Origin of the sequence: uncultured Bacteroides sp. (assembly GCF_902472605.1) — a bacterium.
In the GTDB taxonomy this organism is placed as follows: Bacteria; Bacteroidota; Bacteroidia; order Bacteroidales; family Bacteroidaceae; genus Phocaeicola.
This window is the reverse complement of sequence record NZ_CABROP010000027.1, coordinates 1-44206: the sequence shown is the minus strand read 5'-3', so window position 1 is coordinate 44206 and position 44206 is coordinate 1. Positions and strand designations below refer to the sequence as shown.

The window sequence follows — 44206 nt, the reverse complement described above, 5'->3', positions numbered from 1 at the left end:
CCGCCGACCCTCTGCTTGTAAGGCAGATGCTCTGAACCAGCTGAGCTAAACGCCCGAGAGTCTCGTTCTCAATTGCGGTTGCAAAGGTACAACTAAATTTGTAACCTGCAAACTTTTGGTTCATTTTTTTGCCCAAAAGTGAAAAAAGAAGAGATAAAAAGGCCGAAAAATCCATCTTGAAAAGAAAATTCGCCAGAAAGAACTGAAACAAATTGAATTATTGTACGTACCTTTGCGAGGTAGAAACGGATAGAAAATTCATGGAAGAAACATTCGCAAAATACATCAATGTAAAAGGAGAACTGCTGGATTTATCACAACCGAAGGTGATGGGAATCCTCAATCTCACTCCGGATTCTTTTTATGCAGACAGCCGTAAACAAACCGAAAAAGATATCATCTGCCGGGTTCACCAGATTCTGGAAGAAGGAGGAACTTTCATCGACATGGGAGCTTACTCATCGCGACCGGATGCGGAAGACGTATCACCGGAAGAAGAGATGAGGCGGCTACGGCAGGGGCTGGAAATTGTACAGCGGGAATGTCCCGAAGCTTTGGTTTCCGTTGATACCTTTCGGGCGGATGTAGCCAAGATGTGTGTGGAAGAATATGGAGTTGCCTTGGTCAACGACATTTCTGCAGGCGACCTAGATGCCCACATGTTTCCCACTATCGCCCAGCTGAAAGTGCCTTACATCCTGATGCACATGCAGGGGAATCCGCAAACCATGCAACTCAATCCGCATTATGACAATCCGGTAAAAGAGGTTATCCGTTATTTTGCCGAGAAAATAGAAAAGCTTCGGACATTGGGAGTAAAAGACCTGATACTTGATCCGGGATTCGGCTTTGGGAAAACCCTGAAACACAATTACGAGATATTGGATAAACTGGAAGAATTCCAGCTCTTCCAACTGCCTGTTTTGGTAGGAGTATCCCGAAAATCTATGATCTACAAGCTATTGAATGAGACTCCTGAAGAGGCACTCAACGGTACCACAGCCGTACATGCCATTGCCTTGATGAAAGGAGCCAAAATACTCAGGGTGCACGATGTAAAAGCGGCCGTAGAAACCGTTCACATTTTCAATGCACTGAAAGACCGATAACACCAAAACCTACTTATTCCAAACACTTTACGACTATGCCTTTCGATATCTACATACTTAGTTTTAAAGATATTCTCGATATCCTGCTGGTAGCTTTCCTGCTGTATAAGACCTACAAGCTGATGAAATCATCGGGGTCTATCAATATCTTTATTGGCATTTTGGTATTCATCATCATCTGGGTAATCGTGTCACAAGTGCTCCAGATGCGATTACTGGGCTCCATCTTTGACAAACTGGTCAGCGTGGGTGTCATTGCTCTCATCGTACTGTTTCAGGATGAGATACGTCACTTCCTGCTCAGCCTCGGATCCAGACACCGCAGCAACAGCCTGTTCCGATTTTTGAAAGGCAACAAGAAAAATGAAACGGACCGAGAAGACATCATGCCCATCGTCATGGCCTGCCTGAACATGAGCAAAGGAAAAGTAGGGGCCTTGATTGTCATTGAGAAAGATTTTCCGTTGGACGATATCGTACGTACAGGTGATGTGATTGATGCGAACATCAACCAGCGGTTGATAGAAAACATCTTCTTCAAGAATAGTCCGCTTCATGACGGAGCCATGGTAATCAGCCACAAACGGATAAAAGCTGCCGGATGTATTCTTCCGGTTTCACACAACCTGGAGATTCCCAAAGAACTGGGGTTACGTCACCGGGCTGCCTTGGGAGTCTCACAGGAAACGGATGCCATGGCCATCATTGTATCGGAAGAAACCGGAGGCATCTCCATTGCCTACCACGGACAATTCCACCTGAAACTGACGGCCGAAGAACTGGAACGAATGCTGACTTCCGACAGCAACCAATAATCCGTCCTTAATTCAGCATCAAATTCATATAAGGATGTTTCCCCTCAAACAGCAGGCGGGTCAACTCTTCAATGGAGAGTACACGATATTCACGTCCTTCCATCCGTCCGTTAAAATAACGTCCATCTTCAATGTTATGCCAACCGTTGTTCTCGGGAATAGCCTCATCTCCTTCTACCTTTATATAAAGGTCTTTGTGAGATTTTCCAGCCAATAAACGCAACATCGCTTCCACATGGATAATTCGCGCCATCCCCAGCTCATAAGACTCATCTCCTTCCCGCCCCAGACATTCCGTCTGAGACAGCTGATAATGAGACAGCAAATAATCCACCAGGACCTGTTCCACTTTTTTCTCCGTACTAACCAGTTCCGTAATCTTCAACAGATTTTCATCCGGGAAACAAAAACAAAGTCCTTTCAGCACACCTTCCTGAAAAGCCCCCCACAACGAACCGTCACTCAACTGCAAATCGGTTAATATAATGTGGAAATCTTCCCAATCATGCTGTATGTAAGCCTCCCGAGACGACTGAAAATGATTAAAAAAACGATAAGCATCGCTGCATAGAGCACTTCTTGGAGCGATTTCAACAATTCTGAACAGCTTCGAGAAGTTATCAACAGGCGAAGGGAAAGCTGTTAATAACTTTTTTGCCTGTGCAAAACAATTCGCATATCCAGAACGGGCATAATATCCCTTCAACCATTCCTCCGCCGGAATCAAAGTGGAAAACATCACCCCTTCCCGATACATCCGACGATGAGCTTCTGCCAGCAACCGACGCATCACTCCTTTGTTTCGATAAGCCGGATCGGTACAAGCTCCGGAAATATACGCGACAGGCATCCCCATTCCTTCATAAGTCAGCGAATAAGGAATACGCTGCAAAGCAGCAATGACCCGGCCGTCTGCTTCCACATAACTGTTCAGGTCATCGGTATACCGCTTTTGAAAATAAAAATCAATGAATTCGTCCGTATCATGGAAACAGTGTTTCCAGAGGACTTTGACTTGCTCCTTTATTGTCATTTCAGTTCTGCCACATACTTTTCAAGAAGAATCTCCGGATGATAAGACAATTTCGCCCTGCGAAGTCCCTCCAGTCCCAGATCCTCCTCCCGATTGATATAAATATACTGTTCAGGGATATGATTGGCAAACTCATAATTAATCATGGCGTAAGCCCCTTCAATCTCCGTATTGGCCTTTTCCACACACGTGTCAAAAGTCTCGTGATTGATGGGAGCCCCAAAAGTAAAGGCCACAATCTTGCCATTCACATAAAGCACTCCCCCCTGTATATCCAGCTGATCCATGTGCTGCAAAGCCGCTGTCATGGAACGACGCTCGTCCTGCAATGCCTGATTCTCAGCGCAATCATTAGCCTTGCACCATTCCGTTTCCAACTGCAGACATTCCGGAATCAGTTCCGGCGTCAGGAGTTTATATTCATAATCCGGGTAAGCCGCCTTAAACTTATTGATGTGATTCCGTTTGGGCTGGTATTTCTTTCCACGCAAAGTAGCCAAATCTGTCCGCAGATACACATAGTCAAAATAGTCACGGTCGGCCACAAAGTCAAACTGGAAAGGGAAAGCCGACTCCAGCTCCGCGCGCATTCCGACGCATACACCCAACAAGCGGAAAGGCGCTCCCAAGCTACGGGCATCCGCCATCAGCTCTTCCAATATGGAACGTATATTACCCTCTCCTACCGGCATCATGTAGGCCAGCTGATTGTCGGCATAAAAACGGAACAACAAAAAGCCGTCTTTCTCCGCAATCTCTGTACGATACAAGAAACGCCAGCTGTACAAATTAGAAAATGACAGGTCGCAGTTACGACGCCAGCTGCGTAACGTATATTTCTGAACCCTATCCTTGTCGTCTAGTTCAATCGGTTTAAATGCAATCATAACAAATTTGGTTCCTTGATTGAAGGACAAATATAATGTATTCTCCTAGAAAAACCAATTCATCCATTACCCAGCCACGTACTGTTTGGACAATATGACATCCCGTAACAACCTTTAATACAATCCCAACAAATGCAGAATCGTCGGTGAGAGCAAAGCGGTCAGAATTCCGTTCAACGTCAGTCCCAGGCTGGCATATGCACCGTACTTGCCACTTACTTCCATGGCACGTGAGGTACCTACCGCATGACTGGCTGTCCCCATGGACAATCCCTGGGCAATCGGGCTGGCCACACGTCCCACCTGTAACAATTTAAATCCGCAGATTGCTCCAAACAATCCCACTACAATCACTACGGCTGCCGTCAGAGAAGGAATTCCTCCTACCGCATTCGATACTTCCATGGCAATCGGCGTCGTCACAGATTTCGGAGCCAACGACATAATGACTTCAGGCGAAGCCCCCATCAGCTTGGCAATAATGGTGACAGACACCAGTCCCACTACGCAACCTGCCAGCTGAGAGACCAAAATTGGCATCAGCTGTTTCTTAATCATACGCAATTGCAAATACAAAGGGACTCCCAAAGCAACCACCGCCGGTTTCAGCCAGAATTCCACCAAACTACCTGCCTCCGAATAAGTTTTATAAGAAACACCTGTACACTCCAAGAAGCAAATCAACAAGGCAATCGCTACCAAAATGGGATTTAACAACACCCAACCTGTCTTTTTCTGCAATAACTTTGAAATAAAATAAAAGCCAAACGTGATGGCCAGCAGAAAGAATTTATTTTCGAAAAAATCCATACTTACGAACCAATTGATGAACCCAACCTGTAACTACTAACACTAATACTGTACTAACCAACGTGGCAATTACAATCGGCCAGAACTGCGCTGTAATGATGTCGAAATAAAGCATCAATGCCACTCCCGACGGCACGAAAAAGAAACCGAGATTGGCTACCAAAAAGTTAGTCAAGCCTTGCACCCACTCCAGCTTTATCCAACCCAGCTGAAGGAACAGAGTCAGCAACAGCATACCGATAATACTTGAAGGCAATTTCACACCTGTCAGGTACACAATCAGTTCACCCAATGCCAGACATCCAAAAAGAATAGAACACTGTCGAATCATTTTACCTTAAATTTAATTTATTGAAAACCGGCGCAAATTTACATAATCAGGAAAGCCGATATACTTAAAAACCTGTTTTTATTTTACCCCATAAGAAGAGTAAAGGTTTTTGCATACTTTAAAGCAAAAAAAAACGCCTTTTGCAAACTTGATATTACAAAAATAGCTATTTTTGCAACCGAATAAAGGAGAAATTCATTACCACACACAACAAGAATTTACCATTTAACATATAAATCATGGATTTAATCAGTGAAATCGTTGAACGCGCTAAAGCAAACAAACAGCGCATCGTGCTTCCGGAAGGAACAGAAGAACGTACTTTGAAAGCTGCCAATCAAGTATTGACAGATGGTGTAGCAGACCTGATTCTGTTGGGTAACCCCGATGAGATCATGGGACTGGCAAAGGAATGGGGTTTAGGTAACATTCACAAAGCTACCATCATCGATCCGGAAAACCATCCGAAGAAAGAAGAATACGCACAACTGCTTTGCGAACTTCGTAAGAAAAAAGGCATGACTATTGAAGAAGCCCGCAAACTGGTTTTGAATCCGCTTTATCTGGGCTGTCTGATTATCAAATCTGGCGACGCTGACGGACAGTTGGCAGGTGCCCGCAATACCACAGGCGATGTACTCCGTCCGGCATTACAGATTATCAAGACCGCTCCGGGCATCACTTGCGTTTCAGGTGCCATGCTGTTGCTGACACACGCTCCTGAATGTGGTGACAACGGTATCCTGGTAATGGGTGACGTAGCCGTAACTCCGGTTCCTGATGCCAACCAGCTGGCACAGATTGCCATCTGTACAGCTCGTACAGCTCAGTCTGTAGCAGGCCTCGACCCGCGTGTAGCCATGTTGAGCTTCTCAACCAAAGGTTCTGCTAAACATGAAGTAGTAGACAAAGTAGTAGAAGCTCTGAAGATTGCCAAAGAAATGGATCCGACCCTGAAGATTGACGGTGAACTGCAGGCTGATGCCGCATTGGTTCCGAAAGTTGGTGCCAGCAAAGCCCCGGGTTCAGAAATTGCCGGAAAAGCTAACGTATTGGTTGTTCCGTGTCTGGAAGTCGGAAACATCTCTTACAAACTGGTAGAACGTCTGGGACATGCTACTGCCGTAGGACCTATCTTGCAGGGTATTGCTCGTCCGGTTAACGACTTGTCTCGCGGATGCAGTGTAGACGACGTATATAAGATGATTGCCATTACAGCTAACCAAGCCATCGCAGCCAAAGCTCAGTAATCATCCGAATCCTATCATATCCATAATGCCACTCCCTTTCTCACAGAGTGGCATTATGATTTTCATCATTCATAAAAATATATTCCAACTTATATGAAAGTATTAGTACTCAACTGCGGTAGTTCTTCAATCAAGTACAAATTGTTTGAAATGACTACAAAAGAAGTCCTCGCTCAAGGAGGTATTGAAAAAATCGGTCTTCCGGGTTCTTTCCTGAAACTGACTTTGCCGAACGGAGAAAAGAAAATCATTGAAAAAGACGTTCCAGAACATACTACAGGCGTACAATTTATCTTTGATACCCTGACCAACCCGGAATATGGAGCTGTAAAGAACCTGCATGAAATCAAGGCGGTAGGTCACCGCGTATTGCACGGAGGAACTAAATTCAGCGCTTCTGTACTGATTGATGATGCTGTCATTGCAGCTGTAGAAGAGTGCTGCGACCTGGGTCCGCTTCACAACCCGGCCAACCTGAAAGGTATCTACGCTGTACAGAAACTGTTGCCGGAAGTTCCGCAGGTAGCTGTATTCGATACTGCTTTCCACCAGACTATGCCGGATTATGCATACCTGTATGCCATTCCTTACAGCTATTATGAAAAATATGGTATCCGCCGCTATGGCTTCCACGGAACTTCTCACCGTTATGTCTCCAAACGTGTATGTGAATTCCTGGGTATCCCGCAGGAAGGCAGTCGCATCATCACTTGCCACATCGGTAACGGCGGTTCCATCGCCGCTGTAAAAGACGGAAAATGTATCGATACCAGCATGGGATTGACTCCGTTGGAAGGCTTGATGATGGGAACCCGTAGTGGAGACATCGACGGAGGAGCCATCACTTACATCATGAAGAAAGAAGGTCTGACTCCAGACGAAATGTCTACTTTGTTGAACAAAAAGAGTGGTGTGTTGGGTATGTTCGAAAAATCAAGCGACATGCGTGAACTGGAAGACGCAGTAGCAAGAGGCGAAGAACGTGCCATCCTGACTGAAAACATGTACTTCTACCGCATCACTAAATACATCGGTGCATACGCTGCAGCCATGGGAGGCGTCGACGTCATCCTGTTCACTGGTGGTGTAGGTGAAAACCAGGCTACTGCCCGTGCCGGTGTCTGCAAGACTTTGGGCTTCTTGGGTGTAGAAATCGACCCGGAAAGAAATAAAGTACGTGGAAAAGAAGCCATCATCTCTACCGACAATTCAAAAGTAAAAGTCGTAGTCATCCCGACCGACGAAGAGCTGATGATTGCTACCGACACTATGAACATCCTGAACAACAAATAAGTCGCAGGAATCCTAAAAGAGTTAAAAGAGGATACCCCCTGACAGGAATTCACTATCTTTGCCGCGGAAACGAAGGCAAGGAAAAGGAAACCTGCAAGAGGTATCCTCTTCTTTTTTACTCCGTTCTGTTAAAACAAAAACATCCCACTATGAGCAAAAAGATTGTAACATTTGGAGAAATCATGCTCCGTCTCACCACTCCTGACAACTTGCGTATTCAACAAAGCCACGACTTCCTTGTCAACTATGGAGGAAGCGAAGCCAATGTAGCCATTTCCATCGCCAACTTCGGTGGAGAAGTAGAATACATCACACGCTTGCCGAACAACGCATTGGGAGAAACTTGTATTGCAGAACTCCGTTCACACAACATCGGTACAAAGCACATCCTTTTTGGCGGGCATCGTCTTGGTACCTATTATATGGAAAAAGCAGCAGCCATGCGTAACTCGAACGTCATCTATGACCGCGAACATTCCTCATTCTCTGAACTGAAACCCGGTATGATTAACTGGCGGGAAATCTTCAAGGACGCCGCCATCTTCCACTGGTCAGGCATTGATGCCGCACTGACTCCCGGGCTAGCCGACGTATGCAAGGAAGCCATCGATATTGCCAAAGAAATGGGACTGACCATCTCTTACGATATCAACTACCGAAAGAACCTATGGAACTACGGAAAAACTGCTCAAGAAGTATTGCGCCCGTTAATGACCAGCAGTGACATTATGTTCGGAAGCGAAGGGGAATATGCCCTTGTGACCGGCATTCCGGCCCCAGGTTTCAAGGCTACCAAGAGCGGAGAGAAATACGATACAGCCGCTTATGAAAAATTCTGCCAAGGCATCAGCCAGCAGATTCCGAACTGCAAGTATATCTACATCGCCCTGCGTAACGTGATGAGCTCCGAGCACCATACATTTGCCGGCGTACTTTACGCCAACGGCGAAATGAAATACAGTCGTGTATTCGACATCGACAACGTCATCGATTGTGTAGGAGTAGGCGATGCCTTCTGTGGCGCTATGCTGTATGCACAGAATGCATTCGAAGACAACCAGAAACGCGTAGACTTCTCTACCGCCGCTTCCGTATTGAAGAATACCATTGCCGGCGACTATAATATGGTTAAGGTATCCGAAGTAGAAGGCTTGCTGGCCCGTCATGAAAGCGGTGAAGTAGCCCGATAATTTCCGCCATATAGTTATACTAAAAACCAGGCGTTGATAAAAGCACCATTCATGCTTTTATCAACGCCTGATTTTATAGTTTTATAGCTTGTCCCAATTATTCCACCGAGGTCTCTCCTTCTACGTATTGTTCCAGGAACATGTTTTCTCCGTCGAACACTGCATACGAGAACTCTGTAATCCAGTCCCCCAAAATCATCATCCGCGAAGTACGGCTCAACATCAAGTCGAGCATAATATGACGGTGTCCGTAAATAAAATAATTGATATCAGGATGGTTCTTCAAGTATTCCTTCGAGAACAATACCAACGGCTCTTCATCTTCACCCATGTATTCCGGTTCACGGCCATTTTCTCTTTTCAGACGGCTATGCTTGGCCCACTCCAATCCGAGTTCCACGCTCCACCGCGGATGCAGGGCAGAGAACAAGCGTTGCAAAGTCTTACTGTGGAACATAGTTCGCAGCAATTTGAACTTCCGGTCGTTGTCCCCCAGTCCATCACCATGCCCTAAGAAAAACTCTTTCCCGTAAATTTCACACGTCAAGGGTTCCCGATGCAGAATCACGCCACATTCCTTTTCCAGATAGTCTCCGCACCAAATGTCATGGTTACCGATAAAAAAATGCACTTCCACTCCCATGTCCGTCAGTTCAGAAAGTTTGCCCAGAAAGCGAGTATAGCCTTTCGGAACCACCAGTTTGAATTCATACCAGAAGTCGAACATATCGCCTAACAGATACACGGCTGCAGCCTGATGCTTGATGCTGTCCAAGAAATTCACCAGACGGCGTTCTTGCGTACGGCCATGCGCAATAGCTCTTGAGCCCAGATGGGCATCCGAGAGGAAATATACATTTTTCATCGTATCCATACCCATTTATTTACATGAATCCCAGTTCCAGTTTTGCCTCTTCCGTCATCATGTCCTTGTCCCATTCCGGTTCAAAGACCAGATTAATCTGTGCGGACTTCACGCCTTCCACCGATTCCAGCTTCTGACGCACATCCTCCATGATAAAATCAGCAGCCGGACAGTTGGGAGCCGTCAACGTCATGTCGACGGTCAGCTCGCCGTCGTCCTGAAGGTCTATCTTATAAATCAAGCCTAAATCGTATACGTTTACCGGGATTTCCGGGTCGTACACTGTTTTCAGCATATCAATAATCTTTTCTTCAATTTTCAACTTCGTGTCGTTGTCCATAATCATTCAATCTTTATTCTTCGTTGCAAACATAGGCAAAAATCTCCATTTTTTCATCCTAACCTTGCAAAAAAACGAACTTACAGGCGTCCTTCATCTCCGTAACTATAGTACCCTCCGTCTGAAACCACCACATGATCCAACAAACGGATGTTCATGGTACGTCCAGCCTCCAGCAACGCATGAGTCAAACGGTCGTCATCCGAACTGGGACGGGTATTTCCCGAGGGATGGTTGTGACAGAGAATCATAGAAGTAGCCCGTTTCAGAATAGCCTCCCGCAAGATACAACGGACATCCACCTGCGTAGAAGCCAGTCCTCCCTGACTGATTTTCACGGCATCTATCACCTTGGCGGCTTGGTTCAGCAACAATATCCAGCATTCTTCCACCGGCAGATCACACATCAACGGATGAAAGAAGGCATACACATCCTGCGAGCTGGTAATTCGTTTACGCTCGGAAGGCTCCTCTTCCCGCCGACGCTTGCCCAATTCAGAAGCTGCTAAAATCGTGACGGCCTTTGCCGGACCGATTCCCTTGTAACGACAAAGGTCGTCCACAGTATATTTTCCCAGCTCACTCAGGCGGTTATGACAGTCGTCCAATACTTTCCGCATCAGGCCCACCGCAGTTTCCTCCGCATTGCCGGAGCCAATCAGGATGGCCAGCAGTTCGGCATTGCTTAAGGCTGCCGGGCCATGCTGCATCAATTTTTCCCGGGGTCGGTCTTCCTCCGCCCACTGGTTGATATTCAGTTTCTCGTTCATGGTATGCGTACCTTTTCAAAAGAATGACTGACGGAACCACCGGACCGGAGTAAAAAATAATCCTTATTTATAGAACGTTTTCTCAAAAGCAGAGAAGGACTTTCCCCCGCACACGCAACGTTTCCACCACGCCCGCAAAAATCCGGAACCGTAACCCGTCAACTGTATAAACGCCGCAAGGACAGACAGTCCACCAATTTTCACACTTTTATTGCGAAGAGAAGCATCTGTAAAAATAATGACCGCAAACAATGCCAGCAGCAACAAGCTCCACGGACAGATAAAGGCCGCCAGCAAGACCAGTACCACGCCTACCGTAAACACTGCCGGCAGCAAGTGTACCACTTTCAACGATTCCGGATATTTCTTGTATAAGTCGATACGGGCAATGCCGGAATTGTGTACCTGCTTGAAAAACTTCTTCAAGTCCGTACGGCGCTTGTGCCATACCCACGCTTCCGGAAACAGACGACAACGATATCCTCCCTTGAAAATACGGATACTGAAATCAATGTCCTCCCCGAAACGCATCTTTGAAAATCCCCCCAACGCCTTGTACACGTCGACACGGACTCCCATGTTGAAGCTACGGGGATAGAACTTATCCATTTTCTTCTTTCCTCCGCGAATTCCTCCCGTAGTAAAAAAAGAAGTCATGGCATAGTTGATGGCTTTCTGCACGTCGGTAAACGAATCGTGCGCACGGTCAGGTCCTCCAAATGCATCCGCCGGCTCCCGTTGTAGTTCGGCTTCTACCGCCGCCAGATACGTTTCAGGCAGAATACAGTCGGAATCCAAAATCAGTAGATACTCCCCCCGACTCCGTTCCGCCGCATAGTTTCGGGTTTGTCCCGGACCTGAATTGGGTTTCTCAAAATAATGCACATCCAGCTTTCCGACGTATTTCTCCACTACCTGCTTACACGGGATGGCAGAACCGTCTTCCACCACTACAACCTCAAAATCCTTATAGGTTTGTCCCGTCAGGCTCTGCAACAGTTCGTCCACCTCGTCCGGCCGGTTGTATACCGGTATGACTACTGAATATTTCGGATTCATTCTTTTTCCTCCTTCTCAATCTTTTTCAATTAATACCGTAGCATAGGCCGAAATTCCTTCTTCCCGTCCGGTAAAGCCCAGTTTCTCGGTCGTCGTTGCCTTGATGGAGACATCGTCTGCATCCACGCCCATCACCTTGGCCAACACTTCCTGCATTTCCGGAATGCGGTTTTTCAGTTTCGGACGTTCGGCACACACCGTTGCATCAATGTTTCCCACCCGATAGCCTTTTCCGGCAATCAGTTCTACGGTTTTTGCCAGCAGAATCTTGCTGTCGATATTCTTGAATTCCGCCGAATTGTCAGGGAAATGATAACCTATGTCACGCAGGTTGGCTGCTCCCAGCAGCGCATCGCAAATGGCATGAATCAGCACGTCGGCATCAGAATGTCCCAACAAGCCCAATTCATGTTCCAGACGAATGCCACCCAGCCACAATTCACGTCCGGGCACCAGACGGTGCACATCGAATCCAAATCCTACTCTAATCTTCATCGTATGTAAAAATCAAGAAGTTTTTCATTTTCCAAATATCCCTCCAGGTGATTGCCTATCTGTACGGGACCGACTCCCACCGGCGTACCCGTAAACAGCATATCCCCGATTTTCAGGGTACAGAAACGGCTGACGTAAGCAATAATCTGGTCTACAGTAAACAACATATCACCGGTATTTCCTCGCTGTACCGTCTTTCCGTCGATATCCAGATGGAAGTTCACGTGCTGAATGTCGCCCACTTTCTCCACCGGTACCCAATCACCGATGGCCGCCGAATTGTCAAATCCTTTGCATAATTCCCAGGGTTTTCCTTCCGCACGGAACTTGCGCTGCAAATCGCGGGCTGTGAAATCAATGCCTACGGTCACTGCATCATAATAACGATGAGCAAAACGCTCGGAAATATTCTTTCCCAGGCGGCAGATACGCACCACCATCTCCGTTTCATAATCTACCTGTTCACAAAAATCAGGGATAAAAAAAGGCTTGCTGTCTTTCAGCAAGGCAGAGTCCGGTTTCATAAAAATCACCGGTTCTTTTGGCAAGGCCTCCCCTGCATGCAATTCATGACAATGCAGGCTGTAGTTCATGCCTATAGCAATAATTTTCATGGAGTTATTTCTTTATAATTTCATTCAAACGATTGAACATCACGGCCAGATGCGCATATAGTGAAGTGTTCTGCACCACGATGGTTTCCGGTACACGGATACGGAACGGTGTAAAATTCCATACAGCCTTGATTCCTCCGGCCACCATCTTGTCCGTAATGTCCTGCGCAATGTTGATAGGAACAGTCAGCACCCCGATTCTCACCCCATCCTTTGCCATCCGCTGCTCAAACTCATCGGTATGATAAATGGGAATTCCTTCAATGGTAGTACCCACCAGATTCGGGTTGATGTCGAATGCGCCCACAATCTTCAATCCGAAGTGCGACAGACCGGAGTCTCTCAGCAAGGCACCCCCCAGACTACCAACCCCGAACAGATAAGCCTTGTGCATGTTCGTAAACCCAAGGAAATCTTCCAGCACCTGAATCAGCAAGTCCACCTCATACCCCACTCGCGTACGTCCGGATATATCCACATACGAAAGGTCTTTCGCTATCTGCGAAGCATCAATATTGATTTGTCTGGAGATTTGGGTAGACGACACATATTTTTCCCCTTTCTCTTTCATCAGCTTCGCATTCGAAAGATACCATGGGAGTCTGCGTAAAGTAGGCTCAGGAATCTTGTCCATAATTTTACGACTTCGTACAGCCATCCGGATTGTGCTCTATTTAATAATAGTGCAAAATTAAACTATTTCTCGCAAACCTTAGACACGATTCCTGAAAAATGTCATACCTTTGAAGACGGATTAAATTAAATTCACATGAAAAAGAACGACTGGAAAGACCGCCTGAACATTGTATATTCTACGAACCCCGATTTCAACTATCACGTAGAAGAAGAGGAAGAAACAGAGACTCTTGATCCGAAACAGCAAAAGCTGAGAGTCAGCATCGAAAAGAAAGGACGAGGCGGAAAAACCGTCACCGTCGTATCCGGATTCATCGGTTCGGAAGAGGATTTAAAGGAACTTGGCAGAATGCTCAAGACGAAATGCGGTGTGGGAGGTTCCGTAAAAGACGGGGAAATTCTCATTCAAGGAGAATTCAAGCCACGTATCATCGATTTGCTGAAAGCAGAAGGATACAGTCAAACCAAATAAAAGTACCCAACTCATCTTATACAATAAAAACAAACTCCGGGGCTGCATTTCACAACCCCGGAGTTTATTCTTTCAGGAATTCGGTATGTATTTTTACTCTACCTGTCCCAGCTGGTTGCCATACTCCATTTCGCCTTGTACAACGAAGAAGATCGCATCCGGGTCAAACGGTCCCATACCATCCTTTGTAGACTCCTTGACGATGTAGTTCACAATCTCATCCTGGTCAATGTTGATATATCCTTCGTCGTCCGGCTGTGCATCCAGACAACCGCTCGTGGTATAGTAATCCACAATCAAATCCAAGATGTAGTACAAGTCATCGTCCGAGAAAACCTCTTTCATGTCCTGAGGCAAATAGTTCTTGATGAACTCGATGGTTTTTTCATCGTCCTCGTCTTCCAACAAGAAGTCGTCTTCCATTCCCATAACTTATTTGATTTTGAGTTATTTCAACAAAGCCTCTACCTTTGCCTGCAAAGCAGCCTTGGTAGTAGCACCCACCTGCTTGTCAACCACTTTTCCATCTTTAATGAACAGCACGGTAGGAATGTTGCGGACACCGAACTGTGCAGGAAGATCTGCATTGTCGTCTACGTCGCATTTGCCGATATTTACTTTATCCTTATATTCCTCTGCCAGTTCTTCAATATATGGAGCGATTTGTTTACAAGGTCCACACCATGTAGCCCAAAAATCCAACACCACAGGTTTACCTTCTGCTACAATAGCTTCAAAATTGTCGTCTTTAATGTTCAATGCCATAATCGTTTATAGTTTTAAGTTCTACGCAAATATATACTAATTTATTTTATAGTCCAACAATGGTTGGTTTTTTAAATAATTCACCAGATTTTTCTGTACGGAAATCTTCATCGTGCGTGACATCAAGTTGACATACATCTGTCCGTCTTCATCACGCACCAGGAAGTGCAGCTCTGCATTCCCCGGACAATCCTTCACCAACGACGAAAATTCCATAATCATCTGGTCGTCAATGGCCGACAAAGGAGCTGTCACGGTCAGTTTTTCGATAACCTTTTCCTTCACCTCCGGCAGCAGCTCGATGGAATTAACCTTCACTTCCCATTCTTCCTGACGCCATTGCTTGGGCTGACATTTTCCTCGCATGAACAGGAACATACCTTCCATGAAGAAATTCTTCTTTTCCACCCATTCGTTGCCGAAGAAGGCAAATTCCGCCGTACCCGAATAATCTTCCACTTTCGCGATGCCGTAGGGTTTTCCAGTCTTGGTGTACCCTTCGCGTACCCCCGTCACAATTCCTCCCATCACCAGGTCGTGGTTCTGCAACGGAGTCAGATCGGCCAAATCCGCCATGTGCACGTTGCACACATTCTCCAAAATCACAGCAAACTCATCCAGCGGATGGGCCGACAAGTAAATTCCCACCAAGTCACGTTCCTTGTTCAGGCGTTCCAAGTCGCTCCAAGCCGGTGCCGGCACAATTTCCGGAGTAGCGACCTCTACCTCATGTTCTCCACCGAACAGGGAATTAGCAGCAGCAGCCTTGTCCAGCTGGTATTTGTTACCGTAACGTACCAATACATCCGAGAAGGATTCATCCTTGGCATTTTTCACAAAGAAATCTTCCCGCTTGATACCCGAGAAACTGTCAAAGCCCCCGGCCAGTGCCAGGTTTTCAATGTTCTTCCGGTTGCAGGCCGATAAATTGACCCGCTGCACGAAATCAAATATATTTTTGAATTCTCCATTCTTCCGACGTTCATCCAGAATACTCTGTACAGCCGATTCTCCCACGCCTTTTATCGCCCCCAGTCCGAAGCGGATATCTCCGTGGTAGTTGACAGAGAATTTCAGGTTACTTTCATTCACATCCGGTCCCAGCACCTTGATACCCATCGACTTGCATTCGTCCATGAGTTTCGTGATTTCCGTGATGTTCGAAATGTTCCGGCTCATCGTGGCCGCCATGTATTCCGATGGATAGTTGGCTTTCAGATAAGCCGTCTGATAAGCCACCCACGAATAACAGGTGGCATGCGACTTGTTGAAGGCATACGATGCAAACTTTTCCCAGTCGGCCCAAATCTTTTCGAGCACCTTCGGGTCGTGTCCGTTCTTCTTTCCACCCTCAATGAACTTCGGCTTCATGTGGTCCAGCTTGTCACGCAACTTCTTACCCATGGCCTTACGCAAGGCATCTGATTCGCCTCGGGTAAAGTCGGCCAGCAAACGCGACAGCAACATCACCTGCTCCTGATACACCGTAATACCATACGTATCCTTCAGGTATTTCTCCATCACCGGGATATCATACTCAATCGGTTTCCGGCCATGCTTACGGTCGATAAAGTCCGGAATGTAATCCATCGGTCCCGGACGATAGAGGGCATTCATGGCAATCAAGTCCTCGAACGTACTCGGCTGGAGTTCGCGCAGGTACTTCTGCATACCTGCCGATTCAAACTGGAACGTACCGATGGTACGTCCTTCACTATATAAGCGGTAAGTAGCCGGGTCGTCAATCGGCACTTCGTCAATATTCAATACAATGCCCTTGCTCTGGCGGATATTCTCGATGGCCTCCTTGATGATGGACAGCGTCTTCAGTCCCAAAAAGTCCATCTTAATCAGTCCGGTATCTTCAATCACCGAACCTTCATACTGGGTCACCAGCATCTTCTCGCCGGTTTCCTTGTCATCGGCCGTACTTACCGGCACCCAGTCGGTAATATCGTCACGGCAGATAATCGTACCACAGGCATGCACGCCCGTGTTGCGCACGTTACCCTCCAGCATTTTGGCATACTTGATGGTATCCCGCAATACCGGATTCGGCGACACTTCTGCCTCCTGCAACTCCGGCACATACGCAATGGCATTCGGCAAATTCAGTTTCTTATCGGGAATCTTATCCGGAATCAGTTTACACAAGCGATCGGACTCCGAAAGTGGAAGCTTCTGCACACGGGCCACATCCTTGATGGCCAGCTTCGTGGCCATGGTACCATACGTAATGATGTGAGCCACCTTTTCCTGTCCATATTTTTCCGTGACCCAGTTCAACACGCGGCCTCGACCGTCATCATCGAAGTCCACATCGATATCCGGCAAGGAGATACGGTCGGGATTCAAAAAACGCTCGAACAGCAAGTCATACTGAATCGGGTCAATCTGCGTGATACCCAGACAGTAGGCCACTGCCGAACCGGCTGCCGAACCACGTCCCGGTCCTACCGACACATCCAGCTGGTTACGCGCCGCATTAATGAAGTCCTGCACAATCAAGAAGTATCCCGGGAAACCCATGGTTTTCATAATATGCAGCTCAAACTTGATACGTTCCTGCACCTCTTCCGACAGGTTCTCGCCATAACGTCTTTTCGCCCCGTCGTAAGCCAGTTTCGCCAGATAATCTGCCTCCAGCTTGATACGATACAACTTCTCATATCCTCCCAGACGTTCAATCTTTGCCTTGGCCGCAGCCTCATCCATCACCACATTACCGTTTTCGTCGCGGGTAAACTCGTCAAACAAGTCTTTCTCCGTGAACTTCTTGCGGTATTCCTCTTCCGTACCAAAATCCTCCGGAATGGCAAATGTCGGCATGATGGGTGCATGGTCAATGGAATAAAATTCCACCTTGTCGCACACCTCCACCGTATTGCTCAATGCCTCCGGCACATCGGCAAAAATTTCGTTCATCTCCTCCCGCGTCTTCATCCATTCCTGTTTGGTATAAAGCATACGGTTCGGGTCGTCCAGGTCTTTTCCGGTACTCAGACAGATAAGCCGGTCGTGGGCTTCGGCATTTTCCTCGTCCACAAAGTGTACGTCGTTCGTACACACCAGCTTGATATTGTATTTCTTGGCATATTCAATCAGTTTTTCATTCACCACCTGCTGCATGGGATATACCTCGTGATTGGCACGGGGCACAATGGCCTTATGGCGCTGCAGCTCCAAGTAGTAATCATCCCCAAACAGATTCTTGTACCAGCGAATTGCCTCTTCGGCCTCCTCAAACTGTCCGGCCGTAATGCGTCGGGGCACCTCTCCTCCCAGACAAGCTGAACACACAATCAAGCCCTCGTGGTATTTTTCCAACTCCGTACGGTCTGTACGCGGACGCATGTAGAATCCCTTGGTCCATGCCTTCGACACCAGCTTAATCAAGTTGTGATAACCTTTCAGGTTCTTGGCCAGCACCACTAGGTGATATCCGCTCTGGTCGGGCTTTCCTTCCTTGTCCTCCAGCCGACGGCGGGCCACGTACATCTCACAACCGAAAATCGGTTTGAACAGTTTCTTTTTCGCAGCCTCCAACTGTTCCTTGCAGGCCGCAATCTCCGCTTCAGGGTTTTCCGATTCTTCCTTACCGCTTTCGAGGGCGGCAATTCTCTTCTTCAAATCCTTAATCTCCCCGTTCGTACCCCCGTTCTTCTTGTTGACATAGTTGAAGAACTCCTTGATACCGAACATATCTCCGTGGTCGGTCACTGCGATTCCTCGCATACCGTTGGCTATCGCCTTGTCTACCAGCCGGGGAATAGAAGCCTGTCCGTCAAGAATAGAATACTGCGTATGAACGTGCAAATGAACAAAATCCTGCATGAGTATCAATGTTAAATGAAAAACGAGTCAAAGATACCCATCTTTTAGGGAAGAGACAAGACAGCTCAAAATTTTTAAAGAAAAATTTCCTTACCTTTACAGCGCAAAACAAGATCACAATATGACATCACACGAGCTCAACCAATTTTTCCGTCCCCTCAATTCACACATGCAAATCGCCGACAGCAATTATTCAAAAACCGCTGTTTGCATTTCTATGGCCGATGCGTTGGCCCGCAACACCAATCATAGCCTATACATCATCGACTATAACCGCAAGAATTTCCTTTATGTATCATCCAACCCCCTGTTTCTCTGCGGGCGTTCACCGGAAGAAGTGCAACATAAGGGTTATGCCTTCTATTTTGAGGTGGTTCCACCTGACGAGATAAACCGTCTGATGGAAATCAACGAGGCCGGATTTCGGTTTTACTATGACCAGCCGGTAGAAAAAAGACTTGACTTGTCCATTGAGTATAACTTTCATATCCGTACCTCAGAAAGACATTCGCATCTTATCCACCACAAGCTGACCCCCATCTTGTTGAGTGACAAAGGAGATATATGGCTGGCGCTATGTACCGTTTCACTCTCACCGGAGAAAAACATCGGGGAGGTCGTCATTTCAGACCATACATGCACCGACCGTTACATCTATTCATTCGAGGGCAGACGATGGAAAAAACAGCCCGAACTGATTCTTTCCGACCGTGAAAAAGAGATTCTCCAGCTCTCCGTCAGAGGACTGTCGAACACAGAAATAGGAGAAACTCTCTTTATTGATGCCAATACCGTCAAGTTTCACAAGAAGAAACTCTTTGAGAAACTACACGCAGAAAACATCACTGAGGCCGTGGGCATCGCAGCCAATCTGAGGCTGATTTAGGAAGACGATATAGAACTTCGGCAGAGTGGCAACTGGAGGATGGGTAGTGATGTATTCCTCCATCTTCTTCCGTTCAAGTTCATTACTGATTATTAGTACCAATCATTTTTAAGGCAAACTCCAATACCGTATCACGGTTTTTCATAAAATCATTTACATTCTGACAAACTTTATAATCAGGCATGATACTTTTTCCCTCCATTGGGAATCCGTTTGGTGAAAAAAAAGGCTCTCTTGTCGGCAAACGAAAATAAATTCCATTCGTAGTATGAAATGTACGAGGACGATTTCCTGTATCCCCACCAGTCCCTTCACCGATAATTGTCACATCACCACTTTCTTTTAAATCCAATGTGAAACTTTCAGCGGCAGAAAAGGTATATGTACTAGTCAGAAGAAATAATTTACCCTTATATGAATCTTTCCGAGGAATTATTTCCCAATCCGGCGATACGCAATGTGGCTGTGGCTTATGGATGAGGTACTCGCATATTTTTTTACCGTTTCCACTATTTCCTCCTCCATTCTCACGGACATCCACGATTAAATCTGGAAAGTCCTTTACCTGTTGATAAGCTCTGTCAAATTCATCAACAACCGGATCCATCATAGACAATATGCGAATATATCCAATGCTATCCTGTAATACCGTCCATTCCACAGTAGGGTTTTGTTTTTCATGAAAGGCAGATGCTTTTTTCAGATTGAGCGTCAGGCTCACCGTATCTTGATTTCGAATTACCTGATAGGTTGCAATAGTATCGCTCCAAGAACGAAATAGCTTACGGGCGGTCATCAATCTTCGGCATTTTTCGGTAGAAGCAGGAGTATATTTTTCGTTCGTGGCAATCCATTCTGCAACCGGAATTTTATTTATACTCATAATTTCATCCTTATCTTGGAAGCCATTTTCACGCATATACAAATTAGGCTGATTAATAAAAACTCTTCCTTCAATATACAATGGAGCATAATTGGCCGTATAATCGTTTAGATAAACGGAGGCATGACCCGCATTTAGTGCAGCAAAATATTCTTTCAATATCTTGCCAAAATCAACAGGTGTATTTGCCTCTTTTGCTATTCGTCGTACATACTCTTGATGCAAACTATCCATGTTCAAATGCTTGGAAGGATACAATGAGTACTCGTCCAGGGTAACTTGATAGATTTCTTCAAATTCTGCTTTAAAATCCTCCTTCCCAATACATAACTCATCGGCATAATAAGAAACGACTTTTACATCCCGATTATAGAAATACTTTGCATAAATGACCAATCCGATAAATCCCAATATCAAAAGAATCAAAAGGGATAAAGTAACTTTTACTACTATTCTAATACTCTTCTTCATTGTATGATGTTTTTTAGTTTCCTGCTGCAAAGTTCCATACTTCGTGAGAGTTTTCCACTACCCTGTAGGGTAGTTTCAAGAATAGGAAGAAAAACCATATCCTTTGTACATGAAATAAAATTCATTACATTTGTAGAAACATCCCCCTTCATATATCTCCATAATGTATGAGTAGGTAAATTCAAGCCCATGATGAAAAAGAATTATCCGATAGGCATACAAAGTTTTGAAGAAATCCGCAAAGGAAACTACTGCTACATCGACAAGACCGCATTGGTTTACAAGCTTGCCGAGAGTGGTAAATATTACTTTCTCAGCCGTCCCCGACGGTTCGGAAAGAGTTTGCTTATTTCCACGCTGGAAGCCTATTTCCAAGGGAGAAAAGAACTGTTTGAAGGACTTTCCATGGGAAAGCTGGAAAAAGAATGGACTGAATATCCTATTCTGCATCTGGATCTGAACGCTCAAAAATATGATACGCCAGACAGCTTGTATGACATGCTCAATGATATGCTATGTGGTTGGGAATCAAGATATGGCACCCGTCCCAGTGAAACCAGCCTATCCCTGCGTTTTCAAGGTATCATCCAGCGGGCGGCCGAAAAGACAGGACGTAACGTGGTTATCCTTATCGATGAATACGACAAACCCATGCTTCAGGTCATCGGTAACGATGAACTGATGACTGACTACCGCAATACCTTGAAGGCCTTTTATGGAGTAATGAAAAGCTGCGACAAGTATATCAAGTTTGCCTTGCTCACCGGAGTAACCAAATTCAGTAAGGTAAGCGTATTCAGCGACCTGAACAACCTGATGGACATTTCCATGGATAACCGTTTCGCCAGTCTGTGCGGTATCACAGAGGAAGAATTATACCGTGACTTCAAGGAGGATATCATCGAACTGGGTGAAAAGAACGGCATGACGGAGAAAGAGACCAAGGCCACGCTCAAGGAAATGTACGACGGATATCACTTCACCGAAAAAAGTGAAGACATCTACAACCCCTTCAGTCTGCTGAATACCTTTGCCCAAATGAGGTTTGGAAGCTACTGGTTCGAAACGGGAACACCTACCTTCCTGGTCGAGTTGCTCAAACACAGTCGCTATAACCTGTATCGCTTCACTGAAGAAATGGCAGATGCCGACTCTCTAGAAAGTATCGATACGATGTACATCAACCCTGTACCCATCCTGTACCAAAGCGGATATCTCACCATCAAGGGATACGACAAAGAGTTTCGGGCATATTATCTGGGATTCCCCAACAAAGAGGTGGAAGAAGGATTCACGAGGTTCCTCCTTCCCTGCTATGCCCATCTGAACACCGGGAACTCCTCGTTCGAAATCATGAGTTTTGTAAAGGATATACGCAAAGGAGATGTGAACGCATTTCTGCAACGCCTGCAAAGTTTTTTCTCCGACACACCGTATGAACTGGCACGTGATTTGGAACTGCATTATCAGAATGTGCTTTTTATCGTATTCAAATTGCTGGGATTTTATACACAAGCTGAATACCACACTTCCAATGGTCGTATTGACATGGTAGTCAAAACCGACAAGTACATCTACGTGATGGAATTCAAGCTGGACGGAACCGCCGAGGAAGCCTTGCAACAAATCCACGACAAACAATATGCGCTTCCTTTTGCTTCAGACTCACGGAAATTATATAAAATAGGTGTGAACTTCAGCGAAAAGATGAGAGGTATCGAAAAGTGGCTGATAGAAGAAAATTGAACTTTAGTTGGTAATCAATATCCAAGGGAAGCAAGGCCCTGCATACGGTGAAGTAGTCTGCGGCTCACAGTCAAACGATTCGGGCAATTTCTTCTCTTCTTTTTTCTCCCATACCTTCCAACGGTCAATCTCCCGGATGAGCCGCGTCATCGCCTGCGTACAATTCTCCGGATAAGTAAGAATCTGCACGAACCAAAGTTTCTGACACTGCACGTATTTGGCATAAAAATGATGGCCCGCCACTTCCCGGTTTTCCAAATGGAGCGGTCCGGAAAGGATAAAACCATCACCTTCCTCACGTTGATAAGTGGCATGCAATTCCCGGGCAAACCGAGCCATTCCTTGTGCCACCGTCAGGCTGTCCAGATTGGGAAGCACAAACGCGGTCTGTACAATCTGCTCCACATTCCAAAAGCGGAACTGGCAGTAACCTTTTTCCTTGACCTGCGGATTGGAAACTTGCTCGAAAAAGGACGGATAATGTACCACATACCCATAAAAAGGATCCCGATAGGTATTCATCCGCGTAGTACGCATCACCTTTTCCAGTTTCTTGGGAAGAGGAGTATCGTCTTTCTCCTTCTTCTGCGTGATAAAAAGAGAACCCGCCATTAAAGCCAATACAAGGAGAACTAAAAAACGCCGCATTCCTACATAATGCACATCTGCCTTCATATTCCATCCATTTAAGATTCAGCCGCAAAGCTACCCTTCCAGTGCATAAAAGCCTAAAAATTTGACTGACATCTTCCTGACATTTCTTCCAAGCCAATAAGAATGACCACCTATATACCCAACAAGAGCTGCAACCCCCAAAAGGTTACAGCTCTTGCGACTATAAATACAGATAGAATATGTATTTCTGTAAATGTTGATTATTCTGATACTTTCTTGACTACCAAAGTATGGTTGTTGGCATCTTTCCATTCAGCAAGCAAGGCATACAGTTCCTTGTAGTTGGACGGAGTCTGCAACTGACGATCAATCTTGAGCGTGCGGGTCACTTTCACGCCGTCTTTTGTCGGCTGGTAGCTGAAGGCAACTTTTCCGCAGGCGTTGCTGAGCTCCCTATCGGCACGCGGAGCCATTTTCATTCCTTCCGGCAGGCAGACCACAGTTTCCAAGGTATAGTCTACCGTGTTCGGCAGAAGGATGTTCTCAGGAATGGTCGTATTGGCAGCATATGTATAAAGGGTACGGACCGGTGTCGGGTCAGACAGGGTGACGATTCCCCAACCTTCGGCAGGCTGCTGCATCTTGGTCTCATCTACTTTCAGAGTGTCAGTTTGCTGCGACTTCTTGGCTCCCAAATAGTCTGCTAATTTCAAAGACTTGCCCTCCAAATCGGTTACGGTCAGGAAGGATTGCAGACCGGCCTCATCCGTACCGGTCAGGGCCACTTTCTCCGGCATCAGTTTGCTTTGGGCAACCAGCGATACGATGGTAGACAACCCTTGGTCAGCGGCTTCTGACGGATGCAAGGCACATACAGCCACTTCGGCTTCCAATCCGGCAGCCTGCTGCAAGGCTACGTCCAAGTTCACCAGTTCCGCCTGGGTTCCGTAAGCCGAACGGATGACTTCTGAAGCCGGACGTAAACGATAGCCGGCTTCCTGCAAGGATACGCCACAACGTCCCAGTCGGTACATTTCAGTCATGTAGCTGGCGATGGCATTGCGGACAGCTTGCGGATTGTCTTTGAGGCCCTGAGTCAATTCAGCCAGCTTGGCTTTGACCACCGCAGGGTCGCCTGCCTGGAACTGGGCCTTCAGGCTTTTCAGAGCTTCACCGTAATTTGCCCAGGCAGAGGCGATGAAGACGGGCATCATACCGCTGGCTGCCATTTGTACTTGTCCCATGCTGCCTCTTGCAGAAGGATAGGCATACGGGCGGGGCTGTACATCTTTCAAAGTCCAGGTGAAGGACTTCATGCCGTCTTTCTGAGCCGTTGCCGGCTGGGCGGAAGCATTCAACAGTTCGTAGTGTACCATCTTATCGGCCGGCACGTTCAATTGGAAGGTATATTCCTTGATGGGGGAAAGCTCTTTGACCGGGCAGCAGACATCGAGGGCCGGCAGATAACCTGCCTTGCTCACGATGGAGTAGTCCAGCACGATGGTAGCCCCGAGTTCCAGTCCGGTGTGTACCACGACCATCTCTTTCAGACGGTTGTAGGCCGGCGCATTGGCGGCTGCAGAGGGAAGTACCTCTACCAAAGCATTGGCCGGGGTTTTGATGACGGTACCGTCTTTCTGACGAGTGTAAGATTCGTGGATTTCCAACTTTTGGAAGTCCGGGTCGTACACGATAAAGGTTTCTCCATACAAGCTGTTCATGGCGGCATGTGTGAACAGGGTCAGTTCCTTTTGCACCCGTACCTCCTGGCTACCGTCGGCCCGCAGAGTATAGGTCTTCGAAAGTTTGCGGAACTCCGCTTCCGATGCGGCTTTGGCCGGCAGGACAGCCAGCAAAAGCATCCCTATGATTCCTATGTAAATTGATAATGTTTTCATTGCTTTTCGTTTCATGTTAAGCCCTCGCATAAGGGGTTACTTTTTGACTACCATATATTCTCCATATCCTTTGGCGGTGTTGACTGCCTTGCGGAAGCTATCCCAGTCGGCAGCTTCATAGACACGCTTCTTCAAGCGCAGGGAGGTCTTCAACTGCAACTGGTTGCCGTTTTGTTTCAGGCTTCCGGTGAATCCGGCACCCGTACCGTCCATCTGGTCCTGTTTTTCCTTTCCTTGCCATTTGTATCCGGCCGGGAGCTTCAGGTTTTCTTCCATTTCTACCAGACGAGAGCAACCGTCCTTGAAGCCGTAATCCCGCTTCTCCAGGCTGGTATCGATCCGCAGATAAGAAAGTACCTGCGTATAGAGGTTGTTCAGCACGAACGGCTTGAAAACCAGTTCTCCCTGGTCACCTTTCATGGCATATTCCGGAATGGCATAGTGGAACGTAATCCGGATGGGGGCTTTCTGATATTCTTTCGGCTCGCGTCCGTAGTCCACGCTGAGAAGCTGGGCCTTCGGCGATACGTTCAGCAACTGGCGTTCCATGGAGTGCGCCCATTCGCTCTGGAATCCGGTGGTAAAGATGCGTCGGATGTTGCTGTCGCTCTGACCTTCGGCTTCGATGGTGAAGGAACCTTTTAGTGTACCTTTCTCATCGAGGGTATTCTGGGCCTTGATGCGTACGTAATGGTTTTCCGGGTCAGAAATCGGAGTCAGGCACAAGTCGGTACCTTCGGGCGTACCCGGCAGGTAGTTCTGCTGCTGTTCGGCACTGCTCCACAATTCCCTACAGAAAGGTACCCACGTCGGGTCGAGGGGCATCAGGGTGCCATTACTGAGTTTCACTACGGCCACACAGTGGTTAAAGTGGTCGGCAGGAATGGTCTCTACACGGCTGCCTGCCATGGTCATGGCCGGAAAAGCTTCGAATCCCGCCATCCGCAGGAACGAAATCAGAGTACCGGCGATGTCCTTGCACACGCCGCAACGGTCAGTGTAATCCATTTCCAGGTTATGCAGGGTGAAACCTTCGCCCTTTCCCATGGTAATTCCGGCATAACGGATGTTATCGGCTACCCAATGGGTCAGCACGGCGATTTTCTCCATCTCAGTCTTTTTGCCCCGAATCAACTCATCCACCTTTTTCTGAGCTTCCGGAATAGCGGTAAAGCTGCCGTAGTCTTCGTTGACGCCATAGAACCAGCGCGATTTTTCTTTCCAGTCGGCAGTGGTAGACATCATCAGCTTCGGCGCAGCGTCATAGAAATCCACCATGTTCGGTTCGCGGCGGAACGGCATGATTTCGTCTTTGACAAAAGTATAGACTTTTCGTCCGTCCTCGTAGCGCATGGAGGAAGCACAATCGCCTTGATAGAACTGGAACTGGATTTCTTTCTCGGACGGAAGGCTGACGCGGTACACTTTCCGCAATGTCGGCTCAGTGGCCCAGAAAGGCACAATATCGTAGAACTGTCCGCGCATCGGGGGAATGAAACGGGAATCGTCTCCCTCTTGCGGCTGGTCGGCCAGCAAGGCGTAGGTGAATCCTTTCTTGTCGATTTCATAATCAATGATGTCACCCGGTTTCAGGGCACCCACTTCCAGCATAATCTGACGGGCTCCCCAATAGATGGCTCTGGCTGGAGCAGCGTAATCGCAGGTCTTGCTCACATCGACCGGGGTCTGTGTACCGTCGGCATGGTAGATGGTCACCCGCTTGAAAGTAGCAGCCGCCGTCAGCGGGTCGTAGTCATATTTCAAGACCCGTTGCTGCAGAGCTCCGGCGGTGTTTTGTACCCGTACGGCCCGGCAGACAGCAAACGAACCTTGTCCGGTGGGTTCCACCGTCACACTTGTACTGTCCAATAAGTTTACACAAGGATAGCTGGCATATTGCTTGTCCAGCGTATAGGCCCTGCCGTTTCTCCACGACTGGGCATGTACCGTCGTCCCTCCCAACATCAGGACAACTGCACCCACAAAAAATAGTTTTGTCTTTCTCATACTCTTTTCGATAGGTTCCTTAGTAATAAAAACGGCCTAAAGGTATACATTCTTATGCGCATAGCCTAACAATCATAAACTTTTATTCTTAAATCTGTTTAAAACGCATCAAAATGACAAACCAATCATTTAGGTCCATATAAAACAAAATCCTCCTGTAGTTTCTTACAAATCTCAAGACAAATTCTCTGTTTCACACTGTGGGATACAAAAACCACAGTGTGGGATACATATTTCACACTGTGAAATACAAATCCCGCAGTGTGGTACAGAGAAAACAAGGAAACAAAAAAGAATTATCCTCAGGACAACTGGAAGAATTCTTTCAAGCGCACTGCTTTTTTCCTTTAAAAACGAAAATGCCAAAGACTTACATTTGCGCAGATAAAAAACAATCCATATTTTTGCGTAGAAATCAATAACAGACAAACCATTATTTTACAGAACTACATGAATACGACCTTATTGTTGATGGGTATCGGTACCCAGGAATTTTTATTTATCATCCTGATTATCCTGATATTGTTCGGTGGAAAGAAGATTCCGGAACTAATGAAAGGTCTCGGAAAAGGAGTAAAAAGCTTCAAAGAGGGTATGAACGAAGTGGAAGAAAACCTGAAAGAAACTGACAGCAAAAAAGAGGAAGTTTCTTCTACTGACCACAAAGAAAAATAACTGCCGTGAAGCCGAACGAACCCACGGAACTCACCTTTTGGGACCACTTGGACGCACTCCGACAAACGATTATCCACATCGCCTGCGCGGTAGTGGTGCTCATGCTGCTGGCTTTCTGCTTCAAGGACGAACTTTTTGGCGTGATTCTGGCGCCCAAGGAAGGGGATTTCTGTACCTACCGTTTCTTCGCCTGGCTGGGACAGGTGCTTCATATTTCCGGTCTGGAAGCACAGACACTTCCGGTCAAACTCATCAATACCCAGCTCTCCGGGCAGTTTCTCACGCACATGAGCGTTTCGTTTTATGCGGGCATCCTGCTGGCTTCTCCTTACATTCTTTACCAGCTTTTTCATTTCGTATCCCCTGCCCTCTACCAGAACGAGAAGAAATATTCCCGTCGCCTGATATGCTGGAGCTACCTGCTGTTCCTCACAGGGGTATTGTTCAGCTATTTTCTGATTTTTCCCTTCACCTTCCGTTTCCTGTCCACCTATCAGGTGAGCCCGGAAGTGGAGAACACCATTGTGCTCAGCTCTTATATCGATACGCTGAACATGCTGAGCCTGATGATGGGCATCACGTTTGAAATACCCGTACTGACCTGGCTACTGGCCAAACTCGGTATTCTGTCGGCCGACTTCATGGCCAAATACAGAAAACACGCCTGGGTCCTCGCGATGATTCTTGCGGCCATCATCACTCCTACCTCAGACGTGTTTACAATGCTGATTGTCACTTTCCCCATCGTCCTCTTATACGAAATCAGCATCGGCGTGGTGCGTCATACCGTCAAGAGGAAACAAGCTGAGGAAAATTGATTTTATTTTTATTTATAGAAAGTCAGGGTACCGGCTTTCACCAAGTCATTGTGGTGAATACGATAGCCGGTCTTCTTTCCACCGAGTTCAATCTTCTGGATATATCCTTCTGCTGAACCGTTGCCTTTCTTTTCAATGACCAGCTGGTCTTTCCCGTAGAACTCCGGGTTCAGACGGATGGTAACCCGGTCGAAAGTCGGGTCGGTCAGCGTGTATTCCGGTACGCCCGGACAGTCGGGATAGAGGCCCATCATACTGAATACGGCCCAGGCCGACATGGTGCCGGCATCGTCATTCCCCGGAATGCCGTCGGGCTTGGGAGTGAAATACTTGGCCAGCAGTTCGCGCACCGTTTTCTGGGTACGCCATTCTTCCCCCTTGAAGTAGCTGAACAGGTAAGGATAGGCAATGTCCGGTTCATTGGCCGGATCATAATAACCTTTGTCGAACACCATCTGTAACTTGTCGACAAACTTTTTCTGTCCGCCCATCAATCGGGCCAGTCCTTTTACATCGTGGGGCACATAGAAGGTGTAGTTCCAGGAATTTCCTTCATGGAAGCCCGGGCTTGGTTCAAAATTCTGTCCTTGCAGCGGGTCGAACGGAGAATAAAACGTGCCATCCGGCAAGATAGGGCGGAACGTACCGAATTCCTTGCAATAATAATGCTTATAACCCATGGAGCGCTGGTAGAACAAGTCGGCATCGGCTTTCTTTCCCAAGCTCTTGGCCAGTGTGTACAAGGCATAGTCGGCAATGTAATATTCCAGCGCATGCGATACGGAGTTGTCAAACTGTTCCCTCAAAGGCACGTAGCCCTTGCTCATATAGTCGTCGTTGTCCGGACGCATCAGGTTGTCCTTTCCGGGCAGGGTGGCCGACTTCCGCATGGCTTCGTAAGCAGTTTCCATGTCGAAATCACGCAAGCCTTTCATCCACGTGTCCACAATGACCGGCAGACTGGGGTCGCCTTCCATGGTGAGGGTTTCCCGGCCGTAAAGTTCCCACTTAGGCAACCAGCCATGTTCCTTGTACATATCGATCATGGTACGCACCATATCAATCTGACGTTCCGGATACACCAGTGTCATCAACTGGTGCAGGTTGCGGTAGGTATCCCACAAGGAATACACCGTATAGCGGTTGTTTTGTGTCGTCTTGGTTTCTCCCGTTTCCATTGCCGGATATTCTCCGTTCACATCCTGCAAAATGTTCGGATGAATCAAGGTGTGATACAAGGCGGTGTAGAACACGGTTTTCTGTGCCTTCGTACCCCCTTCCACGGTGATGCGGCTCAAGTCGTTGTTCCATTGGCTGCGGGCACTGGCATGGATTTCATCGAAACCGGCTCCATGCTGCTCGGCCTCCAAGTTCTGGCGGGCATTCTCCATGCTGACAAAAGAAACGCCCACGGCCACTTCAATCTGTTCGTTTTCTTCCGTGTCGAAGGTGAACCAGGCACCGATGTCATCACCGGCCAGATCACGGTCGTATTGTGTGTACAACTTGTATTTTCCGTTGTCTTTGTCCCATTCGGCCTCTATGCCGTTCATCTTACGCTGGAATTTCCAATACCCCGTCTGTTGCGGAGCCTTGTTGATTCGCATCACGAAATAAATGGGAAATACTGCCTGCGGATTATAACAGAAGGTACCCAATAGTTTCATGCCTTCTATCTCCCGGTCGTTCACCCGGCGCAAATAGGCTCCCGATTCATTGGTCAGCCCCTCTCCTAAGTTCATCAGGATGTGGCTCTTTCCTTTCGGAAAGGTGAAACGGGTCAATCCGGTCCGAAGGGTAGAAGTAGCCTCCACTTTCACGTTGTATTTCGTCAGTTGCAGACTATAGTATCCCGGTGAAGCGGTTTCCTTTTCATACTTGCTGCCATAGTGATGATAATCCACATCCAGTTCCCCAGTGGTAGGCATCAACAGCAGAGACCCCAATTCGGGACACCCCACCCCACTCAAGTTGACATGAGACAATCCTGTAAAATAGCTGTTCGTATAGTCGTAGGGCGTAGACCACCAGCGGGCATCCTTGTCATACTTGTTGTCTGCCGAGCCCATCACATTGAACGGAACGACCGACATCAGGCCGTTCGGGCATACGGCTCCCGGATTACACGTACCGAAATTGGTGGTCCCGATGAACGGGTCGACATAATCTACTGGTTCCTGGGCATGCAGGCACATCCCAACGAACAAAAAATTCAGACATGCAATTAGTTTTTTCATAGGCTTAAAATAAAAAAAGGCCCCTCCCATAGCCTCAACTATGGGAACGGTCCTATAAAATTTTCATTCTTATACAATGGAAGTACGTTTCACGAAATCAATGATTTCGGAAATGTAGCCGAAAGCCATTCCGACCACAGTATCAGCAGCCCCGTAATACACAGCCGCTCTTTCCCCATCCTGAAGGGCGGCACACGGGAACACCACATTGGGCACGTCGCCCTGCAGTTCATAAGGTGCTGCAGGAGCCAACAGATAATCGCGGGTACGATAGAGCACCTTCTCCGGATGGTCCTTATCCAGAATCGCGGCTCCCATGGAGTAGCGGAAACCGTTGCAGGTGGTGATAACACCATGATAGAACATCAACCAGCCTTCTTCTGTCAGGAACGGTACAGAACCGGCTCCAATCTTCGTACACTGCCAGGCACTTTCCGGGAAAGGAGTCACTTTCATCACACAGCGGTGCTCGCCCCAGTATTTCATGTCGGGACTGAAGCTGATGTAGATATCCCCGAAAGGAGTATGCCCGTTGTCGCTCGGACGGCTCAACATGGCATATTTACCGTTGATTTTCTGCGGGAAAAGTACTCCGTTGCGGTTAAAAGGCAGGAAGGCATTCTCACACTGATAAAATTCCTTGAAATCGAAGGTATAGCCAATACCGATGGTAGGGCCGTGATAACCGTTACACCATGTAATCCAGTAACGGTCTTCAATCCACGTGACACGAGGGTCGTATTTGTATTCCGACTCAATCATATCGGTGTTTCCGGGTTGGAACTTGATCGGTTCGTGATTGATTTCCCAGTGGATGCCGTCCTTGCTGAAACCTGCAAAGATATTCATCTGCACGGCCCGGTTGTCGCAACGGAACACGCCGGCAAACCCATCCTTGAAGGGTACCACCGCACTATTGAAGATGCTGTTCGACGTAGGTATCTGATACCGCCCGATGACGGGATTCTTGGAATACCGCCACATCACCTCTTTACAATCTGCCGGGCGTTCTTCCCACGGCATTACAAATTTGTCATTCATATTCAGTCTGTTTTTATTTAGATTAGATATATTCTCGTTCACCTTTTATCAGCTTTCCGTCGTTATCATATTTGAACGGGATGAAATACGTAATCAGAAAAGCCGGAATCGTAGCAATCAGTACAAAGATAAAGAAAGGCTCATAGCCTCCCGGTTTGTTGAACCATTCTCCAAGACTTTCGCACACCCAACCGCTCAGCATGCCGGGAATCATCACCCCTAAGTTCATGATACCCGAAGCAAAGGCATAATGTGCCATCTGGTGCTTGCCGGGAGCCACCTGCTGCATCATAAACAAGGAAAGGCCGACGAAACCGAAACCGTATCCGAAATATTCAAAGACGATGCCGCTACAAATAATCCAGCCGCTTTCCGGTTGCAGATAAGCAAACAGAGCATACACCACAAACGGAAAGTTAAAGATGCAACACAACGTGAACAACGTATTCTTCAGTCCACGCCGGGCAATATAGTATCCGGCCAGCAATGAGCCCAATACAAAGGCCGCCGCGCCATACGTCCCATAATACAATCCAATTTCCTTTTCATTCAGTCCCAGTCCTCCTACCTCCCGGCCGGCTTTCAGAAACAAAGGTACAATCTTCATCACAAACCCTTCGGCAAAACGATACAAAATGATGAAGCAGATATAATATACAATGTGGGTCTTGCGGAAGAAATCAAGCAACACCTCTCCCAACTCTCTCCATACCTCCCGGCTGGTCATAGCTTCTTCCTTTTTTCGTTTTGCCTGAGTGGAGGGCAAAGCAAAGTAATGATAAAGCCCCAAAAGCAACATCGTGACTGAGAGTATCAGCAGAATAATCATCCAGGCCCTCTTGGTGGCACTCAGCATGCCGGCCCCGGCATTCATTTCAATGAGATAGCCGGCCAGATACACGAGTCCTCCCGTCGCCAGAATCTTGGCAATGTTGTAGAATGCTCCCTGCCATCCGATAAACTTGGCCTGTTCTTCATTGGACAGTTCACTCATGTACACGCCGTCGCAGGCAATATCGTGGGTAGCCCCGCTAAAGGCAACAATAGCCAACAAGGCAATGGATATGCTGAAGAAATGCGGAAGGTTCAGCGAAAAGGCTACCAATCCGAAGGTGGCTCCCGTAATCAACTGCGTCGCAATGACAAAGAATTTCTTGGTCCGGAACAATTCCAAGAAAGGACTCCATAAAGGTTTCAACGTCCAGGGAAGAAGGATTAATGAGGTCCAGAAGGTGATCAGCTTATCATCGACTTCCAGTCCCTTGAACATCAACACAGTAACCATATTCAGCACGACAAAAGGCAGGCCCATGGCAAAATATGCAGTAGGCACCCAGGTAATTGGTGATTTTTTTCTTGTAGAATTCATAGGTAAACTTGTATAACAGCTATTTCTCACAGCCTTGTACAAAAACATGTATCAAAGATACACGAAAAAATCTATAAGACAAACAAATACACACTTATAGACTCACAAAAGATTAAAAGAAAGCAAAAGCAAGGACTTCATCCCCAGCTGATTGGTCTAAAAACAAAAAAGGAGTTAAAGCCTAAGTCATACAAGGCTTCAACTCCTTTTTTTATTTTAGGAAACAATTATTTCTTCATATTGGCCTCTTCCAAACCATAATGTTTCTTGGCATCCTCTGCACGGAGCAACATGGCAATCACAATGGCACACACACCAAAAATGGCAAAAATCACCATCGGAGCGGTATAGTCATAACCTGTAATCACTCCAGCCTCGTTGCGAAGGGTAGCAAAATGTTCAATCACCCAACCAATCAACCAGGGAACCATAGTAAGACCGATGTTCTGGATGTAGAAAATAATGGCATACGCAGAGCCCAGCTGTTTCATCGGGATAATCTTAGGTACGGAAGGCCACATGGCACTCGGTACCAAGGAGAAAGCAATTCCCAACACAATCATCACCACTACGGCAAACCACCAATAGTTCATAATGGGGAGTGCAAAAAGCACGTGAACTGCGGTCAACATAAAAGAGCCGATAATCATCAAGGTAGCTCCGCGGCCGATACGGTCGTACAAGGAACCAAACACCGGAGTAAGCAAGATGGTACCAAACGGCAAAAGGGCCGGAATCAGACCGGCAAACGATTCGGGCACGTCGTATTTATAAATCATCAGCTTTGTGGCAAACTTCAAGAAAGGGAACACGCCCGCATAGAACATCAAGCAAAGCAAGTTAATCAGCCAGAATCCGCGACTACAGAAAATCTGCTTCAAATCGGACATCTTGAATCCTTCTTCCTTCTCCTGACCACTCTCCATGCGTACGGCTTCAGCCGATGCATCTTCCTTGCGGTCCATCATACAATATACCAGGTAGGACACAAATCCGATGCACAACACAATGGCACCGAACAATACCGGATAGGACACGTTACCCATCATACGGGCCACCGGCAGACTGACCCCCAACGCGAGGGCCGTACCGATACGGGCCATTGCTACCTGAAGTCCCATGGCCAATGCAAGTTCCTTACCTGCAAACCATTTGACGATAACTTTCGACACGGTGATACCGGTAATCTCAGCTCCCATACCAAAGATGGCAAACCCTACAGAAGCCAATGCCACCTGCATGTTCATGCCAAACAGCTGGGCATCGCCAAAATCAGTAGAAAGGGCATACCACTTTATCAACGCACCGACCAGCATCAATCCGGACGACATGGTACCGGTGAAACGGATACCCATCTTATCCAAAATCACGCCTCCGAAGAAGAGCATCAGCAGAAAGACATTGATCAGACCATAAGCACCCGAAAAGAATCCATATTCCGTGCTCGACCAACCTTCACCACGTGCCACTGAACTGATGGTCTTTTCCACCGTGACCGGCTGCCCGTTTACCTGTTCCTGATACTGCATCTTTGCGCCTGCTCCTAACTTCTCGACCGTCAAATCGGGTTCGGAAAGCATATTGGCTGCAGAGAACAAACGTACCTTCGCTACCAAGGTATCGGCAGGCATAGAAGTGTCGTCCGTAAAATAAACTACTTTTCCTTTCGTGGTCAACAAGTTTTCCAAAGGTGACATCACATCGGTCAGGAAATACCCACACATCATTGTAAACGAGACGATGAACAAGGCCATCCAGCGTGCCGCCTTCGAATCGCTCAACTTCTTCTGAATCTTTTCTTTCATGCTATTGTTCTATTTAATCATTAATTTCTCACAAAAAACGACGCAAAGATACGATTTTTTTACATTTCTCTTTCACAATCGAAAATAACTTCTAACTTTGTAACAAATTGTAATAACAAAAGACAATACTCACTTAAATATTAACCCAAAACTAAAGCAGATATGAGAAAATTAAAACTTTCAGCTGCGTGCCTGATTCTCGGCGCCAGCATCATCTGTTCATCATGTATCGGCTCCTTCGGATTGTGGAACAGTTTAAAAGATTGGAACAGCAATATCGGAAACAAGTTTGTCAATGAAATTGTATTCTTTGCCTTCCATATCATTCCTGTATACCAAGTTGCCTATTTTGCCGACATCATCGTATTGAACTCTATTGAATTCTGGTCAGGTTCCAATCCACTGGCTGAGAATGTGGGAACCGTAAAAACAGTGAAAGGTGAAAATGGAGAATATCTTGTACGTACAAACGAAGACGGATATACCATCACCAAAAAGGGAGAAGAAAATACGCCGTTGAATTTGGTTTACAACCAGGAAAAGAACACATGGAATGTATCAGCCGACGGACAGACATATGAATTGTTTACAATGAATGAAGACGGCACTATCACTTTCACTCAGAAAGATGGTACTCCGATGACCGTTTCTCCAGACTTGCAGGGAATCATTTCTGCACGCCAGGCAAACAGCCAGTCTTTATTTGTAGCACGATAAACCTAACCTATTTATAATAAAGAGAAAGCCATTGCGGAATCGTAATGGCTTTTTTTCTGTAATTCTGAGTTCATTTATTCCACAGAGTGAAAGTTTGGCAGTTGATTTTATGTCAATCTGTCGACAAGTGGCAAGCAGGAAGCCCACCAATGTTTGCCTAAGTTTAAAAACGAGAAGGATAGTTAAACGGGATTTAAAATCGATGTCCCTTTTGGCATACCCTCCCTAAAAGGCATACGTTTTGCAATCTCTCAAGCGGATCGCGGAAGCGAAAGCAGAAGCCCTCCGGAAAGAAAATTGATAATAAAACAACTTAATATAGGAGATTACAACTATGATGCCGACTAGAAAAAATTACAATCAGAACTGGTTACCGAGTATCTTTAATGATTTCTTTGATAACGACTGGATGGTAAAGGCCAACTCTACAGCTCCTGCAATCAATGTAATTGAAAGCGAAAAAGAGTATAAAGTTGAATTGGCAGCTCCCGGCATGACGAAAGACGACTTTCACGTTCAACTGGCTGATGACAATACGCTGACCATTTCAATGGAAAAGAAGAGCGAAAACAAAGAGGAAAACGACAAGAAGTATTTGCGTCGCGAATTCTCTTACAGCAAATTCGAACAATCCATGATTATCCCTGATGACGTGGAGAAAGAGAAAATCAATGCTGCTGTCAACGACGGTGTATTGACAATCGATTTGCCGAAAAAGACTAACGAAGAAAAAGTTCAGGCTCGTAAAGTTATTGAAGTCAAATAAATAAAGAGCTCCTAAAAAGAAAGCCCCGCTCCTGCATGGGAACGGGGCTTTTTTATGCCTGAAGAAAATTATTCCTTTATCTGAATCAACAGATTGGCCAAGATAGCGGTCAATCCACCGGTAGTGATACCTGAAGAGAAAATGTTACGGAGTGTATCGGGCAACTGACACAAGATATCGGGTACCAGCTCCACACTCAGACCAAAAGAAAAACTCAACGCCATTACGAGCGTAGCTTTTCGGTCAATTTTCTGTGAAGAAATAATACGAATGCCGGCCGCAGCCACTGTACCAAACATCAGCAAAGTAGCTCCTCCCAACACGGGCTCCGGCATCAGTGAGAACACCAGACCTACCGCTGGGAACAAACCCAACAGAATCAAAAAACCAGCAATGAAATACCCCACATAACGGCTGGCGACACCCGTCAACTGAATCATACCGTTATTTTGGGCAAAAATGGAATTAGGGAATGAATTAAAGAAACCAGCCAGCATGGAGTTGAATCCATCTGCCAGAATACCTCCAGAAGCACGCTTTACAAAGGTTTCTCCTTCTACCGGCTCACCCGAAATCAAAGAGTTGGCTGTAATGTCTCCGTATGCCTCAATGGCCGTAATCAGATACACCAACGCCAATCCGATGATGGCAGAAATATCAAATGAAATACCATAGCGGAAAGGAATTGGAATATTGAATCCTCCATAACTCTGTACCGCTGAGAAATCGACCATGCCCAAAGCCCAGGCCAGCACATAACCGACTACCAAACCTATCACAATCGAACTCATGCGCAAGTAACGGTTGGAACTACGGTTAAAGAAAATAATCAGTACCAGTACCAGCGCAGCCAATCCAATATGGTGGAAAGACCCGAATGAACCGTCGGCTTGTGCGGCAGCTCCTCCTCCACATGCAGAGATTCCCACTTTAATCAGACTCATACCAATCAAGGTCACGACAATACCCGACACCAGAGGAGTAATCACACGACGCGTGTACTTCAACACTCTACTAATCAACATTTCTACCGATGAAGAAACAATACATGCACCAAAGATTGCACTTAATCCTCCGGTCAAACCAGCCGAAATAATCGGTCCGATGAAAGAGAAACTCGTTCCCTGAATACACAATAAACCGCAACCGATAGGCCCCACACGACGACATTGGATGAAGGTTGAGATACCTGAAGCAAAAAGGGCCATGGAAACCAGAAAACCGGTTGTTTCCAAATCTAACTTCAATGCTCCCGCAATAATCAACGGAGGCGTAATAATAGCCACGAAAATGGCCAACAAATGTTGCAACGCGGCAAAAATAGTATCTTTCAAGGGGGGACGGTCATTCAAACCGTAAATAAGCCCGGCACTCTGGGCTGCTTGTTGTTCTTTTTCCATCAAAGATTTGCTTTACTGTTACTCCTTTATTTTAATTTGACAATTATCCAAACTCTCTATGATTGCCAAAGATTCCACATGAATTCCCTGGGCACGAAGATAATCTCCTCCATGCTGGAATGATTTTTCTATCAAAAATCCCATGCCAACCAATTCGGCACCAGCCTTCTGTACCAAATCGATAATTCCTTTTGCTGCATTCCCATTGGCCAAAAAGTCATCCACAAACAATACTTTATCGCCCGGGCACAAATAATCTTTACTTACACATACATCGTACGTACGATCTTTCGTAAAGGAATAGACTGTGGTAGTCAACATATTTTCCATTGTACTTGGCTTTTTCTTCTTGGCAAAAACAACCGGAAGTTCCAATAAATAGCCTACCATGATAGCTGGGGCAATTCCGCTCGCCTCAATGGTCATCACTTTGTTAATCTTTGTACTGGCAAATCTTCGTACAAATTCCACAGCCATTGACTTCATCAGAATCGGGTCCATCTGATGATTGATAAAATTATCCACCTTGAGGATTCCTCCTTCAAAGCATTTCCCATCACGCATGATGCGTTCCTTCAGTGCTTTCATTGCTTATAATGAACTAAGAATTGATTATTCTTTATTTGAAAGTGCAAAGTTACATGTTTTTCCGAAATTTAAGGTAATTCTACATGCAGATAAAATTTCACCTCCGCTACAAAAAGCTGCAACGGAGGTGATTTCATAGAAAAAGGCCTTATACAAAATAAGCTCTTTAAGGAAAGTTTACTCTACCGGGATTTCGTCAATAGTTAATTCAGGAAGTTCTTCTGGAATCCAACCCGTCACTTCACATCCTACCAGCTGCAAGGCTTCTTTTGTCAGTTTCAGTGTAAACCGATAAAATTTACCGGCTTGAAACTGCTTACCCAATTTTTCAGTGGAAGCCGTATAAGATACCCCATCACGCTGGTAAGCTATAGAAAACTTGGTATTTTCCTCCAATTCTGATGGATTACATAAGAAATACATTGTATATCCAGCTTTCTCTGTTACTGTCACCGGCTCCTCATAATCAAATGTCAATGCATCTGCCTCGGAATCCTCCTCATACGTCATGCCATCTGCATCTCCCTGTTCCCCAAAATGATAAGTGCTACGTCCAAATAAGTTCTCTCCTTCCAGTGTAGCCTGACTCAACAATACATTTTCTTCGGGTAAATCTTTCTTGAGGGTGATGGCCAGAAGGCTATACACATGCTTGAAAGAAGAAGAACCGGTAAAAGAAACTGTACCATTATCCGTCTCCTGATAACTAGTCTGACAACGAGCGGTCAGGAAATCAAAATCCCCCACTTCGGAAAGGGAACCCGATTGCTTGCTTAAATCCGGCATCGGTATGCTGGTACGTGTGGTGGCTTCTTCTGAATAAGGATAATATGCACAAAACTGAAAAGTGTTCACTTTATCTTTCCAGGTCAACGAAGATTCTGAAATCCATTGACCACTGGTCAGGGTCCACTTTACAGGATTATTTTCTTCCGGCATAAAGAATCCCAATGCATCCAGTTCCGAGAATTCGGTGCCCCCCATTTCGTCTGTCACAGTTCGAGCCTCTGCACCTGCTGCATACACCGAAGCCCTTAAACGAAGGACTGCATCTTCACCCATGTTTGACAACGATTCATTTTGCTGGCAGGAAGCCAACAAGGACAAAACCAGACATGCCCCTACTAAATTTGTCTTTTTCATAATAAGAATGTAATATCGTTACAACAATAAGAATGAAATCTCCCCAAAACGTTTACCTATTTCCCATATCTTTTTCACAGAAAGGGAGGCAATCGTCACAATTTTCCGTATTTTCGCAAAAAATTATTCAACACAGAACTTTATGAAGAAATTATCAATCGCCGTCATGTTCATCCTACTGGCCTTCTGTCAAATCCATGCACAACAGGCCAAGTATGTGTTCTATTTCATCGGAGATGGAATGGGAGTGAATCAAGTACAGGGTACGGAACTGTACCTTGGTGAGTTAGAAGGGAAAATCGGAATTACTCCTTTGCAGTTTACCCAATTTCCCTATACTACGGTAGCCACCACTTTCTCTGCCACAAACGGAGTGACGGATTCGGCAGCAGCCGGAACCGCACTAGCTACTGGCAATAAAACAAAGAACGGAGCCATTGGAGTGTTAAAAGACCAACAGACACCCGTCTACAGTGTAGCCACATGGGCCAAAGACCATGGCTGTCGGGTAGGAGTTGCCACCAGTGTAAGTGTAGACCATGCCACTCCTGCTGCTTTCTATGCACACGCAGCCGGAAGAGGAAGCTATTATACCATAGGAAAAGACTTGTACACTACAGGATTCGACTTCTACGCAGGTTCAGACTTCCTGCAACCTAAAGACGAACACAATCCACAGTCTGAGAGTCTGTATGACATGGCCTCCCAATATGGCTACACCATTGCCAGAGGCTATAAAGACTACCTCAAAAAATGCAAGAAATCTGATAAAATGATTCTGTTCCAGTCAGAAGCTTCTTCACAAGCAGACCGGACTTCCATTCCTTATGCTATCGACCGGAAAAAAGGAGACTTAACTTTGCAGGAAATTACCCGTTCAGCCATCAATTTCCTTTCCAAAGACCTGTCAAAAGGATTTTTCCTGATGGTAGAAGGAGGTAAAATTGACTGGGCATGCCACAGCAACGATGCAGCCACTGTCTTCCATGAAATCATAGATTTTGACAATGCCATCAAAGTGGCCTATGAATTCTATTCCCAACATCCGGACGAAACCCTGATTGTGGTCACTGCCGACCATGAAACAGGAGGTTTTGTCTTAGGAAAAGGTCCGTACAAACTGAACCTGCAGGTATTGAAGAACCAGAAGGTCAGCGAAAGCGGATTTACCAAAATCATCAACCAGTTACGTGCAAAGACTAATAATAAAGTGTCTTGGGAAGCTGTACAGCAGGCTTTGAAAGATAACTTTGGTTTCTGGGATAAAGTGGAACTGAGTGAGAAACAAGAAGCTCGTCTGAAAGCCGTGTACGAACAAAGCCTGCAGAACCAGGAAATGAAGATGGAAAAGAGCGAATATGCACAAGATGAACCGATTGCTGCAGAGGCCAAACGGATTATCGATGAGATTGCCTTGACCGGATGGACCAGCGGAGGACATTCTGCCGGTTACGTGCCAGTATTTGCCATCGGTGCAGGAGCAGATAAGTTCCAAAACCGCATTGACAACACAGAAATTCCGGTAAAGATTGCAGAAGCAGCCGGTTATACTCGTAAATAATTATTCGAAAGATAAATAAGGAGACAAACGCTGAAGGTCTTTCTCAGAAAACTCTTCAAACAAAGAGAGCCGGGAAAGACCTTTAATGTTTCCCCGTTTACGGCGATATTCCAAAATGGCTTTAGCCTTATAGAAATCCATATAAGGATGATTTCGCAATTTGTCCAGTCCATCTTTGTTCACTCTGATTTTCCGGAACGGTCCTCCCTTAATCACAAACCATTTATTCAGACTCGCATCTACATGGGGAACTTCCTGAAGCTGTTCCACACGAGTAAATCCCCCCAGTCGGTTCCGGTACGCTACAATCAATTTCGCAATTCCGCTCCCGATACCCGGCACACGCTTCAGTTCAGTGGTATCTGCCTCATTCAATGACACAAGCGTTCCTTCCGAATACTTTTCTATCCGTTTTATTTCCGTCTTAGTCTGCTGTCGAGCTTCTTCCACCGATGAAAGACGACGGATTTCCTCCTTTTCCGGAATACGGATATAAGGCTTCAACAAAAGATACTGCTGCTCCTCCAACCCATAAATCTTAGCAAAGGACTCAGGCGTACGAAATTGGCCTCCCTTTTTCCGGTAACGGAGGATATTGCGAACCACAAAAGCAGAGAGCCCCAGCTTCCGTAGCTGGGAAGAATCGGCTGTATTCGGGTTAAAATTAAAAAGAATGGCTTGCGGGACTTCTTTGAATCTGTCTTTTGCATACTTCCGTTTGGTATCGTCGGTTTTACGTTGCCTTACGGAAGCTAAAAAAGAATCAATTTCCGCACTATCTTCCTGATAAACCTGTTCAGAAGGCTGCGTAATCCGGCATACTCCCCACAAGATACACAAGATTACCAGCGACCCCAACAACAACAGAATGACTCTCCGTTCCGACCGCGAATAATAGAAGAAATCTTTCCACATTTACCAGTTCAACAAGCCCAATTCATTCATAAATATAGCCAAGATACCTAACGGAGCCACAATTCTCAATGCCAACAAATAGACAGGATAATAAGGTGCTTTCAAGGATCCATAATTCGTAACTTCTCCCTTCACAATCTTCTTATCCAGTACCCAGCCTACAAAGATGGCGGCAAACATTCCACATACCGGCAGCATAATCTTAGCAGTAAGATAATCCAGCGCATCGAACATATTCATTCCCCCAATCTTGACATTGCTCCATACTCCCAACGCCAGTGAAGAAACAATACCGATAAGCAGGCATCCCCCTGTGACAATACAAGCGGCACGTCCTCGTGTAAAATGGAATCTCTCGTGCAAAAACGCCGTCGCCACCTCATGCAAAGAAATGGTAGAGGTCAAGGCTGCCAAGGCTAAAAGTACATAGAAGGCTATCGCACAGATATAAGCCAAAGCCGGAACATTGGCAAAAGCCTGTTGGAACACGTTCGGCAAGGTAATGAAAATCAAGGAAGGCCCTGCATCCGGCTGGATACCTACGGAAAAAGCAGCAGGGAAAATAATCAATCCGGCCAGTACCGCCACACAAGTATCGATAACTCCCACGCTCAATGCCGTATGCCCCAAACGGGTATCCTTCCCGAAATAAGAAGCGTAGGTCGATAAGCAACCCATTCCCAAGCTGAGAGAGAAGAAAGCCTGTCCCATGGCCCCCAGAAAGACATCCGCAGTAACCTTGCTAAAATCCGGATGCAAAAGGAATTTCACTCCTTTCTCCGCTCCCGGCAACGTCACCGAACAGACAGCCAACAGAATGACCAGAACAAACAAGATAGGCATCATGATTTTCGAAGATTTTTCAATCCCTTCCTTCACCCCTTTGACAATGACAAAATGTGTGACGAACATGAAGATGAATAACCAGAGAAGCGGCCGAAACGGCTGTTGCGAGAAATCCTGGAACATTGTCACATATTCTGTGGAAGTCTTACCAGACAAGCCGAATGTCACGGCCTGCCAGACATATTCCAAGGTCCATCCGGCTACCACCGAATAATATCCTAAAATCAGAAAACCGGTCAACACTCCGGCATATCCTACCCATTTCCAATGCGAACCGGGAGCCAATACCTCAAACGCTCCTCCCGTACAAGCTTTCGCCCGACGTCCGATGGTAAATTCTGCAATCATGATGGGAAGTCCGAACACAATCACACATCCCAGATAAATCAATATAAATGCAGCTCCCCCATGGTTTCCTGTCTCATACGGAAAACGCCAAATATTACCTAATCCTACTGCCGAGCCAGCAGCTGCCAGAATAGCTCCTAACTTACTTCCAAAATTCGCTCGTTCACTTTTGTGCTGCATAAATCATTTTATTATAATTACACCGAAAAACAGGTGACAAATGTATAAAAAATATCTTATTTTTGCACGATAATTTAAAGTTTTAAGCGAAATGCAGAATTTAAGACATTATCCATTTTCTATTCTCACAATTTTGGTGATTTGGTATTTATCCTTCTTTACCCCTCCCCAGACCCGGTTGGAAGAAATCACAAACTTCGACAAACTCGTTCACCTTTGTATGTACGGCGGACTCAGTTCCGTGTTATGGATAGAATACCTAATTCATCATTCAATTATCAAAAAATGGAATCTGATTATCCTCTGTATCCTGTTTCCCATCTTGATGAGCGGATGCATTGAAATCCTACAAGCCTATTGCACAGACAACCGCAGTGGAGAATGGATGGACTTTGCCGCCAACAGCGTCGGAGTATTGCTCGCCACCCTGGCCGGACATTTCATTTACCGTCCCTTTATCCAAAAAAGATTTCCTCATCCGAAATCCTAAATCAACTCCATAAAAACACAGACGTCGGGTGCTATCACAGCAACCGACGTCCACTAAAATGGGATATTCAGTAAATGTCCCCAAAATAAGATGGCATATGAAATGATTATGGTCTATCATCTTCATATGCCATTTTTTATTGTCAATTTTCCATGTATTCTTACATAATTCTATCCATCAGGACATGACACTTCTGAAGAAGCCAGATGACCTCTTCCGATTCCGTCAGTAAA

At 46.3% G+C, this 44206-nt stretch carries 41 protein-coding genes; 14 read left to right on the top strand and 27 right to left on the bottom strand.

The window, feature by feature from the left end; all coding sequences use genetic code 11:
* Positions 1-260: 260 nt before the first annotated feature.
* The gene (folP, locus tag RDP42_RS07940) at positions 261-1109 is read left to right on the top strand and encodes a dihydropteroate synthase (RefSeq protein WP_308763246.1); all 849 of its coding nucleotides are present in this window, start codon (positions 261-263) and stop codon (positions 1107-1109) included.
* A 35-nt stretch (positions 1110-1144) separates the two neighbouring features.
* Entirely contained in the window at positions 1145-1924 is a 780-nt protein-coding gene (gene cdaA / locus RDP42_RS07935; RefSeq protein WP_308763245.1) for a diadenylate cyclase CdaA, read from the top strand.
* Between the two features lie 7 nt (positions 1925-1931).
* Here the strand turns inward: cdaA and RDP42_RS07930 are convergent, their stop codons facing one another.
* The 4 genes from RDP42_RS07930 to RDP42_RS07915 all read right to left on the bottom strand — a co-directional run bounded on the left by RDP42_RS07930 (position 1932) and on the right by RDP42_RS07915 (position 4985).
* Positions 1932-2957 (bottom strand): GNAT family N-acetyltransferase, encoded by a 1026-nt coding sequence (locus tag RDP42_RS07930; RefSeq protein WP_308763244.1) that lies wholly within the window; start codon positions 2955-2957, stop codon positions 1932-1934.
* Positions 2954-3844, bottom strand: a complete 891-nt coding sequence (locus tag RDP42_RS07925) for a DUF2156 domain-containing protein (protein WP_177865792.1) — start codon at positions 3842-3844, stop codon at positions 2954-2956. The genes RDP42_RS07930 and RDP42_RS07925 overlap by 4 nt, the downstream gene beginning before the upstream one ends.
* Positions 3845-3958: 114 nt before the next feature.
* Positions 3959-4654: an LrgB family protein gene (locus RDP42_RS07920; RefSeq protein ID WP_308763243.1), complete on the bottom strand. Its 696-nt coding sequence runs from the start codon at positions 4652-4654 to the stop codon at positions 3959-3961.
* A complete protein-coding gene (locus RDP42_RS07915; protein ID WP_072543568.1) occupies positions 4635-4985 on the bottom strand; it encodes a CidA/LrgA family protein in 351 nt (116 codons plus the stop codon). Before RDP42_RS07915 ends, RDP42_RS07920 begins: the two co-directional genes overlap by 20 nt.
* 239 nt (positions 4986-5224) lie before the next feature.
* Here RDP42_RS07915 and pta point away from each other — a divergent pair, with 239 nt between their 5' ends.
* From pta to RDP42_RS07900, 3 genes are all read left to right on the top strand, one after another.
* Entirely contained in the window at positions 5225-6235 is a 1011-nt protein-coding gene (gene pta / locus RDP42_RS07910; protein ID WP_177865788.1) for a phosphate acetyltransferase, read from the top strand.
* 93 nt (positions 6236-6328) lie between these two features.
* The gene (locus tag RDP42_RS07905; RefSeq protein ID WP_308763242.1) at positions 6329-7528 is read left to right on the top strand and encodes an acetate kinase; all 1200 of its coding nucleotides are present in this window, start codon (positions 6329-6331) and stop codon (positions 7526-7528) included.
* A gap of 149 nt (positions 7529-7677) precedes the next feature.
* Entirely contained in the window at positions 7678-8718 is a 1041-nt protein-coding gene (locus RDP42_RS07900) for a sugar kinase (RefSeq protein WP_308763241.1), read from the top strand.
* A gap of 97 nt (positions 8719-8815) precedes the next feature.
* On the opposite strand, the gene RDP42_RS07895 is transcribed toward RDP42_RS07900, so the two are convergent.
* The 7 genes from RDP42_RS07895 to RDP42_RS07865 form a co-directional block, all read right to left on the bottom strand.
* Positions 8816-9583 (bottom strand): UDP-2,3-diacylglucosamine diphosphatase, encoded by a 768-nt coding sequence (locus RDP42_RS07895; RefSeq protein WP_303916282.1) that lies wholly within the window; start codon positions 9581-9583, stop codon positions 8816-8818.
* A 19-nt stretch (positions 9584-9602) separates the two neighbouring features.
* Positions 9603-9923, bottom strand: a complete 321-nt coding sequence (locus RDP42_RS07890; protein ID WP_204473672.1) for a metal-sulfur cluster assembly factor — start codon at positions 9921-9923, stop codon at positions 9603-9605.
* 80 nt (positions 9924-10003) lie between these two features.
* Entirely contained in the window at positions 10004-10693 is a 690-nt protein-coding gene (radC, locus tag RDP42_RS07885; RefSeq protein WP_204473663.1) for a DNA repair protein RadC, read from the bottom strand.
* Between the two features lie 63 nt (positions 10694-10756).
* Positions 10757-11752, bottom strand: coding sequence for a glycosyltransferase (locus RDP42_RS07880; RefSeq protein ID WP_308763240.1), 996 nt, complete (start codon positions 11750-11752; stop codon positions 10757-10759).
* 15 nt (positions 11753-11767) lie between these two features.
* Positions 11768-12247, bottom strand: a complete 480-nt coding sequence (ispF, locus tag RDP42_RS07875) for a 2-C-methyl-D-erythritol 2,4-cyclodiphosphate synthase (RefSeq protein ID WP_303916270.1) — start codon at positions 12245-12247, stop codon at positions 11768-11770.
* Positions 12244-12861: a fumarylacetoacetate hydrolase family protein gene (locus RDP42_RS07870; protein WP_308763239.1), complete on the bottom strand. Its 618-nt coding sequence runs from the start codon at positions 12859-12861 to the stop codon at positions 12244-12246. The genes ispF and RDP42_RS07870 overlap by 4 nt, the downstream gene beginning before the upstream one ends.
* Before the next feature lie 4 nt (positions 12862-12865).
* Positions 12866-13519: a redox-sensing transcriptional repressor Rex gene (locus tag RDP42_RS07865; protein WP_204473655.1), complete on the bottom strand. Its 654-nt coding sequence runs from the start codon at positions 13517-13519 to the stop codon at positions 12866-12868.
* 111 nt (positions 13520-13630) lie between these two features.
* On the opposite strand from RDP42_RS07865, the gene RDP42_RS07860 reads away from it, so the two are divergent.
* The gene (locus RDP42_RS07860) at positions 13631-13969 is read left to right on the top strand and encodes a translation initiation factor (protein WP_204473653.1); all 339 of its coding nucleotides are present in this window, start codon (positions 13631-13633) and stop codon (positions 13967-13969) included.
* Between the two features lie 93 nt (positions 13970-14062).
* On the opposite strand, the gene RDP42_RS07855 is transcribed toward RDP42_RS07860, so the two are convergent.
* Genes RDP42_RS07855 through dnaE form a run of 3 tightly spaced genes read right to left on the bottom strand, consistent with a single transcriptional unit; the run spans position 14063 to position 18568 of the window.
* Positions 14063-14398, bottom strand: coding sequence for a hypothetical protein (locus RDP42_RS07855; RefSeq protein WP_022353363.1), 336 nt, complete (start codon positions 14396-14398; stop codon positions 14063-14065).
* 18 nt (positions 14399-14416) lie between these two features.
* On the bottom strand, positions 14417-14734 hold the full coding sequence (gene trxA / locus RDP42_RS07850; protein ID WP_177865766.1) for a thioredoxin: 318 nt from the start codon (positions 14732-14734) through the stop codon (positions 14417-14419).
* Positions 14735-14770: 36 nt separating this feature from the next.
* Positions 14771-18568, bottom strand: coding sequence for a DNA polymerase III subunit alpha (gene dnaE, locus RDP42_RS07845; RefSeq protein WP_308763238.1), 3798 nt, complete (start codon positions 18566-18568; stop codon positions 14771-14773).
* A 121-nt stretch (positions 18569-18689) separates the two neighbouring features.
* On the opposite strand from dnaE, the gene RDP42_RS07840 reads away from it, so the two are divergent.
* A complete protein-coding gene (locus RDP42_RS07840) occupies positions 18690-19454 on the top strand; it encodes a helix-turn-helix transcriptional regulator (protein ID WP_308763237.1) in 765 nt (254 codons plus the stop codon).
* An 82-nt stretch (positions 19455-19536) separates the two neighbouring features.
* Here the strand turns inward: RDP42_RS07840 and RDP42_RS07835 are convergent, their stop codons facing one another.
* Positions 19537-20808, bottom strand: coding sequence for a S41 family peptidase (locus tag RDP42_RS07835; RefSeq protein WP_022353359.1), 1272 nt, complete (start codon positions 20806-20808; stop codon positions 19537-19539).
* A gap of 192 nt (positions 20809-21000) precedes the next feature.
* Here RDP42_RS07835 and RDP42_RS07830 point away from each other — a divergent pair, with 192 nt between their 5' ends.
* On the top strand, positions 21001-22554 hold the full coding sequence (locus RDP42_RS07830; protein WP_308763248.1) for an ATP-binding protein: 1554 nt from the start codon (positions 21001-21003) through the stop codon (positions 22552-22554).
* Positions 22555-22557: 3 nt separating this feature from the next.
* Here the strand turns inward: RDP42_RS07830 and RDP42_RS07825 are convergent, their stop codons facing one another.
* The 3 genes from RDP42_RS07825 to RDP42_RS07815 all read right to left on the bottom strand — a co-directional run bounded on the left by RDP42_RS07825 (position 22558) and on the right by RDP42_RS07815 (position 27074).
* The gene (locus tag RDP42_RS07825) at positions 22558-23229 is read right to left on the bottom strand and encodes a hypothetical protein (RefSeq protein WP_308763236.1); all 672 of its coding nucleotides are present in this window, start codon (positions 23227-23229) and stop codon (positions 22558-22560) included.
* A 200-nt stretch (positions 23230-23429) separates the two neighbouring features.
* Positions 23430-25067 carry a DUF3857 domain-containing protein gene (locus RDP42_RS07820; protein ID WP_308763235.1) on the bottom strand — a complete coding sequence of 546 codons (1638 nt, stop codon included), beginning with the start codon at positions 25065-25067 and terminating at the stop codon, positions 23430-23432.
* A 36-nt stretch (positions 25068-25103) separates the two neighbouring features.
* The gene (locus tag RDP42_RS07815; protein ID WP_374046948.1) at positions 25104-27074 is read right to left on the bottom strand and encodes a DUF3857 domain-containing protein; all 1971 of its coding nucleotides are present in this window, start codon (positions 27072-27074) and stop codon (positions 25104-25106) included.
* A gap of 450 nt (positions 27075-27524) precedes the next feature.
* On the opposite strand from RDP42_RS07815, the gene RDP42_RS07810 reads away from it, so the two are divergent.
* A complete protein-coding gene (locus RDP42_RS07810; protein WP_072543584.1) occupies positions 27525-27749 on the top strand; it encodes a twin-arginine translocase TatA/TatE family subunit in 225 nt (74 codons plus the stop codon).
* Positions 27750-27754: 5 nt separating this feature from the next.
* Positions 27755-28567, top strand: a complete 813-nt coding sequence (tatC, locus tag RDP42_RS07805; RefSeq protein WP_308763234.1) for a twin-arginine translocase subunit TatC — start codon at positions 27755-27757, stop codon at positions 28565-28567.
* An 8-nt stretch (positions 28568-28575) separates the two neighbouring features.
* On the opposite strand, the gene RDP42_RS07800 is transcribed toward tatC, so the two are convergent.
* From RDP42_RS07800 to RDP42_RS07785, 4 genes are all read right to left on the bottom strand, one after another.
* Positions 28576-30762, bottom strand: a complete 2187-nt coding sequence (locus tag RDP42_RS07800) for a GH92 family glycosyl hydrolase (RefSeq protein WP_374046952.1) — start codon at positions 30760-30762, stop codon at positions 28576-28578.
* 111 nt (positions 30763-30873) lie between these two features.
* Complete coding sequence (locus tag RDP42_RS07795) at positions 30874-31845, bottom strand: glycoside hydrolase family 130 protein (protein ID WP_308763232.1); 972 nt, start codon at positions 31843-31845, stop codon at positions 30874-30876.
* Between the two features lie 22 nt (positions 31846-31867).
* Positions 31868-33214: an MFS transporter gene (locus RDP42_RS07790; protein ID WP_308763231.1), complete on the bottom strand. Its 1347-nt coding sequence runs from the start codon at positions 33212-33214 to the stop codon at positions 31868-31870.
* Positions 33215-33441: 227 nt separating this feature from the next.
* A complete protein-coding gene (locus RDP42_RS07785; protein WP_308763230.1) occupies positions 33442-35019 on the bottom strand; it encodes an MFS transporter in 1578 nt (525 codons plus the stop codon).
* 162 nt (positions 35020-35181) lie between these two features.
* Between RDP42_RS07785 and RDP42_RS07780 the strand changes: the two genes are divergently transcribed.
* Together RDP42_RS07780 and RDP42_RS07775 are read left to right on the top strand one after the other, a co-directional pair.
* Positions 35182-35736 (top strand): DUF3332 domain-containing protein, encoded by a 555-nt coding sequence (locus RDP42_RS07780; RefSeq protein ID WP_308763229.1) that lies wholly within the window; start codon positions 35182-35184, stop codon positions 35734-35736.
* 334 nt (positions 35737-36070) lie between these two features.
* Complete coding sequence (locus RDP42_RS07775) at positions 36071-36502, top strand: Hsp20/alpha crystallin family protein (RefSeq protein ID WP_299170071.1); 432 nt, start codon at positions 36071-36073, stop codon at positions 36500-36502.
* 68 nt (positions 36503-36570) lie between these two features.
* Here the strand turns inward: RDP42_RS07775 and RDP42_RS07770 are convergent, their stop codons facing one another.
* The 3 genes from RDP42_RS07770 to RDP42_RS07760 all read right to left on the bottom strand — a co-directional run bounded on the left by RDP42_RS07770 (position 36571) and on the right by RDP42_RS07760 (position 39633).
* On the bottom strand, positions 36571-37902 hold the full coding sequence (locus RDP42_RS07770; protein WP_308763228.1) for a nucleobase:cation symporter-2 family protein: 1332 nt from the start codon (positions 37900-37902) through the stop codon (positions 36571-36573).
* A gap of 18 nt (positions 37903-37920) precedes the next feature.
* Complete coding sequence (gene xpt / locus RDP42_RS07765; protein WP_204473630.1) at positions 37921-38490, bottom strand: xanthine phosphoribosyltransferase; 570 nt, start codon at positions 38488-38490, stop codon at positions 37921-37923.
* A gap of 177 nt (positions 38491-38667) precedes the next feature.
* Positions 38668-39633, bottom strand: a complete 966-nt coding sequence (locus RDP42_RS07760) for a fimbrillin family protein (RefSeq protein ID WP_308763227.1) — start codon at positions 39631-39633, stop codon at positions 38668-38670.
* Positions 39634-39775: 142 nt separating this feature from the next.
* Between RDP42_RS07760 and RDP42_RS07755 the strand changes: the two genes are divergently transcribed.
* Positions 39776-41194: an alkaline phosphatase gene (locus RDP42_RS07755; RefSeq protein ID WP_308763226.1), complete on the top strand. Its 1419-nt coding sequence runs from the start codon at positions 39776-39778 to the stop codon at positions 41192-41194.
* Here the strand turns inward: RDP42_RS07755 and RDP42_RS07750 are convergent, their stop codons facing one another.
* On the bottom strand, positions 41195-42109 hold the full coding sequence (locus RDP42_RS07750) for a helix-hairpin-helix domain-containing protein (protein ID WP_308763225.1): 915 nt from the start codon (positions 42107-42109) through the stop codon (positions 41195-41197). It lies immediately after the preceding gene.
* Positions 42110-43483, bottom strand: a complete 1374-nt coding sequence (locus RDP42_RS07745) for a sodium-dependent transporter (RefSeq protein WP_308763224.1) — start codon at positions 43481-43483, stop codon at positions 42110-42112.
* A 91-nt stretch (positions 43484-43574) separates the two neighbouring features.
* Here RDP42_RS07745 and RDP42_RS07740 point away from each other — a divergent pair, with 91 nt between their 5' ends.
* Positions 43575-43973, top strand: coding sequence for a VanZ family protein (locus RDP42_RS07740; protein ID WP_308763223.1), 399 nt, complete (start codon positions 43575-43577; stop codon positions 43971-43973).
* Positions 43974-44206: the final 233 nt, after the last annotated feature.

Bases quoted from the DNA above. Each gene is read 5' to 3' on its own strand.
- RDP42_RS07790 (WP_308763231.1), bottom strand. From the start codon at position 33,214: ATGAATTCTACAAGAAAAAAATCACCAATTACCTGGGTGCCTACTGCA.
- RDP42_RS07865 (WP_204473655.1), bottom strand. From the start codon at position 13,519: ATGGCTGTACGAAGTCGTAAAATTATGGACAAGATTCCTGAGCCTACT.
- RDP42_RS07855 (WP_022353363.1), bottom strand. From the start codon at position 14,398: ATGGGAATGGAAGACGACTTCTTGTTGGAAGACGAGGACGATGAAAAA.
- RDP42_RS07830 (WP_308763248.1), top strand. From the start codon at position 21,001: ATGAAAAAGAATTATCCGATAGGCATACAAAGTTTTGAAGAAATCCGC.
- xpt (WP_204473630.1), bottom strand. From the start codon at position 38,490: ATGAAAGCACTGAAGGAACGCATCATGCGTGATGGGAAATGCTTTGAA.
- RDP42_RS07825 (WP_308763236.1), bottom strand. From the start codon at position 23,229: ATGAAGGCAGATGTGCATTATGTAGGAATGCGGCGTTTTTTAGTTCTC.
- RDP42_RS07795 (WP_308763232.1), bottom strand. From the start codon at position 31,845: ATGAATGACAAATTTGTAATGCCGTGGGAAGAACGCCCGGCAGATTGT.
- RDP42_RS07800 (WP_374046952.1), bottom strand. From the start codon at position 30,762: ATGTGCCTGCATGCCCAGGAACCAGTAGATTATGTCGACCCGTTCATC.
- RDP42_RS07775 (WP_299170071.1), top strand. From the start codon at position 36,071: ATGATGCCGACTAGAAAAAATTACAATCAGAACTGGTTACCGAGTATC.
- RDP42_RS07820 (WP_308763235.1), bottom strand. From the start codon at position 25,067: ATGAAAACATTATCAATTTACATAGGAATCATAGGGATGCTTTTGCTG.
- RDP42_RS07905 (WP_308763242.1), top strand. From the start codon at position 6,329: ATGAAAGTATTAGTACTCAACTGCGGTAGTTCTTCAATCAAGTACAAA.
- RDP42_RS07760 (WP_308763227.1), bottom strand. From the start codon at position 39,633: ATGAAAAAGACAAATTTAGTAGGGGCATGTCTGGTTTTGTCCTTGTTG.
- RDP42_RS07925 (WP_177865792.1), bottom strand. From the start codon at position 3,844: ATGATTGCATTTAAACCGATTGAACTAGACGACAAGGATAGGGTTCAG.
- RDP42_RS07755 (WP_308763226.1), top strand. From the start codon at position 39,776: ATGAAGAAATTATCAATCGCCGTCATGTTCATCCTACTGGCCTTCTGT.
- RDP42_RS07915 (WP_072543568.1), bottom strand. From the start codon at position 4,985: ATGATTCGACAGTGTTCTATTCTTTTTGGATGTCTGGCATTGGGTGAA.
- cdaA (WP_308763245.1), top strand. From the start codon at position 1,145: ATGCCTTTCGATATCTACATACTTAGTTTTAAAGATATTCTCGATATC.
- RDP42_RS07815 (WP_374046948.1), bottom strand. From the start codon at position 27,074: ATGAGAAAGACAAAACTATTTTTTGTGGGTGCAGTTGTCCTGATGTTG.
- folP (WP_308763246.1), top strand. From the start codon at position 261: ATGGAAGAAACATTCGCAAAATACATCAATGTAAAAGGAGAACTGCTG.
- trxA (WP_177865766.1), bottom strand. From the start codon at position 14,734: ATGGCATTGAACATTAAAGACGACAATTTTGAAGCTATTGTAGCAGAA.
- RDP42_RS07890 (WP_204473672.1), bottom strand. From the start codon at position 9,923: ATGGACAACGACACGAAGTTGAAAATTGAAGAAAAGATTATTGATATG.
- ispF (WP_303916270.1), bottom strand. From the start codon at position 12,247: ATGAAGATTAGAGTAGGATTTGGATTCGATGTGCACCGTCTGGTGCCC.
- dnaE (WP_308763238.1), bottom strand. From the start codon at position 18,568: ATGCAGGATTTTGTTCATTTGCACGTTCATACGCAGTATTCTATTCTT.
- RDP42_RS07780 (WP_308763229.1), top strand. From the start codon at position 35,182: ATGAGAAAATTAAAACTTTCAGCTGCGTGCCTGATTCTCGGCGCCAGC.
- RDP42_RS07740 (WP_308763223.1), top strand. From the start codon at position 43,575: ATGCAGAATTTAAGACATTATCCATTTTCTATTCTCACAATTTTGGTG.
- RDP42_RS07750 (WP_308763225.1), bottom strand. From the start codon at position 42,109: ATGTGGAAAGATTTCTTCTATTATTCGCGGTCGGAACGGAGAGTCATT.
- RDP42_RS07840 (WP_308763237.1), top strand. From the start codon at position 18,690: ATGACATCACACGAGCTCAACCAATTTTTCCGTCCCCTCAATTCACAC.
- RDP42_RS07930 (WP_308763244.1), bottom strand. From the start codon at position 2,957: ATGACAATAAAGGAGCAAGTCAAAGTCCTCTGGAAACACTGTTTCCAT.
- RDP42_RS07835 (WP_022353359.1), bottom strand. From the start codon at position 20,808: ATGAAGAAGAGTATTAGAATAGTAGTAAAAGTTACTTTATCCCTTTTG.
- RDP42_RS07920 (WP_308763243.1), bottom strand. From the start codon at position 4,654: ATGGATTTTTTCGAAAATAAATTCTTTCTGCTGGCCATCACGTTTGGC.
- RDP42_RS07880 (WP_308763240.1), bottom strand. From the start codon at position 11,752: ATGAATCCGAAATATTCAGTAGTCATACCGGTATACAACCGGCCGGAC.
- pta (WP_177865788.1), top strand. From the start codon at position 5,225: ATGGATTTAATCAGTGAAATCGTTGAACGCGCTAAAGCAAACAAACAG.
- RDP42_RS07745 (WP_308763224.1), bottom strand. From the start codon at position 43,483: ATGCAGCACAAAAGTGAACGAGCGAATTTTGGAAGTAAGTTAGGAGCT.
- RDP42_RS07785 (WP_308763230.1), bottom strand. From the start codon at position 35,019: ATGAAAGAAAAGATTCAGAAGAAGTTGAGCGATTCGAAGGCGGCACGC.
- RDP42_RS07870 (WP_308763239.1), bottom strand. From the start codon at position 12,861: ATGAAAATTATTGCTATAGGCATGAACTACAGCCTGCATTGTCATGAA.
- radC (WP_204473663.1), bottom strand. From the start codon at position 10,693: ATGAACGAGAAACTGAATATCAACCAGTGGGCGGAGGAAGACCGACCC.
- RDP42_RS07770 (WP_308763228.1), bottom strand. From the start codon at position 37,902: ATGGAAAAAGAACAACAAGCAGCCCAGAGTGCCGGGCTTATTTACGGT.
- RDP42_RS07900 (WP_308763241.1), top strand. From the start codon at position 7,678: ATGAGCAAAAAGATTGTAACATTTGGAGAAATCATGCTCCGTCTCACC.
- RDP42_RS07895 (WP_303916282.1), bottom strand. From the start codon at position 9,583: ATGAAAAATGTATATTTCCTCTCGGATGCCCATCTGGGCTCAAGAGCT.
- RDP42_RS07810 (WP_072543584.1), top strand. From the start codon at position 27,525: ATGAATACGACCTTATTGTTGATGGGTATCGGTACCCAGGAATTTTTA.
- RDP42_RS07860 (WP_204473653.1), top strand. From the start codon at position 13,631: ATGAAAAAGAACGACTGGAAAGACCGCCTGAACATTGTATATTCTACG.